The organism is Pseudomonas sp. GW821-FHT07E12 (genome assembly GCF_058986605.1).
In genome coordinates this window covers 32,150-74,565 of record NZ_JBYSVX010000022.1, presented here as the reverse complement: position 1 = coordinate 74,565, position 42,416 = coordinate 32,150, and the positions used below count along the sequence as shown (strand labels likewise).

At 66.7% G+C, this 42,416-nt stretch carries 33 protein-coding genes; 16 read left to right on the top strand and 17 right to left on the bottom strand.

Annotated elements, in window-relative coordinates:
* Nucleotides 1-250 precede the first annotated feature (250 nt).
* A complete protein-coding gene (gene tyrS / locus AC3WJE_RS13360) occupies nucleotides 251-1,462 on the bottom strand; it encodes a tyrosine--tRNA ligase (protein ID WP_493731297.1) in 1,212 nt (403 codons plus the stop codon).
* Nucleotides 1,463-1,631: 169 nt separating this feature from the next.
* Between tyrS and AC3WJE_RS13355 the strand changes: the two genes are divergently transcribed.
* Both AC3WJE_RS13355 and AC3WJE_RS13350 read left to right on the top strand, forming a co-directional pair.
* Nucleotides 1,632-3,062, top strand: coding sequence for a peptidoglycan DD-metalloendopeptidase family protein (locus tag AC3WJE_RS13355; protein ID WP_493731296.1), 1,431 nt, complete (start codon nucleotides 1,632-1,634; stop codon nucleotides 3,060-3,062).
* Nucleotides 3,063-3,196: 134 nt separating this feature from the next.
* Nucleotides 3,197-4,315 (top strand): anhydro-N-acetylmuramic acid kinase, encoded by a 1,119-nt coding sequence (locus AC3WJE_RS13350; protein ID WP_493731295.1) that lies wholly within the window; start codon nucleotides 3,197-3,199, stop codon nucleotides 4,313-4,315.
* A 62-nt stretch (nucleotides 4,316-4,377) separates the two neighbouring features.
* Here the strand turns inward: AC3WJE_RS13350 and AC3WJE_RS13345 are convergent, their stop codons facing one another.
* The 3 genes from AC3WJE_RS13345 to AC3WJE_RS13335 all read right to left on the bottom strand — a co-directional run bounded on the left by AC3WJE_RS13345 (nucleotide 4,378) and on the right by AC3WJE_RS13335 (nucleotide 6,790).
* Entirely contained in the window at nucleotides 4,378-4,605 is a 228-nt protein-coding gene (locus tag AC3WJE_RS13345; RefSeq protein ID WP_493731294.1) for a hypothetical protein, read from the bottom strand.
* Between the two features lie 65 nt (nucleotides 4,606-4,670).
* Entirely contained in the window at nucleotides 4,671-5,993 is a 1,323-nt protein-coding gene (locus AC3WJE_RS13340) for an AmpG family muropeptide MFS transporter (protein ID WP_493731293.1), read from the bottom strand.
* Nucleotides 5,990-6,790 (bottom strand): exodeoxyribonuclease III, encoded by an 801-nt coding sequence (locus tag AC3WJE_RS13335; protein ID WP_493731292.1) that lies wholly within the window; start codon nucleotides 6,788-6,790, stop codon nucleotides 5,990-5,992. Before AC3WJE_RS13335 ends, AC3WJE_RS13340 begins: the two co-directional genes overlap by 4 nt.
* Before the next feature lie 114 nt (nucleotides 6,791-6,904).
* Between AC3WJE_RS13335 and pyrE the strand changes: the two genes are divergently transcribed.
* Both pyrE and AC3WJE_RS13325 read left to right on the top strand, forming a co-directional pair.
* Complete coding sequence (pyrE, locus tag AC3WJE_RS13330) at nucleotides 6,905-7,558, top strand: orotate phosphoribosyltransferase (protein WP_493731291.1); 654 nt, start codon at nucleotides 6,905-6,907, stop codon at nucleotides 7,556-7,558.
* Between the two features lie 103 nt (nucleotides 7,559-7,661).
* Nucleotides 7,662-8,342, top strand: a complete 681-nt coding sequence (locus AC3WJE_RS13325) for a hypothetical protein (protein ID WP_493731290.1) — start codon at nucleotides 7,662-7,664, stop codon at nucleotides 8,340-8,342.
* Between the two features lie 32 nt (nucleotides 8,343-8,374).
* Here the strand turns inward: AC3WJE_RS13325 and AC3WJE_RS13320 are convergent, their stop codons facing one another.
* From AC3WJE_RS13320 to coaBC, 4 genes are all read right to left on the bottom strand, one after another.
* A complete protein-coding gene (locus tag AC3WJE_RS13320; protein ID WP_493731300.1) occupies nucleotides 8,375-10,216 on the bottom strand; it encodes an ankyrin repeat domain-containing protein in 1,842 nt (613 codons plus the stop codon).
* A gap of 342 nt (nucleotides 10,217-10,558) precedes the next feature.
* On the bottom strand, nucleotides 10,559-12,892 hold the full coding sequence (locus AC3WJE_RS13315) for a phosphomannomutase/phosphoglucomutase (RefSeq protein ID WP_493731289.1): 2,334 nt from the start codon (nucleotides 12,890-12,892) through the stop codon (nucleotides 10,559-10,561).
* A 15-nt stretch (nucleotides 12,893-12,907) separates the two neighbouring features.
* Nucleotides 12,908-13,372 (bottom strand): dUTP diphosphatase, encoded by a 465-nt coding sequence (gene dut / locus AC3WJE_RS13310; RefSeq protein WP_493731288.1) that lies wholly within the window; start codon nucleotides 13,370-13,372, stop codon nucleotides 12,908-12,910.
* Entirely contained in the window at nucleotides 13,369-14,613 is a 1,245-nt protein-coding gene (gene coaBC, locus AC3WJE_RS13305) for a bifunctional phosphopantothenoylcysteine decarboxylase/phosphopantothenate--cysteine ligase CoaBC (protein ID WP_493731287.1), read from the bottom strand. Before coaBC ends, dut begins: the two co-directional genes overlap by 4 nt.
* 96 nt (nucleotides 14,614-14,709) lie before the next feature.
* Here coaBC and radC point away from each other — a divergent pair, with 96 nt between their 5' ends.
* From radC to AC3WJE_RS13285, 4 genes are all read left to right on the top strand, one after another.
* Nucleotides 14,710-15,384, top strand: a complete 675-nt coding sequence (gene radC / locus AC3WJE_RS13300; protein ID WP_493731286.1) for a RadC family protein — start codon at nucleotides 14,710-14,712, stop codon at nucleotides 15,382-15,384.
* 158 nt (nucleotides 15,385-15,542) lie between these two features.
* A complete protein-coding gene (gene argS, locus AC3WJE_RS13295; protein ID WP_493731285.1) occupies nucleotides 15,543-17,231 on the top strand; it encodes an arginine--tRNA ligase in 1,689 nt (562 codons plus the stop codon).
* A 45-nt stretch (nucleotides 17,232-17,276) separates the two neighbouring features.
* Nucleotides 17,277-18,107 (top strand): SPOR domain-containing protein, encoded by an 831-nt coding sequence (locus AC3WJE_RS13290; RefSeq protein WP_493731284.1) that lies wholly within the window; start codon nucleotides 17,277-17,279, stop codon nucleotides 18,105-18,107.
* A gap of 222 nt (nucleotides 18,108-18,329) precedes the next feature.
* Complete coding sequence (locus AC3WJE_RS13285) at nucleotides 18,330-19,085, top strand: SDR family NAD(P)-dependent oxidoreductase (RefSeq protein ID WP_493731283.1); 756 nt, start codon at nucleotides 18,330-18,332, stop codon at nucleotides 19,083-19,085.
* Between the two features lie 113 nt (nucleotides 19,086-19,198).
* Here AC3WJE_RS13285 and AC3WJE_RS13280 read toward each other — a convergent pair whose 3' ends face one another.
* A complete protein-coding gene (locus tag AC3WJE_RS13280) occupies nucleotides 19,199-19,384 on the bottom strand; it encodes a 4-oxalocrotonate tautomerase (RefSeq protein WP_493731282.1) in 186 nt (61 codons plus the stop codon).
* A 125-nt stretch (nucleotides 19,385-19,509) separates the two neighbouring features.
* On the opposite strand from AC3WJE_RS13280, the gene AC3WJE_RS13275 reads away from it, so the two are divergent.
* Nucleotides 19,510-20,403 carry a LysR substrate-binding domain-containing protein gene (locus AC3WJE_RS13275; RefSeq protein WP_493731281.1) on the top strand — a complete coding sequence of 298 codons (894 nt, stop codon included), beginning with the start codon at nucleotides 19,510-19,512 and terminating at the stop codon, nucleotides 20,401-20,403.
* 9 nt (nucleotides 20,404-20,412) lie between these two features.
* Here the strand turns inward: AC3WJE_RS13275 and AC3WJE_RS13270 are convergent, their stop codons facing one another.
* The 3 genes from AC3WJE_RS13270 to AC3WJE_RS13260 all read right to left on the bottom strand — a co-directional run bounded on the left by AC3WJE_RS13270 (nucleotide 20,413) and on the right by AC3WJE_RS13260 (nucleotide 26,445).
* Nucleotides 20,413-20,643, bottom strand: coding sequence for a hypothetical protein (locus AC3WJE_RS13270; RefSeq protein ID WP_493731280.1), 231 nt, complete (start codon nucleotides 20,641-20,643; stop codon nucleotides 20,413-20,415).
* 500 nt (nucleotides 20,644-21,143) lie between these two features.
* Complete coding sequence (locus AC3WJE_RS13265) at nucleotides 21,144-22,475, bottom strand: glycosyltransferase (protein ID WP_493731279.1); 1,332 nt, start codon at nucleotides 22,473-22,475, stop codon at nucleotides 21,144-21,146.
* Nucleotides 22,468-26,445 carry an amino acid adenylation domain-containing protein gene (locus AC3WJE_RS13260; protein WP_493731278.1) on the bottom strand — a complete coding sequence of 1,326 codons (3,978 nt, stop codon included), beginning with the start codon at nucleotides 26,443-26,445 and terminating at the stop codon, nucleotides 22,468-22,470. The genes AC3WJE_RS13265 and AC3WJE_RS13260 overlap by 8 nt, the downstream gene beginning before the upstream one ends.
* A 1,016-nt stretch (nucleotides 26,446-27,461) precedes the next feature.
* On the opposite strand from AC3WJE_RS13260, the gene AC3WJE_RS13255 reads away from it, so the two are divergent.
* Nucleotides 27,462-29,639, top strand: coding sequence for a TonB-dependent receptor plug domain-containing protein (locus tag AC3WJE_RS13255; RefSeq protein ID WP_493731277.1), 2,178 nt, complete (start codon nucleotides 27,462-27,464; stop codon nucleotides 29,637-29,639).
* 2 nt (nucleotides 29,640-29,641) lie between these two features.
* Nucleotides 29,642-30,187, top strand: coding sequence for a thioredoxin-like domain-containing protein (locus AC3WJE_RS13250; RefSeq protein ID WP_493731276.1), 546 nt, complete (start codon nucleotides 29,642-29,644; stop codon nucleotides 30,185-30,187).
* A 15-nt stretch (nucleotides 30,188-30,202) separates the two neighbouring features.
* On the opposite strand, the gene AC3WJE_RS13245 is transcribed toward AC3WJE_RS13250, so the two are convergent.
* A complete protein-coding gene (locus AC3WJE_RS13245; protein ID WP_493731275.1) occupies nucleotides 30,203-31,315 on the bottom strand; it encodes an acyltransferase family protein in 1,113 nt (370 codons plus the stop codon).
* A gap of 74 nt (nucleotides 31,316-31,389) precedes the next feature.
* Entirely contained in the window at nucleotides 31,390-32,541 is a 1,152-nt protein-coding gene (locus tag AC3WJE_RS13240) for an acetyltransferase domain-containing protein (protein ID WP_493731274.1), read from the bottom strand.
* Nucleotides 32,542-32,599: 58 nt separating this feature from the next.
* On the opposite strand from AC3WJE_RS13240, the gene AC3WJE_RS13235 reads away from it, so the two are divergent.
* Nucleotides 32,600-34,762: a TonB-dependent siderophore receptor gene (locus tag AC3WJE_RS13235; RefSeq protein WP_493731273.1), complete on the top strand. Its 2,163-nt coding sequence runs from the start codon at nucleotides 32,600-32,602 to the stop codon at nucleotides 34,760-34,762.
* A gap of 16 nt (nucleotides 34,763-34,778) precedes the next feature.
* Here the strand turns inward: AC3WJE_RS13235 and AC3WJE_RS13230 are convergent, their stop codons facing one another.
* The gene (locus AC3WJE_RS13230; RefSeq protein WP_493731272.1) at nucleotides 34,779-35,156 is read right to left on the bottom strand and encodes a tautomerase family protein; all 378 of its coding nucleotides are present in this window, start codon (nucleotides 35,154-35,156) and stop codon (nucleotides 34,779-34,781) included.
* Between the two features lie 37 nt (nucleotides 35,157-35,193).
* Nucleotides 35,194-35,517, bottom strand: coding sequence for a carboxymuconolactone decarboxylase family protein (locus AC3WJE_RS13225; protein WP_493731271.1), 324 nt, complete (start codon nucleotides 35,515-35,517; stop codon nucleotides 35,194-35,196).
* Nucleotides 35,518-35,619: 102 nt separating this feature from the next.
* Here AC3WJE_RS13225 and AC3WJE_RS13220 point away from each other — a divergent pair, with 102 nt between their 5' ends.
* Nucleotides 35,620-36,537, top strand: coding sequence for a LysR substrate-binding domain-containing protein (locus AC3WJE_RS13220; RefSeq protein WP_493731270.1), 918 nt, complete (start codon nucleotides 35,620-35,622; stop codon nucleotides 36,535-36,537).
* Between the two features lie 777 nt (nucleotides 36,538-37,314).
* On the opposite strand, the gene speA is transcribed toward AC3WJE_RS13220, so the two are convergent.
* A complete protein-coding gene (gene speA, locus AC3WJE_RS13215; protein WP_493731269.1) occupies nucleotides 37,315-39,201 on the bottom strand; it encodes an arginine decarboxylase in 1,887 nt (628 codons plus the stop codon).
* Nucleotides 39,202-39,459: 258 nt separating this feature from the next.
* Between speA and speE the strand changes: the two genes are divergently transcribed.
* From speE to AC3WJE_RS13200, 3 genes are all read left to right on the top strand, one after another.
* Nucleotides 39,460-40,317, top strand: coding sequence for a polyamine aminopropyltransferase (speE, locus tag AC3WJE_RS13210; protein ID WP_493731268.1), 858 nt, complete (start codon nucleotides 39,460-39,462; stop codon nucleotides 40,315-40,317).
* 46 nt (nucleotides 40,318-40,363) lie between these two features.
* Complete coding sequence (locus AC3WJE_RS13205) at nucleotides 40,364-41,506, top strand: MFS transporter (RefSeq protein WP_493731267.1); 1,143 nt, start codon at nucleotides 40,364-40,366, stop codon at nucleotides 41,504-41,506.
* Nucleotides 41,507-41,673: 167 nt separating this feature from the next.
* The gene (locus AC3WJE_RS13200) at nucleotides 41,674-42,327 is read left to right on the top strand and encodes an RIO1 family regulatory kinase/ATPase domain-containing protein (protein WP_493731266.1); all 654 of its coding nucleotides are present in this window, start codon (nucleotides 41,674-41,676) and stop codon (nucleotides 42,325-42,327) included.
* Nucleotides 42,328-42,416: the final 89 nt, after the last annotated feature.

The window sequence follows — 42,416 nt, the reverse complement described above, 5'->3', positions numbered from 1 at the left end:
TCGCTGCCGAGGATCTTGCCGTCCCTTCCGATCCAAAACCCGAAGGCCTTTTCCCTGAAGGAAGCCGCTCATTGTAGAGCGGTTTTTGCTTCCGTCAACACCTCGTTGAACCGAGATTTTGACGCCCCTTCACTGTCAGCGCGTTTCCGCGAGAGGCCGTGTTGGGAGGAGCGGAATTATGGGCACTTTCTTCGCGGATGGGAAGAGGTGAAATGAAATATTTCTTTCACCTCTTCCCATCCGCTCGCGATCAGGCAGCCACTAGTAAGACGCGAGCGAAATTGCGCTTGCCTATCTGGATGACGCCTTCGAAGCCCGGCGCGAACTGACGCTGCGGATCTTCGATGACTTCACCCTCCACACGCACGGCACGCTCCTTGAGTTTGCGTGTCGCCTCGGAGTTGCTGGTGGTCAATCCTGCTGCGGTCAGCAGGGCGGCGATGCGTACGCCCTCGGAGGGCACCTGGACCTGCTGCAAGGGCAATAGAGAGGTGTCGCCCTGCCCGGTGACCACGGCATGCCAGCCTGCGATGGCCTGCTCGGCCGTTGCCGCGTCATGGAAACGGGTCGCCAGCTCGCGGGCGAGGCGCAATTTGACGTCGCGCGGGTTGAGTTGACCGGTTTCCACGCTGGTACGCAGCTGTGCGGCTTCGGCGACGGAGATCTCGAAGCTGAGCAGGTCGATCCAGCGCCACGTCAGTTCGTCGCCGATCTTCATGGTCTTGGTGACGATGTCGATGGCCGGCTCGTTGATGCCGATGTAGTTGCCCAGCGACTTGCTCATCTTGTTGACGCCGTCCAATCCCTCCAGCAGCGGCATGGTCAGCACGATCTGCGGCGACTGGCCGTGGTGCTCCTGCAGGCCGCGGCCCATCAGCAGGTTGAACTTCTGGTCGGTACCGCCAAGTTCGACGTCGGCCTTCAATGCCACCGAGTCGTAGCCCTGCACCAATGGATAGAGGAACTCGTGGATGGCAATGGACTGCTGCGACGCGAAACGCTTGGCGAAATCGTCGCGCTCGAGCATGCGGGCGACGGTGTGCTGGGCGGCGAGCTTGATCATGTCGGCCGCATTCATCTGGCCGAACCACTCGGAGTTGAAGCGGACCTCGGTGCGCTCGCGGTCCAGCACCTTGAATACCTGCTCCTCGTAGGTGCGGGCATTGACCAGCACGTCCTCGCGGGTCAGCGGCTTGCGGGTGACGTTCTTGCCGGTCGGGTCGCCGATCATTCCGGTGAAGTCGCCGATCAGGAAGATCACCTGATGGCCGAGGTCCTGGAACTGCCGCATCTTGTTGAGCAGCACGGTGTGGCCGATGTGCAGATCCGGCGCGGTCGGGTCGAAACCGGCCTTCACCCGCAATGGGCGCCCGTTTTTCAGTCGGGTTTCCAGCTCTTCGGACTTGAGGATCTCGTCGGCGCCACGGCCGATGAGTGCGAGCGAATCTGCGATCGATGACAAAGGACGACTCCAACGGCTCGGCGCCGCAAAAAAACATGAACGATGTTAAACGCGAGTTAATCCCGCGCCAAGGCAAAAAATGAACAGGCTCAATGGTTTGACGCGCTGTTAATGGGCCTCTATGGTACCGGCGTTTGTGTTTTCGCTTCGAGCCATGAGGATCCACTAGATGCACAACTCCGAGCAGGGCCGCGTGCGCAAGCAGCGCATTCAGGAAAGACTCCATGTCCTCCACGACTCGGCCCTGCATCGAAGGCTCAAGCAACACCTCCCCGCCGCGTTCAACGAACGCTGGACCCGCCGCCATTGGATTCACGCAAGCCTGTTCGCGACCATCGGTGCGCTGGTGGCAACGATCGTGCCGGGCTTCTCCAATGCGATCGACGCGCCTCTGTCGAGCCATTCCACGTTGCCGCTGCCCCTGCCGCCGCTGTCGCTGGCTGAAAAGAGCCCAGCGCATGCCGACGACTGGCAGATCTTCCATATCAAACCGGGCCAGACCCTGAGCAACCTGTTTGGTGAGCTGAGCATCCCGACCGCGGTGATGTACCAGGTACTCGGGCACCCGGGCACCCGCGAGGTGCTGACCAAGCTGCGTCCGGGCGCGGAACTGGCGTTCGATGTGTCGACCCAGGGCACGCTGAGGGGGTTGCGCTTCGATCGCGACCCCAGCCATCGGGTCGAGCTGCAACTGCAGGGCGAAGCGATCCGCGAGAAGGTGATCGAGCGCGCAACCGTGACCCGCACCGTGGTCACCAGCGGCGAGATCACCAGTTCGCTGTCCGCGGACGCCAGCAAGGCCGGGCTGCCGCAGTCGGCGGTGACGACGATGACCGACGACATCTTCAAGTACGACATCGACTTCGACAAAGACCTGCAGCCGGGCGACCGTTTCAGCGTGGTGATGGACGAGACCTGGCGCGAAGGCGAGCGCATCGACACCAGCAAGATATTGGCCGCCACCTTCACCACCGGCGGCAAGACCTACACCGGCTTCCGTTTCGAGCGTGCCGGCAAGCCGGCCGAGTATTTCGACATCAATGGCCGCCCGCTGAAGAAGAGCTTCATCCGCATGCCGGTGGCCTACAGCCGGATCAGTTCGACCTTCGGCGCGCGCAAGCATCCGGTACTGGGCACGATGCGCATGCACAAGGGCATCGACTACGCCGCGCCCTCGGGCACGCCGATCATGGCCGCCGGCGATGCGCGCGTGCAGTTCGTCGGCCAGCAGAACGGCTATGGCAACGTGGTGGTCCTCGATCACGGCAAGGGCTACAGCACGCTGTACGGGCACATGTCGCGCTTCGGCAAGATCAAGACCGGGCAGCGCATCAACCAGGGCACGGTGATCGGCTATGTCGGCATGACCGGCCTGGCGACGGGGCCGCACCTGCACTATGAATTCCGCGTCAACGGTACCCAGCGCAACCCGGCCTCGGTGACGATGCCGCCGCCGGAGCCGCTGAGCGGTGCCGAGCTGGCCGCATTCCGCGCCCAGACCACACCGGCGATGGCGCGCATCAAGGGCATGGAGCAGATGATGTTCGCCGACGCCGACAGCAACAGGCCGGCGCGCAAGGCCGGCAAGGGTCGCGGCTGAGACGGGCTTGCAGGCGATGGCCGGCCCGTCGCGCCGGCCGCGTGGGCCGCATCCCGGCCTGAATGGCCTGATTGCCGATTGACCGGGCGCGGCGGGCAGCCGAAGCTGCGGTGTCCTTTCCGCCGGGTCCGCTTATGTCCTCCGATCCCTACTTCATCGGCCTGATGTCCGGTACCAGTGCCGACGGCATCGATGCGGCGCTGGTGCGCTTCCATGAGGGCGACGGCCCGCGCTGCGAACTCGTCGGCGGTATCAGCGCCACCTGGCAACCGGCGCTGCGTGAGGAACTGGTGGCGCTGGGCCAAGGTGGCGAGATCGGTTCGCTCGACACGCTGGGCCGGCTCGATGCCCAGGTCGGCATCACCTTTGCCGAAGCCGCCAACCGGTTGATCGAGAAAACCGGTGTGGAGCGCGCGCAGATCAGCGCGATCGGCTCGCATGGCCAGACCGTGCGGCATCGGCCGCTGGCCGATCCGGCATTCACCTGGCAACTGGGCGATGCCAACCGCATCGCCGAGCTGACCGGCATCACCACCGTGGCCGATTTCCGTCGCCGCGATGTCGCCGCCGGTGGCCAGGGCGCACCGCTGATGTCGGCCTTCCATCTGGCGATGCTCGGTGCTGCCGACGAGGACCGCGCGGTGCTGAACCTGGGCGGCATCGCCAACCTCACGCTGATTCCCCGCGATGGCCGTGTGCTTGGCTTCGACACCGGGCCGGCCAACGCCCTGCTTGATGGCTGGTGCCAACGGCATCTTGGCCCGCCGTTCGATGCGGACGGTGCGTTTGCCGCCAGCGGTCGGGTGGACGCGGCGCTGCTGGCACGGCTGCTGGCCGATCCATGGTTCGCGCTGCCGCCGCCCAAGAGCACCGGTCGCGAGCAGTTCCATCTGGATTGGGTCGAGGCGCAACTGCAGGGCGATCCGCAGCCGGCCGCGGACGTGCAGGCGACGCTGCTGGAATTGACCGCCGCGACGGTCGCCGATGCATTGCTGCGCCTCCAGCCGGATACGCGTCGAGTGCTGGTCTGCGGCGGCGGCGTGCGCAATCCGGTGTTGATGGGGCGGTTGGCGGCGCGCCTGCCCGGCGTGGTGGTGGAATCGAGTGCGGTGCACGGGCTCGATCCGGATTACATGGAGGCGATGGGGTTCGCGTGGCTGGCGGCCCAGGCACTGGCCGGGCGGCCGGCCAATCTGCCTTCGGTCAGCGGTGCGCGGGGGCCACGTATCCTGGGGGCGATCCATCCGGCGTGAGTTGCGCCGGTAAAGCCCTATCGCGGCTGAAGGTGATTGCGCGGGTGATTGCGCTCGATGTTTTAGAACGCGCTTCCGGCCGGCAGTGCCTTGAGTGCGGCGATCGCCTCGGCGAGTGCGTCCACCTCACGGTTCTGGAAGCCGCCATGCACTTCGTGTTCGCTGGCGAACAGGCCCTGTTCGAGCAGGTGGACCACCGTCTGGTACTGGGTCCAGCCGCGCGCCACGGAAATGCGCCGGATGCGGTCCACCAACATTGGATCGATATCGCGCAACACCAGATCGGTCATGCCACTCCCCAGCGACGACGTACCGGATCCCCCGGGGTGCATCATCGGCAACTGGGGCACGTCTTTCAATCCACCGGGGCGGCGGGCGCGCCGGAGCGGTCGCGGATATGCGGCCACAGCCAGGCCAGCAGCAGCAGCGTGGGGATCACCGTCAGCGTGCTGAGGATGAAAAAGGTGCTGTAGGAGGTGGCCTCGACGATGAAGCCGGACACGCCGCCGACGAACTTGCCCGGCAGGTTGGCCAGTGACACCAGCAGGGCGTACTGGGTGGCGGTGAAGTTGCGGTCGGTCAGCGATGACATGAACGCGACCAGCACGGTGCCGGCGAAGCCCTGGAACAGGTTGTCGGCCGACAACGCCGCGTAGAACGCCCAGAGCTGGCCGGGGTTGTGCGCCATCAGCAGGAACGCCAGGTTCGACAGCCCCACGCCGAGCGCGGCCAGCAGCAGCATGCGGCGGAACCCGAACGCGGCCACCGCCGCGCCACCGGCGAAGGCGCCGACAATGCCCATCCACAGCCCGAACAGCTTAGACACGGTGGCGATGTCGGCCTTGGTGTAGCCCGAGTCGAGGTAGAACGGCCCGGCCATCACGCCGATCACCTGATCGGGGAACTTGAACATGCCAACGAACAGCAGCAGTGCCACTGCCAGCGCCACGCCATTGCCGGTGAAGAAGCTGGAGATCGGCTGCCAGAACGCGCCGATCACGTCGATCCGCCGCTCCACGGTCGATTCCGGCGCGACCGGCTCACGGCAGACCAGCGTGGTGATGACCGGCAGCAGCATCAACACCGACATCGCCATGTAGGCCCACGACCAGCCGAGGAATTCGGCCAGATACAGCGCGCCGGCGCCACCGAGGATCAGCCCGGCCCGATAGCCCAGCGTGTAGGTCGCCGCCAGCGCGGCCTGCGCGCTCTCCGGGGCGATCTCGATGCGGTAGGCGTCCACGACTGCGTCCTGGGTGGCGCCGCAGAACGAAGCGATCAGCACCCAGGTCACCAGCCCGGCCACGCTCAGGTCCGGGCGCGAGAACGCCAGCGCGAACAGCGCGATGCCCACGCCCACCTGCGACACCAGCAGCCAGGAACGGCGCCGGCCCAGGAACGCGGTGAGCGGGAAGGCGTAGCGGTCGATCAGCGGCGCCCACAGGAACTTCAGCAGATAGAAGAAGCTGGCCAGGCTGATCAGGCCGATGCTGCCCAGGTCCAGCCCGACGTCACGCAGGCGCGTGGACAGCGTCTGCGAGGCGATCAGCAGGAACGGCAGGCCGCTGCCGAAGCCCAGGAACGCCATCGCCAGCGCCGACGGCGTGGCGAAGGCGCGGCGGATGCCCTGCCAGCCCTTGTAGGAAACCCGTGATCCGGCGCCGCCGGCACTGCTCACGGCGCGTAGTCCACCGTGAACGGCGCATGGTCGGAGAAGCGCTGCTCGCGGTAGATCGAGCATGCCTGCAACCGCTCACGCAGGCCCGGCGTCGCCAGCTGGTAGTCGATCCGCCAACCGACGTTGTTGGCACGCGCCGCGCCGCGGTTGCTCCACCAGGTGTAGTCCTCACCGGTCGGGTGCAGCGCGCGGTAGCTGTCGATCCAGCCGCGCCCGGCAGCCGGATCTGCTTCGTCAGCACGATCGGCGCACAGCCCGTTGAGCCAGTCGCGCTCAGGCGGCAGGCAGCCGGAGTTCTTCTGGTTGCTGGTCCAGTTCTTGATGTCCAGGCGGCTGCGCACGATGTTCCAGTCGCCACACAGCACGTAGTCACGGCCGCTGGCCAGCCACTCGTCGAGGATCGGCCGCAGCCACTCCATCACCTGGAACTTGTAGCCCTGGCGCAACTCGCCGGACGAACCGGACGGGATATAGAAGGACACCACGCTGAGATTGCCGAAGCGCGCCTCGATGTAGCGCCCTTCCTCGTCGAACTCCGGCCAGCCCAATGCGGTACGCACTTCGTCGGGCTCGCGTCTGGCGTAGATCGCCACGCCGCTGTAGCCCTTCTTGGTGCTGGCGTCGCGAAACCAGGCCTTGTAGCCGGCCGGCAGGAATTCCGGCCCGGCCAGTTGGTGTTCCTGGGCCTTGGTCTCCTGCACGCACAGCACGTCGGCGTGCTGGCCGGTGAACCACTCGAAGAACCCCTTGCTGGCGGCGGAACGCAGGCCGTTGGCGTTGAAACTGATGATGCGCATGAGGCGGGGATTGGGGATTCGGAATTGGGGATTCGTAAAAGCGTACCCCATTCGGCTCCCAGCACTCTGACCCGCTATGCTTTCGCGAATCTCCAATCCCGAATTCCCAATCCCATGCCCGACCACCGCCGCCGCTTCCTGGAGCTGGCCCTGGACGCCGAAGCGCTGCGCTTCGGCGAGTTCACGCTGAAGTCCGGGCGTGTCAGTCCGTATTTCTTCAACGCCGGCCGCTTCGACTCCGGCGCCAAGATGGCGGCACTGGCGCGCTGCTATGCCGATGCGATCGATGAAACCCTGCTCGACTTCGACCTGGTGTTCGGACCGGCCTACAAGGGCATCCCGCTGGCGACCGCGCTGGCCTGCGAGTACGCCGGGCGCGGCCGTGATCTGCCGCTGGCGTTCAACCGCAAGGAAGCCAAGGCGCATGGCGAGGGCGGCACCCTGATCGGCGCGCCGCTGGCCGGGCGCAAGGTGCTGATCGTCGATGACGTGATCACCGCCGGCACCGCGATCCGCGAAGCGCTGGACATCATCCGCACCGCCGGTGGCACCCCCTCGGCGATCGTGGTCGCGCTGGACCGGCAGGAGATCGCCGCCGAGAGCGACCGTCGCTCGGCGGCGCAGGCCGTGGCGGCCGAAGCCGGCATCCCGGTGGTGGCCGTCGCCAACCTGGGCGACCTGCTTGCATTCACCGCTGGAAACGCCGACCTTGTCGGCTTCCGCGAACCGCTGCTGGCCTATCGCAGCCGCTACGGAACCGATGCGTGAATGGCGAATCCCTCGCAAGATTCATGTGCGGGGATTCAATTCGCAAAAGCCCGGATATGCTTGTGCGGGGATTCAAATTGACAGACAGCAGGGGGCTGCCGTGATGCCGAACCATTTCCGCCTGGCCACGCTCGGCGTGCTCATGCTGACCAGCATGGCGTACGCCGCTGCGCCGGCCCAGAACGCGCAGGCCAACGGCAACAAGAAGCTGTACTGCTGGAACCAGAACGGCCATCGCATCTGCAGCGACACCCTGCCGCCGGAGGCGGTCAACCAGGCGCGCGACGAGTTCAACGCCAAGAGCGGCCTGCGCAGTGCCGAGATCGAACGCGCGCTCAGTGCCGATGAGCGCGCGGCGGCGGCGGCGGCCGAGGCCCAGCACCGCGCCGACGAGGCTGCCCAGCAGACCCGCAAGCGCACCGATCAGGCGATGCTGATGTCGTACCAGACCGAGGACGACCTGCGCCGCGTGTTCAACGAGCGCACCAACATCATCGACAACAACGTACGCACCGCGCGCTACAACGTGACCAGCCTGCGCGAAGGCCTGGTCACGCTGCTGCGCAGCGCCGGCGAGCGCGAGCTGGCCGGGCAGAAGATCAACGACAAGCTCGCCGGCAACATCCGCCAGCGCCATGCCGAACTGGTCGGGCAGCAGCGCCTGCAGGCCAGCTTCGAACAGCAGCGCCGGGATCTGGACGGCGAGATCGACAACATCCTGCAGCGTTATCGCGGCCTGAAAGGTGTGACGACGACCACAGCGGCGGCACTGCCGACCGGCTGAACCGCCGGCGGCATGCACCCTGGCAACCGCATCTATTTCAAAGCGGCGCGGACGTCCTTCCTGGAGCGGGACACCAGATCGATCGGGCGTTTCCCGGCGTGGTCACGCAGGCTGCGGTCGGCGCCCCGCTGCAACAATAGTTCGATCGAGGCACCGTCGAACGCGCCATCAGCCGCCACGTGGAGAAGGGTCTGGCCCGTGGCGTCCGCTGCGTTGATATCGATTCCCTGCTCCAGCAGAAGATCAAGAATCGCGACCTCCTCCGGGAAATTTGCGCGGGCCACGCCACGTTGCCGGTAAAGGCGATGCAGCAGCGTGCCGCCGTCGGGCAGGCGCTCCAGTGGATCGAAGCCATAGGGCGCCATCAACCTGAAGGCCGACACGCCCGACGCGTAAGCAAGGGTCGGGAAACCATCTCCATCACGCTTCATCGGATCAGCGCCGAGTTCCAGCAGCGCCTGGGCGACTTCGACACCTCGCAGGTCGCTACGCATCAGGGCCGACTGAAGCGGCGTGTAGACCATATCGGACTCGCTTCTGCGGCCATCCGGCGATGCCAGCGCATCGATGTCGGCACCGGCCTCGACGAGCACGCGGGCCATCTCTGCCGATCTGGCGTAATGCAGGGGCATGTCACCGTCCGGTGCTCTGGCATTCGGGTCGGCACCATGCCGAATCAGGATGCGCGCGACCTCCGGGCCGGTCCACATCAGCATGGTGATGCCATTGTCCCAGCGCGCGTCCGGATCGGCACCGGCATCGAGCAGCAACTCCAGCATCGCCAGGAAATCGTTTCGGTCGATATGCGCGGCGAGGTCGACTGCGATCCGCTTCTCCGCCTGCTCGGCAAGAATGGCGGCCATCTGCGGATCCATGCCCTTGTAGTTCCACAGGCCGTTTTCTTCGCGCAATCGGGCCTCCAGTTGCTCCCGCGATCCAGCGACATGGCGATCACGACGCGTGAGCAGCAGATGCAATGGCCAGTACCGCTCATCCTGCCATCCGTCGGCGCGCGCGCCCTTGCCGATCAGCCATGCCAGGGTCGCGAGCGAGGCGCTGCAAACGGCCTCGGCGACGGCAAGATGGCGGGTGTTCAATGCCGCACCGTGCTCGACGAGCTGCTCGGCCAAGGCGATATCGTTGCGCCGGATGGCATAGGTCAGCGCCGTCGCGAACGGGTCGTCGTAGGTGGGCGTGTCGCTGTCCCACTCGTCGTTCCAGACCACATCCGGCCGCGCACCGGCCGTGAGTGCGGCCAGCGCGGCGTGGGTATCGCCACTTCGTGCGGTCACCAGCAACGCCTGTTCCGCCGCTGTTTCAGCGAGAATCACCGGCGGTGGCGCATCGCCTGCCACCTCGATGGGATCACTTTCCAGCCATTGCCGCCACGCTTGCCCACCTTCGCTGTCGGCACGCAGAGGGTAGCGATCATCCTGCCATTGGCCGAAACGCATCCAGGATGCCCATTCGGTGCCGGCATGGCCTAGCTTGGCCATTTCGGTGATGAAGCTGAAGAAATCGGGTGCCAGCGCCTGCCCATGCAGCACCTCCAGCTCGTGGCTGAAATAGCGCACCGGATGCGGCCCATCCGGCGCACGCATGTCGATCGTCAGCATGTCGCCGTTGGCGAGTTCATAGAACGGGAACTGCCGCTCCCACATCTGCGGGGTATTCGGTGCCTCGGACTCATCGACCTGCGCGAGCTGACGCTTCCAGCCGAGGAAATTCGGGATCGCGCCATTCTCGATCTGGTCGATGTCCCAGATGGCGCCCCGGTTGTGGCTGGACGTGGGAAAACCACGCTGTTCCATCGCCCGAAGATGCGCGGGGATCTGCCAGTCGAAGCAGACGCGGGCCGAGTAGCGCGTCAGCACCTCGCGCAACTGCGGTGGCATCGCCAGGCCGGCGGCCGCCGTGAGACGACGCATCGCGGCTTCGTCGGCGGGTGGATCCATCACCAGCGGCGCCAGCTTCCAACCGCGCCGACGCGCGATCGCCTCCATCCATCGCCAATCGGCCTGCCAGCGCTGCCACATCGCGTCGGTCATGTTGTCTCCTTCCCGGTCACCGGCTGCGAACACGACAGCCGCGATCGCCAGCGAAAGCCCGGGGATCTCGGATCACTTTTACCGTCCGATCCGAGAACTGTCTTCGCTTGCCGGCGCATCCGGAGGGCCTTCGTTCAATGAAGACCCTCCGGCATGCCGACAGGCCGGTCAGAACGTCACGGCCCCTTCCGGCAGCAGCGGCTGCAACTGGCTGCGGAACAATGCCTGGATGCGCGCCAGCGCGGCGTCGTTGTCGGCCTCGAAGCGCAGCACCAGCACCGGGGTGGTGTTGGAGGCACGCAGCAGGCCCCAGCCGTCGCTGAAATCGGCGCGCAGGCCGTCGATCGTGGACAGGCGCGCACCGGCGAACGGCGCGTCTTCCTCGGCACTGGCCGTTGCGACGAAACGCTCGACCAGTGCATGTGCCGATTCTTCGACCGATACCTTGATCTCCGGCGTCGCCACGCTCGCCGGCAGTTCGGCCAGCACGTCCGACAGCGGCTCTTCGCGCTGCGCCAGGATTTCGAGCAGGCGCGCGGCGGCGTACAGGCCGTCGTCGAATCCGTACCAGCGCTCCTTGAAGAAGAAGTGGCCGCTCGCCTCGCCGGCCAGTTCGGCGTCGGTTTCGCGCATCTTGGCCTTGATCAGCGAGTGGCCGGTCTTCCACATCATCGGGCTGCCGCCGTTGCGCAGCACGAAGTCGGTCAACTTGCCGGTGCACTTCACGTCGTAGATCACCAGCGCGCCGGGGTTGCGCTGCAGTACGTCGGCGGCGAACAGCATCAGCAGCCGGTCGGCGTACACCATCGTGCCGTCCTTGGTGACCACGCCCAGGCGGTCGCCATCGCCGTCGAAGGCGATGCCGAGGTCGGCGTCGAAGCGCTGCACCATCTGCGCCAGGTCTTGAAGATTGTGCGGCTCGCTCGGGTCCGGGTGATGGTTCGGGAAGGTGCCGTCGATCTCGCAGTACAGCGGGATGACCTCGGCACCGATCGCTTCCAGCAGGCGCGGGGCGATCTCGCCGGCGACGCCGTTGCCGGCATCGGCCACCACTTTGAGCGGGCGATCCAGCTGCACGTCGTCGGCGATGCGCTGGATGTAGTCATCGCTGACGTCCTGCTGCTCCAGCGCACCGGGTTCGGTTGCGCGATGCAGCCGGCCTTCGCTGATGCGCTGGTACAACTCGGCGATCGCCTCCCCAGCCAGCGTCTCGCCGCCGATCACGATCTTGAAGCCGTTGTAATCCGGCGGATTGTGGCTGCCGGTCACTGCCACGCAACTGCCGGCGCGCAGGTGGTAGGCGGCGAAGTAGACCACCGGCGTCGGTGCCAGGCCGATGTCGATCACCTTGCAGCCGGCGCGGCGCAGGCCTTCGATCAATGCAGTCGACAGCTCCGGCCCGGACAGCCGGCCGTCGCGACCGACCACCACCTCACGCAAGCCCTGCACCTGCATCACGCTGCCGATCGCCTGGCCGATCAGCGTGGCCACGGCCGGGTTGAGTTCCTTGCCGATCACGCCGCGGATGTCGTACGCACGGAAGATGCCCGGCGCCACCTCGATCGGCGGCGGTGCAGCCACGGTTTTCTCGGCGGCGGCGACTGCATCGTCGCCCGGTACCGGCGGAAGTTCCTGCAGGGCCTGGCTCAAAGTCGGTGCGTCGTCGGTCACCGACGCGGCACGTGGGCGCCCCAGCGGGATGCGGCCACGACTGAGCGCGATCACCAGTACCGTCAGCACCACCAGCAATGCGGCGACGATCATGCTGGGGATCGCGCCGAGGCCGAACGGCCCGGCATCGGCTTCTTCGGTGGCGGCAGCAACCCGCAAGCCGGTCTTGCCGACCGGCCGCGCCTGCGCTTCGCCACCGTTGGCCAACGCCTGCGCGCCCTTCTGGGTGACGTTGTAGCCGCCCTGGCGCAACGCCAGATAGGCCTGCGACGGCAACGCGATCGCATCCAGCGGCGCAGTCAGCTTGCTCAGCGGCAGACGCACATAGACCAGCACCGGTGCTTGTGCCAGCAAGGCCGGCGCGGCGACGCCCAACTGCACCTTGCCGTCGTCGCGCACCACCTGCGCCAGCGTCTGCTTGCCCGACTGCGCCCCCTCCAGCAGCCCAAGCCGGGCATAGCCGAAGCGTTCGGGCTCGGCGTAGGCCTCGGCGAGGTCCGACGGCAGCAGTTGCACATCCTGCGCACCGGCAAAACCTTCTCGGATCGCGGCGACGGCGGCGGCCGCATCGCCGCCGGCCAGCGCGGCGGCGACCGCCGGCTTCTTCAACACGGCATCGAGTTGGCGGGTCTGCGCGGACAAGGCCTGGGCGACGCCGTCGACGGCCTGGTCGCGCATCTGCCCGACCTGCTCGGCGACCGCATCCGCGCGCCACTGCGCGTAACCGCTCCAGCCGAACCATCCGGCCAGCAACAGCAGCAACACCGCCAACAGCGGCGCAGCCCTGCGCAACTCAGCAGGCCGGGACCTGCCTTCGTGTGCCTCGCTCATCTCGACGTTCCCCTGTCAGCGCACGCCGGTGTGGCCGAATCCACCCGCTCCTCGTGTGCTGTCGGCGAAAGTATCCACCACCTGCAAGGCCACGCGCACGATCGGCATCACTACCAGTTGCGCGATGCGGTCGCCAGGTTCGATCGTGAAGGGCTCGCGCCCCCGGTTCCACACGCTGATCAGCAGCGGGCCCTGGTAATCGGCGTCGATCAGGCCGGTGCCGTTGCCGAGCACGATGCCATGGCGATGGCCGAGCCCGGAGCGCGGCAGCACGATCGCGCACAGGCCAGGATCCGCGACGTGGATCGCAATCCCGCTGGGGACCAGCGCGGCATCGCCGGGCTGCAGCGTCAGCGACGCGTCCAGCGCGGCGCGCAGGTCCATGCCGGCGCTGGCTTCGGTGGCATAGGCCGGCAGCGGCCAGGCATCGCCGAAGCGCGGATCGAGCAGCTTCACCTGCAATGGCTGTGGCGCGCTCATGCCTGCAACCTTTCGGCGATCAACTCGAGCAGCCGTCCGGCCAGTTCGGCCTTGCTGCTGCTCGGGAACGCCCGCTCGCCACCCTGCCAGTAGGCGGTGGCGGCGTTGTCGTCGCTCTCGAAACCGCTGCCGGCGATGCCGACCTGGTTGGCGATGATCAGATCCAGATGCTTGGCCGAGAGCTTGCCGCGCGCGTACTTCTCGACGTCATGGGTCTCGGCGGCAAAGCCGACCACCAGCTTGAGCGTGCCGGTCTGCGAGGCGACCTCCGACAGGATGTCCGGGGTGCGCACCAGCTCCACCGTCAGCGTGTCGCCGGTCTTCTTGATCTTCTGCTCGGCCACGCGCCGCGGCGTGTAGTCGGCCACGGCGGCCGCGCCGATGTAGATGTCGGCCGGCAGTGCGCCGAGCACGGCCTGACGCATCTGCGCGGCCGAGCGCACGTCCACCCGGCTGACGCCCGCGGGCGTCGGCAGCTGCACCGGGCCGCTCACCAGCACCACCGTGGCGCCCTGCGCGGCGGCGGCGGCGGCCAGCGCATAGCCCATCTTGCCGCTGCTGCGGTTGCCGACATAGCGCACCGGATCCAGGTCTTCATAGGTAGGACCGGCGCTGATCACCACGCGCAGGCCCTTGAGGCGACCTTCGACCACGGGTGCTGGCGTAGCGGCGGCGACCGGGATGTTCGCGGTCAACACGGCGACGATCGCGTCCGGCTCGGTGAGCCGGCCCGGACCGGATTCGCCTTCGGCCAGCGGACCGTCCTCCGGCCCGACCACCTGCACACCGCGCGTGCGCAGCGTGGCGATGTTGGCCTGGGTGGCCGGATGCAGCCACATGCGGTGGTTCATCGCCGGGCACACCGTCAGCGGCGCGGTGGTGGCCAGGCACAGCGTGGTCACCAGATCGTCGGCCAGACCATGCGCCAGGCGTGCCAGCAGGTCGGCGGTGGCGGGTGCGACCACGACCCGGTCGGCCCAGCGCGCCAGTTCGATATGCCCCATCGCCTGTTCGGCGGCGCTGTCCCACAACGTGGTGCGGGTCGGCTGCCCGGACAGGGCCTGGAAGCTGAGCGGAGTGACGAATTGCTGCGCGCCCTCGGTCATCGCGACCTGCACCTGCGCACCGGCGTCGCGCAGACGCCGCACCAATTCGAGGGATTTGTATGCGGCGATACCACCGCCGACGCACAGCAGTACGCGCTGTCCGTCCAGAGGGCGTGCCTGAATGGAGCCGGTCACGTCGGGAATTTCCTACCGTTTCAAGGACAACTAGATTAGCCCAAGCGCCGTTACGGCCTGATGCCCCAGGCGCATGAGCAGCGGCAATCTGGCCATATGCGCATCCGTGACTGGCCTACCGACGAGCGTCCCCGCGAGAAACTGCTGGCCCGTGGCGCCGGCGTGCTTTCCGACGCCGAACTGCTCGCGATCTTCCTCGGCTCGGGCCTGAAGGGCCGCGACGCGGTGCAGACCGCGCGCGAATTGCTGCAGGCGCACGGGCCATTGCGCAACCTGCTCGACCGCGAACCGCGTGCCCTGGCGCACCTGCCCGGACTGGGCCCGGCGCGGGCCTGCCAGCTGGCCGCCGCGCTGGAGCTGGGCCAGCGCCATCTGGCCGCCGAGCTGGAACGCGGCAGCACCCTCAACGATCCGATGAGCGCCGGCCACTACTTCGCCCAGCGTCTGCGCACGCGGCCGCAGGAGGTGTTCGCCGGCCTGTTCCTGGATTCGCAACATCGCGCGCTGGCCTTCGAGGAACTGTTCCAGGGCACGATCGACGGCGCCGAGGTGCATCCGCGCGAGGTCGTGCGCCGCGCCCTGGGCCACAATGCGGCGGCGGTGATCGTGGGTCACAACCACCCTTCCGGCAATCCGGAACCCTCGGCGGCCGACCGCGCCGTCACCGACCGGCTGCGGCATGCGCTGCACCTGGTCGACGTGCGCCTGCTCGATCACTTCATCATCGGCGACGGCCCGCCGGTATCGCTGGCCGCACGCGGCTGGCTGTAGAGGGGGGCCCGCTCCGCTGGGGCCTTACCGGGGAAGCCGGACGCCGAGCACAAGCTCCGCTCCACAAGGCCTGCAGACCCCACCTGAACCATCCCCCGGGCCTTGCCCCGCCCGGTCGGTTAAAATCGTCCGTTCTCTTGCTCCAAGCAGACTCCAACGTGAAACCCCAACTCCGCGCCCTGATTGGCCAAGGCATCGAAGTCTTGCGCGCCAATGGCACCCTGCCCGCCGACACTTTGCCGCCGGACTTCGTGGTCGAGCGCCCCAAGACCCGCGAGCACGGCGATTTCGCCACCAATGCCGCGATGCTGCTGGCCAAGGCCGCGCGCAGCAATCCGCGCGCACTGGCGCAGGCACTGGTCGAAGCGCTCCCTGCCAGCGCTGAAGTGTCGCGCGTGGAGATCGCCGGACCGGGCTTCATCAACTTCCACCTCGCCCCGAGCGCCTACCAGCGCGAAGTGGTGCAGGTGCTCAAGGATGGCCACGACTACGGTCGCGGGCTGGCCGGCAAGGGCCGCACCGTCGGCGTCGAATACGTCTCGGCCAATCCGACCGGTCCGCTGCACGTCGGCCACGGTCGCGCCGCGGCGATCGGCGACTGCCTGGCACGCCTGCTCGAAGCCAACGGCTGGAACGCCAAGCGCGAGTTCTATTACAACGACGCCGGCGTGCAGATCGAGAACCTGGCGCGTTCGGTGCAGGCACGCGCGCGCGGCTTCAAGCCGGGCGATGCCGAGTGGCCGACCGAGGCCTACAACGGCGAGTACATCGCCGATGTCGCCCGCGCCTACCTGGCCGGCGAGACGGTCGACCTGGAAGGCATGCTGGTCGCCGGCACCCAGGATCCGGAGGACATCGATTCGATCCGCCGCTTCGCCGTGGCCTACCTGCGCAACGAGCAGAACCACGACCTGGCCGCATTCCGCGTCGATTTCGACATCTACTTCCTGGAAAGCTCGCTGTACAAGGACGGCAAGGTCGAGGAAGCGGTGCAGAAGCTGATCGCGTCCGGCCACACCTATGAAGAAGGCGGCGCGCTGTGGCTGAAGTCCACCGACTTCGGCGATGACAAGGACCGCGTGATGCGCAAGTCCGACGGCAGCTACACCTACTTCGTGCCGGACGTGGCCTATCACCTGACCAAGTGGCAGCGCGGCTACGAGCGCGCGATCACCGAGCTGGGCTCGGACCACCACGGCTCGCTGACGCGGGTGAAGGCTGGCCTGCAGGCACTGGAAGTCGGCATCCCGCAGGGCTGGCCGGAGTACGTGCTGCACCAGATGGTGACGGTGATGCGCGGCGGCGAGGAAGTGAAGCTGTCCAAGCGCGCCGGCAGTTACGTGACGCTGCGCGATCTGATCGAAGAGACCAGCGCCGATGCGGTGCGCTGGTTCCTGATCGCGCGCAAGCCGGATTCACAGCTGACCTTCGACATCGACCTGGCCCGCCAGCAGAGCAACGACAACCCGGTGTTCTACGTGCAGTACGCGCACGCCCGGGTGTGCAGCCTGCTGCGCCAGGCGCAGGAGAAGCGTCTGGACTATGACCAGGGCACCGGCATCGCCGAACTCGCGCGCCTGGGCGATGAGACCTCGCTGTGGCTGATGACCGAACTCTCGCGCTATCCGGAGGTGGTCGAGATCGCCGGCGAAGCGCTGGAGCCGCACCTGATCGCGCAATATCTGCGCGAATTGGCGCATGCATTCCACACGTGGTATCACGGCACGCAGATTCTGGTGGACGATGCTGGCGAGCGCAGTACCAAGCTCACCTTGGCGCTGGCTACGCGCCAGGTGCTCGCCAACGGCCTGGAAATCCTCGGTGTCAGCGCACCGGAAAAGATGTGACGGACCCCAGGGTCCCAACGCAAGTGATCGGAGAGAAAGCGAGTCATGGCAGCACGACGCGGTAAAAGTCAGGCACGACGCAACACCGGCAACGGCACGCCCGGTTGGGTATGGCTGGTCGCCGGTGCGGCGATCGCCGCGGTGGTGTTCCTGGCCGCGCCAGGGTTGTTCAAGAAGGAAGGCGACGGTTTCCTGCGGGTCGGCCCGCGCCCGAATCCGGATGCGCAACCGGCACCGGTCGCCGACGCCGATGTCGATGCACCGGCCGAGCTGCCCAAGCCGACGGTGAAGCCGGACGCCAAGCCGGGCGACGGCGCGACCCAGTACGACTTCTACACCTTGCTGCCCGGCAAGGAAGTACAGATGTCCGACGCCGAGCTGGCTGCCAGCGCGCGCGCCGAGGAAGCCGCGCGCGCCAAGGCGGCACTGGAAGGCAAGCCCGTGCCGGCGTCGCCGACCGCAACGGCATCGACCGCCCCGACGCCCATCGCCGAAACCACCCCGAGCCGGTCCGCGCCGCTGCCCGAATCGGCGCCTGCGCGCACCGCCGCGCTGCCGGCTGCCGTCGATACCGCGCCGGCGAAGCCCGCCACGGCGCCGTCCATGACCACCGTTGCAACGGCGGCGGCTCCATCGGCCGACAACGTGCGTTACATCCTGCAGGCCGGCTCGTTCGGTGCATCCGGCGATGCCGAGGCAACCAAGGCCAAGCTGGCGATGCTGGGCCTGGCCGCACGCGTCGAATCGGCCGACATCGGCGGCAAGACCGTGTATCGCGTACGGATGGGGCCCTACGGCACCGCCAGCGAGCTGGCCGAAGCCAAGCAGAAGCTTGCCGGCACCGGCCTGCCGGCGATCGCGATCAAGGCGCAGTAACACCGCTTTGGCGGTGTTGCCCCAAGGTTTGCGGAGCAAACCTTGGGGCCCATGCCCTTTATCTCCATATCCCCGCGCCTGTCGGCGCGCGCCCTGGGGGGCTGTTTCTTCGGTTGGCATGCAGGGGAATTACCGGGATGCTTCCGGCAGGACAGTAGCCCCACAGGACCGCTGTCCCGCGAAGGTGCGAGAATCGGCGGCTCCTTCCCCTAGGAATCCGTCATGCCCAAAACCGTCCTGATCACCGGCGCCACCTCCGGCTTCGGCGCCGCCGCGGCGCGGCGCTTCGCCGCCGCCGGTTGGAACATCATCGCCACCGGCCGTCGTGCCGATCGCCTGCAGACACTGGCCGCCGAACTGCCGGCCGGGCAGGTGCACATCGCCGCCTTCGACATGCGCGACAACGATGCGCTGGAAGCAGCCATCGCCAATCTGCCCGAGGCCTTTGCCGGCATCGACGTGCTGATCAACAACGCCGGCCTCGCCCTGGGCACCGCACCGGCGCAGCAGGCCGACCTGGCGCAGTGGCGGCAGATGATCGACACCAACGTGACCTCGCTGGTGACCCTGACCCATCGCCTGCTGCCGACCCTGATCGAGCGCAAGGGCGCGATCATCAACATCAGCTCGGTGGCCTCGAGCTATCCGTATCCGGGCGGCAACGTCTACGGCGGCACCAAGGCGTTCGTGAAGCAGTTCTCGCTGGGCCTGCGCTCGGACCTGCACGGCACCGGCGTGCGTGTGACCAGCATCGAGCCGGGCATGGCCGAGACCGAATTCACCCTGGTGCGCACCGGCGGCAACCAGGCCGCATCCGACGCCCTGTACCGCGGCGCCGACCCGATGACCGCCGAGGACATCGCCGAGCAGATCTTCTACGTCGCCACGCTGCCGCCGCACCTCAACATCAACCGGCTGGAGATCATGCCGGTCAACCAGTCGTTCGCCGGCTTCCAGGTGGCGCGCGCGGCTTCCTGAGCGGGAGCGGGTGGATCCGTGTCACCGGAGCCCGCTCTCCTGCACTTCGCCATCCCCGGTCATACCGCACCGGCCCCATCGTTGAACGATGCGGGCCGGGTCATGTCGCTGATTTACTTGTCCGACACCAGCTTGCCCGCCTTCGCCCAATGTTCGCGTGGCACTTCGGTGATCAGCACATCCACGCTCTCGGGCGGGCAGCTGAGTGTTTCAACAGCAACCCGGGTAACTTCGCTGACGAAGGCACGCTTCTGTTCCGGCGAGCGGCCGGGGTGCATTTCCAAACGCAGGATCGGCATGACAGTTCCTCGGTGAGAGACGTGACACCCCGACATGGAGTGCCTGCGCCCACAGTGTCATCCGGCCCCGCAGGCGAATAAACGCGCAATAATTCCACCCATTTCAAACCACCAGGTTGTTAATCATGGACAAGCTGGCCAGCATGACGATGTTTGTCCGCGTGGTGGAAAGCGGCAATTTCACTGCCGCTGCTGCTGCCAGCAGCATCTCTGCGACGATGGTGGCCAAGTACATCCGCACCACGGAAGAACGGCTCGGCGCCCGTCTGCTCCACCGCACCACGCGCCGACAGCAGCTGACCGAAGTGGGCCGGCTCTATTACGAACGCTGCAAGCGCGTGCTGTCCGAAGTGGAGCTGGCCGATGCCAGTGCTTCTGAACTACAGGCCAGTCCGCGGGGGCTGATTCGCCTGGTCGCGCCGGTGAGCTTTGGCAGCCACAGCCTGGTGCCGGTATTGACCGACTATCTGGCCAGCCATCCCGAAGTCAATGTCGAGCTGACGCTGGACAATCGCGCGCCCGACCTGATCAACGAAGGTTACGAACTGGGGCTGCACATCGGTGAGATCAACGACACCGGATTGGTGGCGCGACCACTGCGCCCCTACCGCAGAATCCTCGCCGCAGCACCCGGCTATCTAGCCTTGCATGGGCAGCCAGAACACCCGGAACAATTACAGGCCCACAGTTGCCTTGGCCTGTCGTACTGGCGGCACCACGACCAATGGCATCTGGTCGGGCCGGATGGCCAACTGTGCACCGTACCGGTCAGTGGCCGCTTCAGCGCCAACGACGGCAGCGCCCTGCGCAATGCCGCCGTGCATGGGGCCGGTATCGTGCTGCATCCCGAAATGCTGCTGGCCGACGACATCGCCGCAGGCCGCTTGCAGCAAGTCTTGCCGGCATGGTCGTACCGGCCCACGCCAATGCATCTGCTCTACGCACAGGACAGCCGGCCCACGGCCAAGTTGCGTAGCGTGATTGATCTGCTGATCAGGCACTTCGGTCTCAACGAGTAAGCCGCGTCATCAACCGTGCCGATGCGGCGCCGTCACATCCGAACCCGACTTTCCTTCCTGCGTCGCCTGGAACCTCATCCCTGACAGCAAGCAAAGCAGCAGGATTCGGCTGTTGCTGTTGATCTTGCTGTTGATCTTGCTGCTGCTCGTGATTTTGCCTTTGCTGTTGCTCTTCGCTTTTCCGGGGCCCCCATCCGCAGCGACGGAGCCAGCGGGAAAAACCCGAAGGGCGACGCACATGGATGTGCGTCGTTTTCTGCCGCGGCATGGATGCCGCGTCAGAAAATCCCGTTGGCGGAGTGGACCCGTAGCGCAGCGGAGGGCGCGAGGACTGGGGCGTGCTTTCTTTGGGTTACGTTTCTTTGCACGAGCAAAGAAAGGTGACTCGCTCCGAAGGAGCGAAAGCCTTTGCTGTTGAAGTTGAAGCTGCTGTTGCCTTCAACAGCAAATCAAACGCAGGAGCAGCGGAGCGAGCCCCGCTCTACGAGTTCACTGCCACCTGCACGAACGTCCATGGATGATCAGCCTTCGGCTGCTGAAAAGCGCTTCCCGCTTTCGCGGGGATGACGATAGAAAGATGGCTGAAGACTGACGGATGGTGCGGAAGTCACTGGGTCCCCGCCTACGCGGGGACGACGGTGGAGAGATGACATAAACGCCCCCAAATTCCCACCCGATCAACATTTCGTCCGTCGAAAAACACTTCACAGTGAATGGACGGCGGAACCCGCAACCCAACATCACGCCTCGGCCAACTCCGGCTCCACCTTCCGCTGCCGCACCGGCAACAGATTCCAGCACTGCAACTGCGCGATCGCAGTCGCAACACCGTCCTCGGCACGAATGCGCTCACCGAGTTCGCGCGCCGTTTCGCGCATGCCCGGCTGCAACGCCTGGCGCAACGCCGCTGCCAATGTCGGCGCATCCAGCGAGCTGCGCTTCAGCGCCGGCGGTGCAACACCACGTTGTGCCAGACAATGCGCCCAGAACGGCTGGTCGCCGTAGAACGGCACCACCACCGAAGGAATCCCCGCAGTCGCCGCCGCACCAGTGGTACCAGCACCGCCATGGTGTACCGCCGCCGCCATGCGCGGAAACAGCCAATCGTGCGGCGCATGGTCGATATGCAGGACTCGCGCATCGCCATCCGCTACACCATCGCTCGCCAACCCGCCCCAACCGCTGGCCAACACCACGCGCGCACCGCAAGCGCGCACCGCCTCGGTCACCACGGCGGTCAGCGCCGCCGCATCACTGCTGGTCATGCTGCCGAAGCCGACGTAGACCGGCGGCTCGCCCGCCTCGAGGAACGCCTGCAATGCCGCAGGTGGCTGCCAATGCGCGTCGCGCAGTTGCCAGTAGCCGCAGACCTGCACCGAGGCCGGCCAGTCCGAAGGCCGCGGCAACACCTGTTCGCTGTATCCGTACAGCACCCGCATCTGTTCGGGACGGGTGAAGTACGGTCCGTACCACGGGTACGGACGCAATCCCAGCGGTGGTCGCACGCTCTGGTTGATCGCCGGACGCATCGCTTCCCAGGCCAGCAGACGCAGCAGCTGATAGCTGCCGAGGTTCAACAGTCCCGGCAGGCGCTTGCCAGCCAGCACCGGCGGCGGCATTTCGCGTGAGGCGCTCAGCGGCTGCAGTTGTGCGAACGCGACCGGGATCGAGTACGCCTCGCCCAGGGCGGCGGCGAGCAGACTGCCGCTGCCGGTACCGAGGATCAGGCTGGCATCGGCACAGGCGTCGCGGCCCTGCTCGGCCCAGTCCTGCGCCCAGGCCGACATCTGCGTGCGGAACACACGCAGCATCGCCAGCATGTTCAGGCCACGCTCGGCGATGCTGCGATCACCGCCCAGCAATGCCTGGAAGTCGCCGCTGAGCGGACGGAACTCGACGCCATGCGCGGCGATCATGCCGGCGAAGTTGGCGCTGGTGAGGATCCGCACCGCGTGACCCTGCGCCTGCAGCCCGCGCGCGAGCGCGAGCAGCGGCCGGATGTCACCCTGGGTGCCCAGGGTGATGATGACCACCGGTCCCTCACGCCGATGCGTGGCGGCGGGCTCATGCATAGGTCACATCCTCGTCGACCACGTCCGCGGTCGGTTCGACCACGACCGCCTCCTTCTGCCGACGGCGACCGAGGTGGTCCTGCAACAAGGTGGCGATCGCGGTGGCGTGTTGCGGCCCGAGCATCGACTGGTGATCGCTGTCGATGGCGTGGCTGGTCAGCGAACGTACGCGATCGCGCCAGGCGTCGGGGCGATAGTCCATCGCTCCCGACAGATCGATCTGCGGCCGCACCGCGGCCTCGACGAACAACAGATCGACATCCAATCGCGCCGGACGATAACTGCGCGCCAGATCCAGATGGCGGTGGGTCAGCGCACCGATGTTGTCCAGCAACTGCGGCTCGCGTTCCAGCAACTGCCGCACCAGCGGCAACGACATCAGCCCGTAGTGTTCGCAGACCAGCTCGGCCATCTGCGCGGTCGTGGCCGGCAGCGGCTGTCCTGGCGCCGGGCTCAGCCCGAGGAAGCGCACCGCGGCCTGCACACGCTGGGTTTCGTCCAGGGTTTCGGTGCGATCCAGGTGCGGATAGGCATCGAGCATCGCCAGCAACTCCACTTCCTCGCCTTCGGCCTGCAAGGCGGTGGCGATGGCGTGCGCGATCAATCCGCCCAGCGACCAGCCGAGCAGGTGATAAGGACCGTGTGGCTGCACGCTGCGGATCCTGGCGAGATAGTCGGCGGCGATGTCCTCGATCCGCTCCGGCAACGTGTCGACCGCGCGCAGCGCCGGCGATTGCAGCGCGTACACCGGCCAGCGCGCGTCGAGCGCACCGAGCAGGGTGAGATACGACCAGCCCAGACCGACCACCGGGTGGATGCAGAACAGCGGCGCGCGCCCCGCTTCGCCACCACGCAGCTTCAGCATGTGCGCGAGCGGATCGCCCTGCGGTCCTTCCGCACGCCGCATCACCGCGGCCAGGCCGGCGACGGTGGAGGCGTGGAACAGGCTGCCCAGCGGCAGATCGACGCCGAACCGGTTGGGAAACTGCGCCAGCAGTTCGGCGGCGGTCAGCGAGTCGCCACCCAGTTCGAAGAAGTTGTCGTGGATGCCGACACGCTCCACGCCGAGCAGCGATTGCCACAACGACGCCAGCTGCTGCTCCAGCGCGTCGCGCGGCGCGACATGCACGCGCACCTCGCGCTCCGGCGGCGGCAGCGCCTTGCGATCGAGCTTGCCGTTGGGGGTCAGCGGCAGCGCCGGCATCGATACGAACACCGACGGCACCATGTAGCTCGGCAATTCGCCCTGCAGATGCGCACGCAATGCCTCGGCGCCCGGGACCACGCCCGCCTTGCCGACCACGTAGGCCACCAATTGCTGCGCGCCCTGCCCGTCGGCGTGCCCGACCACCAGCGCGGCCGCCAGTTGCGAATGCCGCAGCAGCACGCTTTCCACTTCGCCCGGCTCGACCCGATGACCGCGGATCTTGAGCTGGCCATCGGCACGGCCGACGAATTCGAGCACGCCGTCCTCGCGCCAGCGCACCAGGTCGCCGGTGCGATACATGCGCCCCTCCGCACGGAACGGATCCGGCAGGAAGCGCGAGTGGGTCAGCTCCGGCCGACGCCGATAACCCCTGGCCACGCCGGCACCGCCGATGTACAGCTCGCCAACGGCGCCGGGCGGCAACAGGCTGCCGGCGGCATCGAGCACGTACAGCGAGGTGTTGCGCAGCGGCCGGCCGATCGGTGGCGCGTCCGCATCGATCGCCTGCAGCGGCATGATCGTCGACCAGATGGTGGTCTCGGTCGGCCCGTAGAGCTGGGTGACGCGCGCCGCGCGTTGCAGCAGCCGGGTGGCGAGTTCGCCGCTCAGTGCCTCGCCGCCGACCAGCGCGTGGATCGCGCTCAGGTCGGCATCCTCGTTGGCGAGCAGGATCCGCCACAACGATGGCGTCGCCTGCACCAGGCTGATCTGCTCGCGTGCCAGCAGGCGCGCCAGCGCGCGCGGATCGTGCGCCATCGTGGAACCGGCGATCACCGTGCGCGCGTTGGTCAACAGCGGCAGGTACAGCTCCAGTCCGGCGATGTCGAAGGTGATCGTGGTCAGCGCCAGCACGCGATCGTCGGCGCCGAGTGCCAGGTCCTCGCGCATCGACAGCAGGAAGTTGGCCAGCCCGCGATGGCCGACCTCCACGCCCTTCGGTGTTCCGGTCGAACCGGAGGTGTAGAGCACGTAGGCGGTGCCGTCCGGCACGGCGCGTATCGCCGGCATGACCTGCACATCACTGTTCAGCTCCAGCGACACGATGCCTCCCAGTGCGTACTGCGTGCGCAGCGAAGGCTCGCAGACCAGTGCGACGGCATCGGCATCACTCAGCATCCGGCGATTGCGCTCGACCGGGCCGTCCGGATCCAGCGGCAGGTAGGTGGCGCCGGTCCACATCACCGCCAGCAACGATGTCAGCAGCGACTCGCCACGCGGCAGCATGACCGCGACCACATCGCCGGGGCGCACGCCATCGGTGATCCATTGCGCGGCCAGAAGCCCGCTGCGTTCGTACAGCTCACGCCGGGTCAAGCTGCGATCGCCGTCCTGCACCGCGATCGAATCCGGATCGGCGGCGACCTGCTGCTCGAACAGATGCAGCAGCGTGGCCGCTTCCGGCAGCGGCGCGGCGGTGTCGTTCCAGTCGTGCAGCAGGCGCTGGCGCTCGTCCGCGTCCAGCAGCTCGATCGCGCCGAGCGGCTGGTTGGCGTCCTCCAGCACCGCGGCGGCCAGTCGCACCAGACGCTGGCAATGCGCGTCGATCTCGCTGCGTTCGTAAAGCCCGGGATTGGCATCCAGGTCGAAACGCAGCGGATCGCCATTGCCGCGCTCGTAGAAGAAGATGGTCAGGTCCTCGGCCGAGCCGTTGGACATGTTGTGCGGCACCGCGCGGGTGCCGCCGAAGTCCAGCACATAGTCGAACGCTTCCACGTTGACCGCCAATCGCGCCAGTTGCTGGTCATATCCGACCAGACCGAGATCGCGGCGGATGTCCTCGTAACGATACTGCTGGTGCCGCAGCGACTGCCGCACCACCGAGGCAACCTGCCCGAACAATGCGTGGAACGGCTCATCGGCCTTCATCGCCAGACGGATGAACACCGCGTTGGCGACCATGCCCGGCGTATTGCGGTACTGCGCGTTGACGCGGCCGGTGACCGGCATGCCGAAGATCAGGTCATCCGCACCCACCAGACGGTGGTAGTACGCACCGACCAGCGCGATCAATACCTGCGGCAGGCTCGCGCCGTGCGCGCGTCCAAGCGCGCGCAACCCTTCCACCTGCTCGCTGGACAGATGCCCGGTGCCGCGCAGCAGTCCCCCCTTGGTGAAATCCTGCTTGCGCGCGAGCGTCACCGCCGGCGGCGGATCGGCCAGCTGCTTGATCCAGTATTCACGATCACGGCGACTGCGATCCGAGGCGCGATAGGCCTCTTCCAGTTCGACCAGGCCCGCCATCGGCAGCGCACTGCGCGGCGAGGGTTCGGTATTGGCCGCCAGCGCGCTGTACACCTCGGCCAGACGCTGCGCCACCATGCCGCCGGCGTAGCCATCGACGACCAGATGGTTGACCACCTGCACCCACAGATAGTGTTCCTCGCCGAGACGGAACAGCGCGCAGGTCCACAGCGGTCCTTCTTCAAGATCGTCGGTGCGCGCCAGATCCTCGGCGATCCAGCGCTCGGCGGCGGCACGCGGCGCCGGTTGCTCGGACAGATCCAGATACGGAAATGCGTGCAGATACTCGGGATCGATGATCTGCCGGGGCACGCCTTGGTCCTCGACGATACGCACGCGGATGTTGTCGAACTCATCGGCCACGTGATGCGAAGCACGCAGCAGCACATCGGCATCGATCGGCCCGAACAGTTCGAGCGCCTCGGCCATCTTCAGCGAGGTAGCCGGATTGATCTTCTGCCCGACCCAGAGCCCGCGCTGGGCCGTCGTCAGAGGCAGAGAAGCACGGGTAGCTCCGTTCATGGGGGTGCGTCCTTCAAGTTGGGCGGGGGAGGTCAACCCGCTCCAGGCGCGGCACACGCATCACCCTGCGATGCGCATCGCACGCCTGATCGATCCCTGGTAAGACATGCACGAACGGAATGACATCGTCAGCAATGGGCTCCAGCGCCGCGAGGCACTGTTACGAATAAAACGTTCACGCCCATTCCCCAGAGCATCCTGCTGCCTCCATGCCCGATGCGCATATGCATGCGATCGAGACGGGAGCACGCTCGCCACCCAAGTTTTCGATAGCGGGTCCACAGCATCGAATCACGTCGTCGCAAGTTGCGATATGCATTTCCGGAAAAAAAACTCATCCGCATCGAATTGCATTCGAGGTCGCGATTGCAGTCACGATTTGATTGGTCACGCCGCACATTCGAACTGCGCACTGTGGCAATCGAAAACACATGCATGCGCAAATTCACGCGCCTTTCGCGGGGAAAACAGATGCATTTCGATTGCGATGTCGACGCATGACAACGCTGTTTTCATCACGCGCCCATCACATCACGGCATGGTGCCGAGCGCGTGCGATGCATCGATTCGAAGATTGATTGGATCGTCAGTCGCGATATTCGATATCGACGCTTCATCACGTGACCGTCACATCATCACGAACGTCGATCATCGATCAGGTGATGCACTTCGATGACGTGATCGCGCATCGAATCGAAAGCGGCATCTACGATGTCGTCCTTCTTCGTGCTCTACATCGGTGCGGCGTGCTCGATGCGTCGTCGCCGGCGACGTGCGTCGATCGGCGAAGTACAACCCGGCTCCGATCTTCCAGCCTCACCGGCCCCTCCATACCGCTGTTCGGATATCGCACGTTCGTGCGGTGTCCCGGGCACTTATTAGCACTTGCTGTTAAATATAGCATTTGCTAATTTCAAGCAATTCGCCGGATCAATCCCCGTGCGCCGCGGCAGGCCTCTTGCCTCCCCTGCCCTTATTGTTACTTTATAACAATTCATCTCCAAGCCGGACATGTCATGACCTTGATGCTGCTCAAACCCTCCCTGTCCGCGCTCCCCAGGCTGCGGTTATGCGCCGCGCTGGCGGCGATCTCGGCCACGCCCCCGGCCCTGGCCGAGATCAGCGATGAGCAGCAGCGCGCCGTGCAGCTGGACCGGGTCGACGTGCGCGTCAGCACCGCCACCCGTACCGAGCGCCTGCTTTCGGACGTGCCGGTGCGCACCGAGGTGCTGCGTCGCGAGGACATGGCGCTGCGTGCCGCCACCGATTTCTCGCAGGCCGCCGAGCTGATCAACGGCCTGCGCGTGGAGAGCAACTGCCAGAACTGCAACACCTCCGAGGTGCAGTTGCTCGGTCTGCCTGGTGCCTACAACCAGTTGCTGTTCGACGGCACGCCGCTGCTGTCCACGCTCGGCGGCGTGTACGGGCTGGAGCAGATCCCGGCCGCGTTCATCGAACGCATCGAGGTGGTCAAGGGTGGCGGCTCGGCGCTGTACGGCCCCGGCGCGGTGGCTGGCGTGGTCAATCTGATTTCCGAACAGCCGGTGCGTAACGGTGGCTACCTGCAGACCGGCGTGGACGTGCTCAAGGGCGAGCCGCAATGGAGCACGGACGGTCGCCTGGATCTGGTCGGCGCCGACGATCGCTTCGGGCTGTCGGTGGCAGCGCGCAAGGCCAAGGACGACGGCATCGACTACAACCACGACGGCTACACCGAGATCACCCGCAAGGATCTGCGCGTCGGCGGTTTCCAGCTGTGGTACACGCCCACCGCCGGCACCCGGCTGCGCGCCGACTACCAGTACACCGCCGAGGACCGACGCGGCGGCAATCGCCTGGACCAGCCCGAGTACCTGGCCAACATCGCCGAGTCGCTGCACACGCGCTACCAGCGTGGCGGGCTGAGCTGGGAGCAGGTGGTCAGCGACGATGCCGATTTCCGCATCGGCTACTCGTTCGCCGACATCGACCGCGACAGTTTCTACGGCGGGCTGGGCGAGGTCGTCACCGATCCGCATGATCCCGCTTACGATCCGGCGCAGCTCGATCCCAACATCCCCGGCAGCGCGGCGTCGGTGTCCTACGACCAGTACGGCTACACCGAGAACCCATTGCAGTACCTGGACAGCCAGTTCAACTGGCGGCTCGGCGCGCATGCGCTGGCGTTCGGCCTGCAGTACAAGTACGAGCGCCTGCGCGACTACAACCTCGACGCCGCCGGCACCCGCCTGCGCACGCTGAGCGATGCCAGCTTCAGCAACCTCGGCGGCTTCGTGCAGGACGAGTGGGCGGTGAGTGAGGACGTGGATCTGGTGCTCGGCGCGCGTCTGGACAAGAGTTCAGAGCTGGACAAGCCGGTGTTCTCACCGCGCATCGCAGTGGCCTGGCAGGCCAGCCCGACGCTGAAATGGCGGGCCGGTGTTTCCACCGGCTTCCGCGCGCCGGAAATCTTCGTCGAAGACGTGCACGTGGAGACACTCGGCGCCGCGCAGGTACGCGTGCGCAATGCCGACGGGCTGTCGGAGGAGAAAGCGGTCACCGCGATGCTCGGCTTCGACTGGCGCTCGGACCCGGCCGATCCGCGCTGGAACTGGGATGCCACCGTCTCCTACACGCGCCTGCGCGACACCTTCGTGCTCGGCGGGATCCAGACCGACGCCGATGGCAACCTGTATCAGGTGCGCCGCAATGCGTCCGGCTCCACGGTCGCCGGCTTCGAGAGCAATCTGGCGTGGCAGCCGGCTGCGCAATGGCGACTGAGCGCTGGCGTGTCCTGGTATCGCTCGCGTTACGATGAGGCGCAGACGCTCTATGACGATGGCGACCTGGTAATCGCCGATCGCGACTATCTCAAGACACCGCGCTGGAGCGGGCTGGCGCAGGTCACCTGGCAGCCATCGGAAACATTCCAGGCCTTTATCGGCAGCAAGTACACCGGCCACATGCAGGCGCTGAACAACCGCCTCGGCGAACTGAAGCGCACCCCGCAGTTCTGGAACACCGACATCGGCACGATGTGGCACGTCCACCTCGGCAGCGAAGGCACGCGCGAGGCCGCGGTTTCGTTCGGCGTGAAGAACCTGTTCGACCAGCGCCAGAAGGATCTTGAAACCGGTGCCGAGCGCGACAGCGACTACGTCTACGGGCCGCGTTTCGCACGCTCGTGGTACCTCAACCTGCGCTACGCGTTCTGAGCATGCTCGCGCGGCTTCCACTGTTCGCGGTGCTGCTGGGGCTGGTTACGCCAACCGCAGCGGCGCAACAAGGACCGCAACTGCGCGAGGAGATCAGCGCCGCGCTGGTGAGTGTCGAAGCCGAGCACACCCGCCCGTTCCACTGGCAGCGCCAGCCGAAAGTTGTCGCGCTCTACTTCGGCGCCGACTGGTGCGCGCCCTGCCACGCGTTCGCGCCGACGCTGGTGCGCACGCGTGACGCGCTACGCGCGGCCGGCGCCGACACCGAGGTCGTGTACGTCAGCCAGGACCCATCCGAAGCGCAGATGCGCCGCTACATGCGCCAGCAGGGCATGCCGTGGCCGGCGATCGACTATCGCCGCATCGAGCGGATCCCGGCGCTGCGTCGGCTCGCCGGCAACGCACCGCCGAATCTGGTGCTGCTCGATCGCGACGGCAACGTGCTCGCCAGCGCCTGGCAGGGCAACCGCTATCTCGGCCTGGAGGCGGTGATGCAGCGCTGGCTGGAACTGGTCGAAGCCGACGTCGATACGCCACCGGCTTCGTGAAGACTGGCAGCCAACTCAGGCCGCGACCGGCAGCGCCGCACGCCGACGCTGCCAGTACGTGCGCAACCGCAGCCCTGGCCGCTCCACCGCGTAATGCAGCAGCGCGCCGCCCAGCAGGGTCGCCGTGGCGTAGGCGGCGATCGCCAGCAGGGCATGCCCTTCCAGCGCCGGGCCGAACCCGCGATCGACCAGGCCGAAGACGATCTTGTGGATCAGGTACAGGCTGTAGCTCGTCAGCGCCAACCAACCCGCACCGGGCACGTGCCAGCGGCCGATCACGCTGCTACGCCCCGCGCCAGCGAACACCAGCATCGCCATCCCGGCCGACAGCACCGGCCAGCCGAACGCATTGCCGGTCAGGCCGGCGCGCTCGCGGAACAGCCACATCGCCAATCCGACCAGGCCGAGCCCGGCCACCAGCACCGCATCGGCGCGCCGCTGCCAGTGCTGCCACGCGTCAGGACGGAACACCTGCAACGCCGCCAGCATCACCCCGGCGAGCAGGCCGTCGAGCCGGTTCCAGGTCGGGTAATAGATGTCCTCGATGAACCAGTTGCGCTCCGGCGCACCGAGCTGCTGCGCCTTGGTATCGGCGATCCAGATGCCGCCACGCAGCAACACCCCGGCGACCACAATCGCCACGCACAGAATGAGAAAACCACGCGTACGCAGCCGCGGCACCAGCAGCACCGCCAGGGTCGGGAACAGCAGATAGAAATGCTCCTCCACGCACAGCGACCAGAACTGCGAGAACGCCGGGTTGCGGTAGTCGACAGTCAGGTTGAACAGGAAGGTCACGAACTTCCACCACGGCTCCAGCCCGGGCCGCTCGCGCAGCAGTGGGAACGCCAGGTACAGCGCCAGCACCACCCACAACGCCGGCAGGATGCGCAGCGCGCGGCGCAGGTAGAAATCGCCGAAGTCCAATCGCTCGCCACGCGCCAGCGGTGCCAGCACCTGCCGCCCGATCAGAAAGCCGCTGAGCGCGAAGAACAGGTCCACGCCCATCCAGCCGAACCGCTCCAACCAAGCCCAGTCCGGCCCGAGCCCGCCGATCAGATAGGTGTGGAACAGCATCACCCAGACGATGGCGATGGCGCGCAGCAGATCGAGGCCGGGAAGACGCATGGAGGTGGCAAATGGGAGGGAGGCCCCATTGTGCCGGGACTCGCACGCGCCTACATGCCTGCAATCACACGAAACTACAGATACCTCAGCCAAGCCAAGTCGCGGCGGCGCGCCTTGAACTCAGCGAACCTACGCACCGGCCAGTACAGCGCCACCGCCAGCAGCAACGTGCATATCCACAACGGCGCGACGCCATCGAAACCGTAGTGGCCGCCGTGATTGGCACCCCACGCGGCCTGCGCGCCGAGCTGCATCAGCCGCAGCACGTACAGGTGCAACAGGTAGAAGAACATCGGTGCAGCGCCGAACAGCACCAGCCAGCGCTGGCGTTGCAGCGGCGGCCATTCGAACGCGCGCAGCAGCAGCAACGCGATGCCGAGCGTGAGCAGCAGGAACAACAGTGACGGCGGGTACTTGGTCACGTTGAAGAAGCTCATCGCGGTGTGCAGTGGATCGGCGAAGGCGATCCAGGGATGGTCGCCGTAGCCATTCCAGAGTCGCAACAACCCGAATGCCACCAGCGCGCCCAGACCGACGCCGAGCAGACGACGCTGGCGCGTGCGTGTATCCAGACCGCCGTACCAAGGCGCGATCACATAGCCGAGCGCGATCACGCCGATCCACGGCAGCAGCGGGTACGAGGTGCGCAGGCGGAATCCGTCGGACAACACGATCCAGTCACGCTGGTGCAACACCTTCCAGAGGATCGCCCACGCGCCATTGCCTTCGACACGCACGCCGTCGAGCAGGTTGTGCCCGGCCACCAGCACGATACCGACCAGCGCCAGCAGCGGACGCGGCAGCCACAGCAGCACCGACAACGCCAGCATGCTCAGGCCGATCGCCCAGATGACCTGCAGATACAGCGTCTGCGGCGGGAACTCGAAGCTCCAGCCGAAGCTGACCAGGGTGATCTCCAGCAGCACCAGGAACAGTCCGCGCTTGGCCAGGAACACGGCGGCGGCGCGCCGGGGATCGGCATGACGCTGGCCGTACAACCACGCCGAAAGTCCGGTCAGCAGCACGAACACCGGCGCACACAGATGCGCCAACACCCGGCTCAGGTACAGCGCCGGCGATACCGTGGCCACGTCCATCGGATCGGACACCTGCTGATGCAGATAGAACGTCTCGCGCACGTGGTCGAGCAGCATCAGCAGCATCACGCCGCCACGCAGCAGGTCGATGGAAGCCAGTCGGGAAGAAGGTGCGGTCGAGGCAGGCATTGAAATCATCTGTCGCATTAATGATATTTTATAACATATCTTAACAAGCCACCTCCCGATGCCGCTTTCCCCCCACCGTCGCTCCCATGCGCTGTTGCTCTGCTCCGCTGCCCTGCTCGCCCCCGATGACGTTCGATCTGCGGAACCATCGACCGACCCGGTCGACCTGGACGCGATCCAGGTCGTCGGTCGCCGCGACGACGGCAGCTACGTCGCCGACGAAACGCTGGCGAGCAAGACCCACCTCGCGCTGCGACGGCTGCCGCAGTCGGTACGGGTGCTGCCGCGCCAGCTCATCGACGATCTGGGCGCAACGCGGCTGGATGCGACGCTGGACTACGTCGGCGGGATCTCGCGCCAGAACAACTTCGGCGGGCTGTGGGACAACTTCGCGGTGCGCGGCCTGCCCGGCAACGAGAACACCGGCAGCGCGACCCTGCTCAACGGCCTGGCCGGCAACCGTGGCTACAACGCGCCGCGCGACACCGCCAACATCGAGCGCATCGAATTCCTGAAAGGCCCGGCCGCCGCGCTGTACGGCGCCAGCGAACCCGGCGGCACGCTCAACATCGTCACCAAGCGTCCGCAATGGCAGCGCGCGACCGCGCTGGAGGCCTACGCCGGCACTCACGATGCGTATCGAATCGCCGCCGATACCACCGGCCCGCTCGGCGAATCGTTCGCCTATCGCCTCAACGTCGCCATCGAGGATCGGCACGCCGTGCGCGACTTCATCCAGACCCACCGCACCTTCGTCGCACCGGCTTTCAGCTGGCGGATCGGTGAAGCGACCACGCTGGACTACGACGGCGAATGGCTGCGCCATCGCACACCGCTGGATCGCGGCACGGTCGCCATCGACGGACGCCTGGGCGTGGTGCCGCGCACCCGCTTCCTCGGCGAACCGGGCGATGGCGACATCGTCGTGGACAACCGCAACCACCAGCTGGTGCTCGATCACGGCCTCAACGAACGCTGGAGCCTGCGCGCCGCCGCGTCCTACCGCACCAGCGATCTGCGTGGTTTTTCGACCGAGCCGAGCGCCGTCCAGGCCGACGACCGCACGCTGTGGCGGCAACGTCGCTATCGCCACTACGCCTCGCAGGACCGCGCGCTGCAGGCGGAACTGCGCGGCGAACTCGGCGGTGATGTACTTCGTCATGACGTCTTGCTCGGCGTCTCCGGCTTCGACTACACGCTCGACCAGTTGACCTTGCGCGTCCGCCCGAACCGAGCAGCGCCGTATGCGCTGGACCTGTTCACGCCGATCTACGGCCAGATACCGCCGACGCCGACGCCGTTCGTCGACACCCACGAAACCCAGCGCGGCGCAGCACTCTACCTGCAGGACGCGATCAGCTTCAGCCAGGACTGGACGCTGCTGCTCGGGCTGCGTCACGACCGCCATCGCCAAGTTCTCGAGGACAACCGCAGCGGCGGACGCTTCGCCCAATCGCCCTCGCGCACCAGCCCGCGCATCGGCCTGAGCTACGCGCCGGGCCGCCACTGGTCGGCCTATCTCAACGCCGGTGCCTCGTTCCGGCCCAACAATGCCTCCGACGTCTGGTACGGCACCGGCACCGCCAGCGCGCCGGCCCCGGAAACCGGACGCGCCTACGAACTGGGCGGCAAGTGGGAAGCCCTCGACGGCCGCCTCGGCGGCACCGTGGCGCTGTTCGACATCGTCAAACGCAACGTGCTGACCGGCGACCCGGCCAATGCCGGCAACCAGATCGCCGCCGGACGCGTACGCAGCCGCGGCATCGAAGGCGACCTGTCCGGCCAGCTCGGCGAGCACTGGCGTCTCAACGCCAGCTTCGCCTGGACCGATGTCGAAGTGCTGGAGGACAACACGCTGTACGTCGGCGGCTCGCTGATCAACGTGCCGAAATTGAACGCCAGCGTGCTTGCCGTGCGCGAACAGATCCTCGGCAACGGCATGCGTATCGGCCTCGGTGGCGGCCTCACCCACACCGGCAAACGCCTGGGCGAGGCCTACACGCAAGCGCAGCACGACACCGGCACGGCACCGTTCGAACTGCCGGCCTACACGGTCGCCAAGCTGGTCGCGTACTGGCGCATCGACGCGCGGCTGCGGTTGAGCCTGGATGTCGACAACCTGTTCGACCGCCGCTACTACACCAGCTCGGTCGCTGCCACGCCGTGGATTGCCGAGGGCGCCGCACGCAGCATCACACTGGGCGCGCAGTACCGGTTCTGATCATCGACGCGGCGCTTCAGGTGTACTGCGCCTCGCCCAGACCGAACGACCAGTTCTCGCGTGAGGTCTCCACCAGATTGATGAACACATCCTCCGCACGCAGCCCCGGCGACTGCACGAGTCGCTCGACAATGCGCTTGTACAGCGCCTTCTTCTGGGTGACGCCGCGCGAGGACGAGCAGGTGATGCGCACGAACACCAGCTCATCGCTGCGCTGGATGCCGAGATAGCCAGGGTCGTAGAAGAACTCTCCCGCCTCGTGCTGGTTCACCACCACGAAGCGGTCGTTCTCCGGGACCTCGAAAGTCTCGCGCAGCGCCAGGTAGACGCCTTCCTGGATCGCATGGATGCGTTCGGGCGTGGTGTGGCGCAGGTCGATCTGAATCAGTGGCATGGTCGTTCTCCGTAATCGAAAGGAAGAAAGGAGCGGCTCAACGCGCCTCGGTACCGGCCGCGACCGCCTGCAACGCCGACGCGGCCACCGGCCAGCCGGCGTAGAAGGCCAGATGAGTGATCGCTTCGATCAACTCGGCGCGGGCAAGCCCATTGCGCTCGGCAAGCGCGAGATGGAACGGCAACTGCGCGCCACGCCCGAGCGCGACCAACGCCGCCACGGTGATCAGGCTGCGATCGCGCGGTGACAGGCCCGGGCGTTGCCAGACTTCCCCGAACAGCACCCGCTCGCTCAGCTCGACGAATGCCGGGGCATGAGCCCGCAGGTTTTCCAGCGTCGGGTTGGATTCGATATCAGACATGGGGAAGTGAACCGCGGGGAAGGTGCGCTCACGATAGATCTGGCCAACCATCCGGTAAAACGGATAATTCAATATCAACCATCCCGATAATCGGAACGATTGATGCGCGACACCACCCTCGACCTGGACGCCCTGCGCAGCTTCGCCACCGGCGTGGCACTGGGCAGCTTCGCGCGCGCGGCCGAACGCCTGAACCGCTCGACCTCGGCGGTCAGCGCGCAGCTGAAAAAGCTCGAACAGCAGGCCGGCGTGCCGCTGCTGGTCCGCCAGGGACGCGGCCTGACACTGACACCGGCCGGCGAAACCCTGCTCGGTTATGCACGGCGCCTGCTGGCGCTCAACGACGAAGCCGTGGAAGCCCTGGCCGGCCCACGCTGGCAAGGGCAGGTGCGGCTGGGGCTCCAAGCCGAATTCGGCGAACAACTGTTGCCGGCCGTACTCGGCCGCTTCGCGCGTGCGCACCCGCGCCTGCAGGTCGAAGCGCAGATCGGACGCAGCGCCGCCCTGCACGAAGGTCTGGCCGCCGGCCGGTTCGACCTGGTGCTGGCATGGAGCGACGCCACCGCCACCGCCGCGCAGATCGATTCCCGCGTACTGGCGGACGTGCCGATGTGCTGGATCGCCGGCTCGCAATCAGCCTGGCAACCCAGCGAAACCGCGTCACCGGTGCCCCTGGCGATGCTCGACGCCCCCTGCCCGCTGCGCACCACCGCGATCGAAGCCCTGGACCGCGCCGGCATCTCATGGCGAATCGCCTTCAGCAGCGCCAGCCTGGCCGGCGTATGGGCCGCCATCGAAGCCGGCCTGGGCATCGGCCTGCGCACCCCGCTATGCCTGCCGCCCGGACTGCATGCCCTGCAAGCCACCGCCACCGGGTTGCCGGCATTGGGATCGATCAAGCTGCAGCTGCACCAGACCTCGAACGCGCCGGTCATCGCCCATCTGGCCGAGTTGATCCGGCAGGCGGTCGATGAACGGCTTGCGGACAGCGCGCTGGGGCAGATTCCGACAGCGGCATGACGGACATCCGGAGCGGATGCTTCGGACAGCGACACCTCATCCCGCGCACCGCTCAGGAACCACAACTTTCGGCCCAGCAAGCAGCTCACGAGACTCTCCCCCAGAACCATCCTCGTAATCGCCTCCCGTTCACCCGCTCCAGACCGAAAGACATTCAAAGCCACGCACGGCCGTTGCCGTTGCCGTTGCCGTTGCCGTTGCCGTTGCCCGTGATTTTGCTCTTGCTTTCGCTTTTGCAGTTGCTCCTGGCTCTTTCGGGGCCCCCATCCGCAGCGACGGAGCCAGCGGGAAAAACCCGAAGGGCGACGTGCATGGATGCACGTCGTTTTCTGCCGCGGCATGGATGCCGCGTCAGAAAATCCCGCTGGCGCAGTGCACCCGTAGCGCAGCGAAGGGCGCGAGGACTGGGGCGTGTTTCTTTGGGTTACGTTTCTTTGCACGAGCAAAGAAAGGTGACTCGCTCCGAAGGAGCGAAAGCCTTGGCTGTTGCTGTTGCTGTTGCTGTTGCCGTCACTGCAACTTCAAACCTAGAAGCAACGTCCATGGATCCCCGCGTTCGCGGGGATGACGATAGAGAGATGGCGCGGAAGTCGCTGGGTCCCCGCCTACGCGGGGACGACGGTAGATAGATGGCGCGACGGCAGAGAGATAGCGCGAAAGTCACTGGCTCCCCGCCCCCGCCTGATCAGCCATGCGGCTGCTGAAAAGCGCTTCGCGGGGGCAGGCTCTGCGCGGGGACGACAACCGCTAGATCAGATGAACGCGCCCAAGGCACACTCAAACCAACGGCTCATCCGACAAATACGTATACCCCGTCAAACCCGCCTCCAACGCCTCCGCAATCTCCCGCGCACGCGCCTCCGGCAACTGCGCCGCCGCCACACGCCCCGCATAGGCCGCACGCAACTCGTCCAACCGATAACCCACGTAATCCAGCATCACATCGGTGGTATCGCCACGACGCTGCTGGGCGATCCGGTAATCCCCACCTTCCACCACCACTTCCACCGCATCGGTATCGCCGAACAGGTTGTGGATGTCGCCAAGAATTTCCTGGTAAGCACCGACCAGGAAAAAGCCGATCCGATAACTCTCGCCATGCCGCAGCGCGTGCAGCGGCAGCGACGAATCCAGGCTCTCGTTCTCGACGTAAGTCTTGACCATGCCGTCCGAATCGCAGGTCATGTCGCAGATCACGCCACGGCGGTCCGGCACTTCGTCCAGACGCTCGATCGGCACGATCGGGAACACCTGATCGATCGCCCACACATCCGGGATCGACTCGAACACGCTGAAATTGACGAAATACTTGTCGACCAGCCGCTCGTTCAACTCGTCCAGCACCGGACGATGGCTCTTTTCCTCATGGCTCAAACGCGCACGCACGCTATGGGCGATCGCGTAGAACAAGTCGTCGATGCGCGCGCGGTGGGTCAGGTCGATCTGTCCCAGCGCGTAGGCACTCAGGCCTTCGGCATGGAAGTGCTGCGCCTCCTGGAACAACTCCACCGCCGGGCGCACGTCGAGTTCGTCATGGATCTCGCGCAGGTGGCGGATCGCCGCCGGCTCGTCGTCATGCGCGTCGGGCACGCGGCCTTCCGGCGCCTGCTCCACTTCCGAGACGTTGGCGATCAGCACCGCGTGGTGCGCGGTCATCGCGCGGCCGCACTCGGTGACGATGCGCGGCGGCGTCAGCCCGTGTTCCTCGCAGGCATTGGCCAGCGGCTGCACGATGTTGCTGGCGTAGGCGTTCAGGCCGTAGTTGATCGAGCAGTAGCTGCGCGAACGGGTGCCTTCGTAATCGATACCCAGGCCGCCGCCGACGTCGACATGGCTGATCGTCGCGCCCAGCTTGGACAGCTCGACGAAGTAACGGGTCGCCTCGCGCATGCCGTTGGCGATGTCGCGCACGTTGGAAATCTGCGAGCCCATGTGGAAGTGCAGCAGGTTCAGGCACTGCGCGTACTCGGTATCGCGCAGGCTCTTCCACAGGTCCAGCACCTGGCGCGGCGACAGCCCGAACTTGGCCTTGTCACCGCCGCTGTTCTGCCACTTGCCGGCGCCCAGCGAGGCCAGCCGCATGCGCACGCCCAGGCCGGGCAGCACGTCCAGCGCCTTGGCTTCCTCCAGCACCAGCTTCAGCTCGGAGGGCTTCTCGATGACGATGAAGGTCTGCAGGCCGAGCTTGCGGCCGATCAGCGCCAGCCGGATGTACTCGCGGTCCTTGTAGCCATTGCAGACGATCAGCCCGCCCGGGCGCGACAGCGCCAGCACCGCCATCAGCTCCGGCTTGCTGCCGGCCTCCAGGCCGAAGCCCTCGCCGTGGTGGCTGGCCAGGGTGCCGGCCACGCCACGGTGCTGGTTGACCTTGATCGGGTAGACCGCGGTGTAGCCGCCGGCGTAGTCCCAATCGGCCTGGGCCTGGGCGAAGGCCGACTGCAGCTTGCCCAGGCGCTGCCCGAGGATGTCCGGGAAGCGCACCAGCAGCGGCAGCTTGGCCCCGGCCGCGCGCGCGGCATCGACCACCTCCGGCAGCGACACTGCCGGGCCACCGGCGCCGGTCGGACTGACCACCACGTGCCCGGCGGCGTTCACATCGAAATACCCATCGGCCCAGTGCGGGATCGAGTAGGTCTTGCGGGCTTGGTCGGCGGACCAGGTCATCGGCGGAAGTCCAGCGGAAAACGGGGGACGCGCATTCTACAAGCAGCCGTCATCCACGGCCGTTACAATGCGCGCCGCTTCGAACCCTCCCGCCGGGATATCCAGGCACCGCTCCCTTCCGGAGTGGCGTCGGGGGTGAGGGATTCGGGGGCGAGGCCTTGCGCTGCCTGACTGCGCGAGGCTTCGCCCGCCCCATCCGGCGCTTTGCGCCACCTTCTCCCGGTGGAGAAGGAAAGCCCGACCACTTCAGGAACCCCCATGACCACCCACGACACCTGGTACATCGAACACTTCCAGCCGACCGGCTCGGCGATTGGTTTCCGCATCACCGGCAAGCTGGACGAGGTGCAGTCGCCGTTCCAGAAGATCGAGATCTACGACAGCACCGACTGGGGCAAGCTGATGGTCATCGATGGCGCGATGATGCTGACCAGCAAGGACAACTTCTTCTACCACGAGATGATCAGCCACCCGGTGCTGTTCACCCACCCGGCGCCCAAGCGCGTGGTGATCATCGGCGGTGGCGACTGCGGCACCCTGCGCGAGGTGCTCAAGCACCCGGGCGTGGAGAAGGCCACCCAGTGCGACATCGACGAGCAGGTCACGCGGATGTCGGAGAAGTATTTCCCCGAGCTGTGCGAATCCAATGGCGACGCGCGCGCCGAGCTGCTGTTCGATGACGGCGTGGCCTACATGGCCAACTGCGAACCGGGCAGCGTCGACGTGGTGATCGTCGATTCCACCGACCCGGTCGGCCCGGCCGAAGGCCTGTTCAACAAGGCATTCTTCGCAAGCTGCTTCCGCGCACTGAAGGACGACGGCCTGCTGGTGCAGCAGTCCGAGTCGCCGCTGGCGCTGCTGGATCTCATCAAGGACATGCGTGCCGAAATGGGCAAGGCCGGCTTCCAGTCGTTCAAGACCCTGCCGTTCCCGCAGCCGTGCTATCCGACCGGCTGGTGGAGCGTGACCGTGGCCAGCAAGCAGGCCGGCTTCGGCTTCGGTTTCCGCGAGGCCGATGCACAGGCCAAGCCGTTCGAGACGCTCTATTACACCGCGCACCTGCACACCGGCGTCAGCGTGGCGCCGCCGTTCGTCGCCAAGGCGCTGGGCGAGTGATCCAACGACGAGGGCCCGGGAAACCGGGCCCTCGCCGGTTCTGACGATGCCTGATCCCGCAACGATCCAGCGCCGACGCGAAGCCGCCACCCGCGCCAGCTTCTTCATCGCCGGCGCCGGCCTCTCGGCGTGGGCGCCGCTGGTGCCCTACGCCCGCGACCGCCTGCACGCCGGCGAGGCCGAACTCGGCCTGCTGATGCTGGCGCTGGGCGTCGGCTCGATCGTGGCGATGCCGCTGGCCGGCCTGGCCGCGGCGCGGTTCGGCTGCCGCCGCCTGATCGTCACGGTCGCGCTGGTCTGCTGCGCGGTGTTGCCGTGGCTGGCGGTCGCACCCGACTACACCTCGCTGGTGCCATTGCTGCTCGTCTACGGCGCCTGCCTGGGCAGCATGGACGTGGCGATCAACCTGCATGCGGTGCTGGTGGAACGCGGCGGTGGTCGCGCGTTGATGTCCGGCTTCCACGGCTGTTTCAGCGTTGGCTGCATTGCCGGGGCCGGCGGCATTGCAGCGCTGCTGTGGGCTGGCACACCGCCCTGGCTGGCGGTGCTGGCGCTGGTCGTGGTGGTGCTGATCGGACTGGCCGGATTCGCCCGCCACTTTCTGGGCGAAGGCGGCGATGCCGGGGCCGGCTGGCGCTGGCCGCATGGCCGGCTGCTGTTGCTCGGTGCGATGTGCTTTGCCACCTTCCTGAGCGAAGGCGCGATGCTCGACTGGAGCGCGGTCGCGCTCAATCGTCTGCAGAACGTGCCCACTGCGCACGCCGGCATGGGGTTTGCGGTATTCGCGGTGGCGATGACGATCGGACGTTTCCGCGGCGATGCCTGGGTGGTCCGCTACGGACCGGCCCGGTTGCTGGCGGTCGGCACCGCCGTCGCGGTGACCGGCATGGCGCTGGCGGTGTGGTCGCCGTCTGCGCTGGCGGCCCTGGCCGGTTACGCGCTGGTCGGGCTGGGCTCGGCCAACATCGCCCCGATCGTGTTCTCCGCCGCCGGACGCCAGTCCGCCGGCAACACTCAGGCCGCGGTCGCGGCGATCTCGACGATGGGCTACTCCGGCTCGCTGGCCGGACCGGCCGCGATCGGCTTCCTCGCCCATGCCAGCAGCCTGCCGGTGGCACTGAGCTGCGTGGCGGCCGGGCTGGCACTGGCGGTCCTGGCCGGTCGCAGTGCGGCTGTTTCCAGCCGCTGACCAACAGGCAAGCGCCTATCGTTCCAGACGCGGAACATTTCATTTTTTTAACATTCTTAATTTCAAGACTGGCGAGTTTTAAAATTCTCCGGCGCCCTCCGCATTGGACCGCGCACCGACCCAGGCCGTGACGAACCCCGGCCCGGGTGCATTGGAGAGAACCACCCTTGAACAGCATCCCCCACGCCCATTCCGCCGCGTCCCCCGACGCTACCGTCCTCCTCAAGCAGGGCACCCGCCTGCTGGAACCCAACGTCTACCGCACCCACCTCAACGGCCAGATCGCGGTGGTGAAGGACTACAGCCGCTACAAATGGACACCGCTGGCGCCGATCGCGCGCCTGATGGTGCGCCACGAAGCCAGGATGCTGCGCCGGCTGGCCGGCTGGAAGCACGCCCCCGCCCTGCTCGGCACGCTCGGCGGCCTGGCGGTCGGCATGGAATTCATCCCCGGCGACACCCTCAGCGCCAGCGCCGCGGTCGGCCAGGATGTGTTCCAGCAATTGCAGAGCGCGCTGCGCAAGCTGCACTCGGCCGGCATCACCCACAACGACCTGCACGGCACCAACGTGGTGGTCAGCGCCGGCGTGCCGGTGTTGATCGACTTCACCTCGGCGATGCGTTTCCCGCGCTGGCTGCGCCGCAATCCGATCTCGCACCAGCTGCGTCGCAGCGATGTCGCCAATTTCCAGAAGATGCGCCTGCGCCTGGCAGGCGTCGCCCCCAGCGCCGAGGAAGCCGCCCAGACCAGGGAACCGCATTGGGTCAGCGGCATCCGCAATGGCTGGAAGCGCTTCTATCGACGGATGAAAGGCAGCTAGCCGTCGATTGGCGTTGCCCACCTTCTCGTAGGAGCGGGGGGGGGGGGGGGGGGGGGGAGGGGGGGGGGGGGGTGGGGGGGGGATGGCGG

Bases quoted from the DNA above. Each gene is read 5' to 3' on its own strand.
- AC3WJE_RS13355 (WP_493731296.1), top strand. From the start codon at position 1,632: ATGCACAACTCCGAGCAGGGCCGCGTGCGCAAGCAGCGCATTCAGGAA.
- AC3WJE_RS13350 (WP_493731295.1), top strand. From the start codon at position 3,197: ATGTCCTCCGATCCCTACTTCATCGGCCTGATGTCCGGTACCAGTGCC.
- AC3WJE_RS13345 (WP_493731294.1), bottom strand. From the start codon at position 4,605: ATGACCGATCTGGTGTTGCGCGATATCGATCCAATGTTGGTGGACCGC.
- AC3WJE_RS13335 (WP_493731292.1), bottom strand. From the start codon at position 6,790: ATGCGCATCATCAGTTTCAACGCCAACGGCCTGCGTTCCGCCGCCAGC.
- pyrE (WP_493731291.1), top strand. From the start codon at position 6,905: ATGCCCGACCACCGCCGCCGCTTCCTGGAGCTGGCCCTGGACGCCGAA.
- AC3WJE_RS13325 (WP_493731290.1), top strand. From the start codon at position 7,662: ATGCCGAACCATTTCCGCCTGGCCACGCTCGGCGTGCTCATGCTGACC.
- AC3WJE_RS13315 (WP_493731289.1), bottom strand. From the start codon at position 12,892: ATGAGCGAGGCACACGAAGGCAGGTCCCGGCCTGCTGAGTTGCGCAGG.
- dut (WP_493731288.1), bottom strand. From the start codon at position 13,372: ATGAGCGCGCCACAGCCATTGCAGGTGAAGCTGCTCGATCCGCGCTTC.
- radC (WP_493731286.1), top strand. From the start codon at position 14,710: ATGCGCATCCGTGACTGGCCTACCGACGAGCGTCCCCGCGAGAAACTG.
- AC3WJE_RS13290 (WP_493731284.1), top strand. From the start codon at position 17,277: ATGGCAGCACGACGCGGTAAAAGTCAGGCACGACGCAACACCGGCAAC.
- AC3WJE_RS13285 (WP_493731283.1), top strand. From the start codon at position 18,330: ATGCCCAAAACCGTCCTGATCACCGGCGCCACCTCCGGCTTCGGCGCC.
- AC3WJE_RS13280 (WP_493731282.1), bottom strand. From the start codon at position 19,384: ATGCCGATCCTGCGTTTGGAAATGCACCCCGGCCGCTCGCCGGAACAG.
- AC3WJE_RS13275 (WP_493731281.1), top strand. From the start codon at position 19,510: ATGGACAAGCTGGCCAGCATGACGATGTTTGTCCGCGTGGTGGAAAGC.
- AC3WJE_RS13270 (WP_493731280.1), bottom strand. From the start codon at position 20,643: ATGTGCGTCGCCCTTCGGGTTTTTCCCGCTGGCTCCGTCGCTGCGGAT.
- AC3WJE_RS13265 (WP_493731279.1), bottom strand. From the start codon at position 22,475: ATGCATGAGCCCGCCGCCACGCATCGGCGTGAGGGACCGGTGGTCATC.
- AC3WJE_RS13260 (WP_493731278.1), bottom strand. From the start codon at position 26,445: ATGAACGGAGCTACCCGTGCTTCTCTGCCTCTGACGACGGCCCAGCGC.
- AC3WJE_RS13255 (WP_493731277.1), top strand. From the start codon at position 27,462: ATGACCTTGATGCTGCTCAAACCCTCCCTGTCCGCGCTCCCCAGGCTG.
- AC3WJE_RS13250 (WP_493731276.1), top strand. From the start codon at position 29,642: ATGCTCGCGCGGCTTCCACTGTTCGCGGTGCTGCTGGGGCTGGTTACG.
- AC3WJE_RS13245 (WP_493731275.1), bottom strand. From the start codon at position 31,315: ATGCGTCTTCCCGGCCTCGATCTGCTGCGCGCCATCGCCATCGTCTGG.
- AC3WJE_RS13240 (WP_493731274.1), bottom strand. From the start codon at position 32,541: ATGCCTGCCTCGACCGCACCTTCTTCCCGACTGGCTTCCATCGACCTG.
- AC3WJE_RS13235 (WP_493731273.1), top strand. From the start codon at position 32,600: ATGCCGCTTTCCCCCCACCGTCGCTCCCATGCGCTGTTGCTCTGCTCC.
- AC3WJE_RS13230 (WP_493731272.1), bottom strand. From the start codon at position 35,156: ATGCCACTGATTCAGATCGACCTGCGCCACACCACGCCCGAACGCATC.
- AC3WJE_RS13225 (WP_493731271.1), bottom strand. From the start codon at position 35,517: ATGTCTGATATCGAATCCAACCCGACGCTGGAAAACCTGCGGGCTCAT.
- AC3WJE_RS13220 (WP_493731270.1), top strand. From the start codon at position 35,620: ATGCGCGACACCACCCTCGACCTGGACGCCCTGCGCAGCTTCGCCACC.
- speA (WP_493731269.1), bottom strand. From the start codon at position 39,201: ATGACCTGGTCCGCCGACCAAGCCCGCAAGACCTACTCGATCCCGCAC.
- speE (WP_493731268.1), top strand. From the start codon at position 39,460: ATGACCACCCACGACACCTGGTACATCGAACACTTCCAGCCGACCGGC.
- AC3WJE_RS13205 (WP_493731267.1), top strand. From the start codon at position 40,364: ATGCCTGATCCCGCAACGATCCAGCGCCGACGCGAAGCCGCCACCCGC.